This window comes from Deltaproteobacteria bacterium, assembly GCA_020845895.1.
Taxonomy (GTDB): domain Bacteria; phylum Lernaellota; class Lernaellaia; order JACKCT01; family JACKCT01; genus JADLEX01.
The window spans coordinates 1-57,671 of the sequence record JADLEX010000143.1; the positions used below are offsets into that span (position 1 = coordinate 1).

The 57,671-nt window shown below is 64.1% G+C and carries 49 protein-coding genes (1 of these 49 running past the window's edge); 17 read left to right on the forward strand and 32 right to left on the reverse strand.

What is annotated here, in order from left to right; translation table 11 throughout:
- From IT350_19345 to lon, 12 genes are all read right to left on the reverse strand, one after another.
- Window positions 1-1,102, reverse strand: a 1,102-nt coding sequence (locus IT350_19345) for an NADH-quinone oxidoreductase subunit N (protein MCC6160216.1), incomplete at its 3' end; no start/stop codon positions are given.
- Between the two features lie 19 nt (window positions 1,103-1,121).
- Entirely contained in the window at window positions 1,122-2,777 is a 1,656-nt protein-coding gene (locus IT350_19350) for an NADH-quinone oxidoreductase subunit M (protein MCC6160217.1), read from the reverse strand.
- A gap of 73 nt (window positions 2,778-2,850) precedes the next feature.
- Entirely contained in the window at window positions 2,851-5,094 is a 2,244-nt protein-coding gene (gene nuoL / locus IT350_19355) for an NADH-quinone oxidoreductase subunit L (protein MCC6160218.1), read from the reverse strand.
- 3 nt (window positions 5,095-5,097) lie between these two features.
- On the reverse strand, window positions 5,098-5,406 hold the full coding sequence (nuoK, locus tag IT350_19360; protein ID MCC6160219.1) for an NADH-quinone oxidoreductase subunit NuoK: 309 nt from the start codon (window positions 5,404-5,406) through the stop codon (window positions 5,098-5,100).
- Window positions 5,403-5,942, reverse strand: a complete 540-nt coding sequence (locus IT350_19365) for an NADH-quinone oxidoreductase subunit J (protein ID MCC6160220.1) — start codon at window positions 5,940-5,942, stop codon at window positions 5,403-5,405. Before IT350_19365 ends, nuoK begins: the two co-directional genes overlap by 4 nt.
- The gene (locus tag IT350_19370) at window positions 5,942-6,619 is read right to left on the reverse strand and encodes a 4Fe-4S dicluster domain-containing protein (GenBank protein ID MCC6160221.1); all 678 of its coding nucleotides are present in this window, start codon (window positions 6,617-6,619) and stop codon (window positions 5,942-5,944) included. Before IT350_19370 ends, IT350_19365 begins: the two co-directional genes overlap by 1 nt.
- Before the next feature lie 16 nt (window positions 6,620-6,635).
- Complete coding sequence (gene nuoH / locus IT350_19375; GenBank protein MCC6160222.1) at window positions 6,636-7,907, reverse strand: NADH-quinone oxidoreductase subunit NuoH; 1,272 nt, start codon at window positions 7,905-7,907, stop codon at window positions 6,636-6,638.
- The gene (locus IT350_19380) at window positions 7,904-9,562 is read right to left on the reverse strand and encodes an NADH-quinone oxidoreductase subunit D (GenBank protein MCC6160223.1); all 1,659 of its coding nucleotides are present in this window, start codon (window positions 9,560-9,562) and stop codon (window positions 7,904-7,906) included. Before IT350_19380 ends, nuoH begins: the two co-directional genes overlap by 4 nt.
- 7 nt (window positions 9,563-9,569) lie before the next feature.
- Window positions 9,570-10,040, reverse strand: coding sequence for an NADH-quinone oxidoreductase subunit B (locus IT350_19385; protein MCC6160224.1), 471 nt, complete (start codon window positions 10,038-10,040; stop codon window positions 9,570-9,572).
- 80 nt (window positions 10,041-10,120) lie between these two features.
- Window positions 10,121-10,522, reverse strand: a complete 402-nt coding sequence (locus tag IT350_19390; GenBank protein MCC6160225.1) for an NADH-quinone oxidoreductase subunit A — start codon at window positions 10,520-10,522, stop codon at window positions 10,121-10,123.
- Between the two features lie 292 nt (window positions 10,523-10,814).
- Window positions 10,815-11,513, reverse strand: a complete 699-nt coding sequence (locus IT350_19395; protein ID MCC6160226.1) for a hypothetical protein — start codon at window positions 11,511-11,513, stop codon at window positions 10,815-10,817.
- Between the two features lie 189 nt (window positions 11,514-11,702).
- Complete coding sequence (gene lon / locus IT350_19400; GenBank protein MCC6160227.1) at window positions 11,703-14,051, reverse strand: endopeptidase La; 2,349 nt, start codon at window positions 14,049-14,051, stop codon at window positions 11,703-11,705.
- A 260-nt stretch (window positions 14,052-14,311) separates the two neighbouring features.
- On the opposite strand from lon, the gene IT350_19405 reads away from it, so the two are divergent.
- From IT350_19405 to IT350_19425, 5 genes are all read left to right on the forward strand, one after another.
- Window positions 14,312-15,289: a fatty acid desaturase gene (locus IT350_19405; GenBank protein MCC6160228.1), complete on the forward strand. Its 978-nt coding sequence runs from the start codon at window positions 14,312-14,314 to the stop codon at window positions 15,287-15,289.
- Between the two features lie 40 nt (window positions 15,290-15,329).
- The gene (locus tag IT350_19410) at window positions 15,330-17,108 is read left to right on the forward strand and encodes a hypothetical protein (GenBank protein ID MCC6160229.1); all 1,779 of its coding nucleotides are present in this window, start codon (window positions 15,330-15,332) and stop codon (window positions 17,106-17,108) included.
- 138 nt (window positions 17,109-17,246) lie between these two features.
- Window positions 17,247-17,432: a hypothetical protein gene (locus tag IT350_19415; protein ID MCC6160230.1), complete on the forward strand. Its 186-nt coding sequence runs from the start codon at window positions 17,247-17,249 to the stop codon at window positions 17,430-17,432.
- An 82-nt stretch (window positions 17,433-17,514) separates the two neighbouring features.
- The gene (locus IT350_19420) at window positions 17,515-18,432 is read left to right on the forward strand and encodes a hypothetical protein (protein MCC6160231.1); all 918 of its coding nucleotides are present in this window, start codon (window positions 17,515-17,517) and stop codon (window positions 18,430-18,432) included.
- Between the two features lie 71 nt (window positions 18,433-18,503).
- Entirely contained in the window at window positions 18,504-19,664 is a 1,161-nt protein-coding gene (locus tag IT350_19425; protein MCC6160232.1) for an ATP-grasp domain-containing protein, read from the forward strand.
- Here the strand turns inward: IT350_19425 and hydE are convergent.
- The 15 genes from hydE to IT350_19500 all read right to left on the reverse strand — a co-directional run bounded on the left by hydE (window position 19,661) and on the right by IT350_19500 (window position 38,242).
- Window positions 19,661-20,734, reverse strand: coding sequence for a [FeFe] hydrogenase H-cluster radical SAM maturase HydE (gene hydE, locus IT350_19430; GenBank protein ID MCC6160233.1), 1,074 nt, complete (start codon window positions 20,732-20,734; stop codon window positions 19,661-19,663). The genes IT350_19425 and hydE overlap by 4 nt on opposite strands.
- Window positions 20,727-21,965, reverse strand: a complete 1,239-nt coding sequence (gene hydF, locus IT350_19435; GenBank protein MCC6160234.1) for a [FeFe] hydrogenase H-cluster maturation GTPase HydF — start codon at window positions 21,963-21,965, stop codon at window positions 20,727-20,729. The genes hydE and hydF overlap by 8 nt, the downstream gene beginning before the upstream one ends.
- Window positions 21,962-23,377 (reverse strand): aspartate ammonia-lyase, encoded by a 1,416-nt coding sequence (locus tag IT350_19440; protein MCC6160235.1) that lies wholly within the window; start codon window positions 23,375-23,377, stop codon window positions 21,962-21,964. The genes hydF and IT350_19440 overlap by 4 nt, the downstream gene beginning before the upstream one ends.
- 7 nt (window positions 23,378-23,384) lie before the next feature.
- Window positions 23,385-24,791: a [FeFe] hydrogenase H-cluster radical SAM maturase HydG gene (hydG, locus tag IT350_19445; GenBank protein ID MCC6160236.1), complete on the reverse strand. Its 1,407-nt coding sequence runs from the start codon at window positions 24,789-24,791 to the stop codon at window positions 23,385-23,387.
- Between the two features lie 9 nt (window positions 24,792-24,800).
- Window positions 24,801-26,306 carry a response regulator gene (locus IT350_19450; protein ID MCC6160237.1) on the reverse strand — a complete coding sequence of 502 codons (1,506 nt, stop codon included), beginning with the start codon at window positions 26,304-26,306 and terminating at the stop codon, window positions 24,801-24,803.
- The gene (locus IT350_19455) at window positions 26,303-26,722 is read right to left on the reverse strand and encodes a response regulator (protein ID MCC6160238.1); all 420 of its coding nucleotides are present in this window, start codon (window positions 26,720-26,722) and stop codon (window positions 26,303-26,305) included. Before IT350_19455 ends, IT350_19450 begins: the two co-directional genes overlap by 4 nt.
- A gap of 16 nt (window positions 26,723-26,738) precedes the next feature.
- Window positions 26,739-28,823, reverse strand: coding sequence for a 4Fe-4S binding protein (locus IT350_19460; protein ID MCC6160239.1), 2,085 nt, complete (start codon window positions 28,821-28,823; stop codon window positions 26,739-26,741).
- Between the two features lie 226 nt (window positions 28,824-29,049).
- Window positions 29,050-30,822: an iron hydrogenase small subunit gene (locus IT350_19465; GenBank protein ID MCC6160240.1), complete on the reverse strand. Its 1,773-nt coding sequence runs from the start codon at window positions 30,820-30,822 to the stop codon at window positions 29,050-29,052.
- A 14-nt stretch (window positions 30,823-30,836) separates the two neighbouring features.
- The gene (nuoF, locus tag IT350_19470) at window positions 30,837-33,884 is read right to left on the reverse strand and encodes an NADH-quinone oxidoreductase subunit NuoF (GenBank protein ID MCC6160241.1); all 3,048 of its coding nucleotides are present in this window, start codon (window positions 33,882-33,884) and stop codon (window positions 30,837-30,839) included.
- Window positions 33,885-33,896: 12 nt separating this feature from the next.
- Entirely contained in the window at window positions 33,897-34,268 is a 372-nt protein-coding gene (locus tag IT350_19475; protein ID MCC6160242.1) for a (2Fe-2S) ferredoxin domain-containing protein, read from the reverse strand.
- Window positions 34,253-34,816, reverse strand: a complete 564-nt coding sequence (locus tag IT350_19480) for an NAD(P)H-dependent oxidoreductase subunit E (protein MCC6160243.1) — start codon at window positions 34,814-34,816, stop codon at window positions 34,253-34,255. The genes IT350_19475 and IT350_19480 overlap by 16 nt, the downstream gene beginning before the upstream one ends.
- A 124-nt stretch (window positions 34,817-34,940) precedes the next feature.
- Window positions 34,941-35,483 (reverse strand): ATP-binding protein, encoded by a 543-nt coding sequence (locus tag IT350_19485; GenBank protein ID MCC6160244.1) that lies wholly within the window; start codon window positions 35,481-35,483, stop codon window positions 34,941-34,943.
- Complete coding sequence (locus IT350_19490) at window positions 35,476-36,210, reverse strand: PHP domain-containing protein (GenBank protein MCC6160245.1); 735 nt, start codon at window positions 36,208-36,210, stop codon at window positions 35,476-35,478. Before IT350_19490 ends, IT350_19485 begins: the two co-directional genes overlap by 8 nt.
- Window positions 36,207-36,560 (reverse strand): serine kinase, encoded by a 354-nt coding sequence (locus tag IT350_19495; GenBank protein MCC6160246.1) that lies wholly within the window; start codon window positions 36,558-36,560, stop codon window positions 36,207-36,209. Before IT350_19495 ends, IT350_19490 begins: the two co-directional genes overlap by 4 nt.
- On the reverse strand, window positions 36,557-38,242 hold the full coding sequence (locus IT350_19500; protein ID MCC6160247.1) for an ATP-binding protein: 1,686 nt from the start codon (window positions 38,240-38,242) through the stop codon (window positions 36,557-36,559). The genes IT350_19495 and IT350_19500 overlap by 4 nt, the downstream gene beginning before the upstream one ends.
- 532 nt (window positions 38,243-38,774) lie before the next feature.
- On the opposite strand from IT350_19500, the gene IT350_19505 reads away from it, so the two are divergent.
- Genes IT350_19505 through ccsA form a run of 3 tightly spaced genes read left to right on the forward strand, consistent with a single transcriptional unit; the run spans window position 38,775 to window position 42,171 of the window.
- Window positions 38,775-40,112 carry a cytochrome c biogenesis protein ResB gene (locus tag IT350_19505; GenBank protein MCC6160248.1) on the forward strand — a complete coding sequence of 446 codons (1,338 nt, stop codon included), beginning with the start codon at window positions 38,775-38,777 and terminating at the stop codon, window positions 40,110-40,112.
- 22 nt (window positions 40,113-40,134) lie between these two features.
- Window positions 40,135-40,830: a DUF2155 domain-containing protein gene (locus IT350_19510; GenBank protein ID MCC6160249.1), complete on the forward strand. Its 696-nt coding sequence runs from the start codon at window positions 40,135-40,137 to the stop codon at window positions 40,828-40,830.
- 12 nt (window positions 40,831-40,842) lie between these two features.
- The gene (gene ccsA / locus IT350_19515; GenBank protein ID MCC6160250.1) at window positions 40,843-42,171 is read left to right on the forward strand and encodes a cytochrome c biogenesis protein CcsA; all 1,329 of its coding nucleotides are present in this window, start codon (window positions 40,843-40,845) and stop codon (window positions 42,169-42,171) included.
- Window positions 42,172-42,240: 69 nt separating this feature from the next.
- Here ccsA and IT350_19520 read toward each other — a convergent pair whose 3' ends face one another.
- Window positions 42,241-44,385: a TonB-dependent receptor gene (locus tag IT350_19520; GenBank protein MCC6160251.1), complete on the reverse strand. Its 2,145-nt coding sequence runs from the start codon at window positions 44,383-44,385 to the stop codon at window positions 42,241-42,243.
- Window positions 44,386-44,612: 227 nt separating this feature from the next.
- Between IT350_19520 and IT350_19525 the strand changes: the two genes are divergently transcribed.
- The gene (locus tag IT350_19525) at window positions 44,613-44,954 is read left to right on the forward strand and encodes a signal peptidase I (protein MCC6160252.1); all 342 of its coding nucleotides are present in this window, start codon (window positions 44,613-44,615) and stop codon (window positions 44,952-44,954) included.
- A gap of 73 nt (window positions 44,955-45,027) precedes the next feature.
- Here IT350_19525 and IT350_19530 read toward each other — a convergent pair whose 3' ends face one another.
- Window positions 45,028-47,106 (reverse strand): S9 family peptidase, encoded by a 2,079-nt coding sequence (locus tag IT350_19530; protein MCC6160253.1) that lies wholly within the window; start codon window positions 47,104-47,106, stop codon window positions 45,028-45,030.
- A 434-nt stretch (window positions 47,107-47,540) separates the two neighbouring features.
- Between IT350_19530 and IT350_19535 the strand changes: the two genes are divergently transcribed.
- From IT350_19535 to IT350_19570, 8 genes are all read left to right on the forward strand, one after another.
- On the forward strand, window positions 47,541-48,122 hold the full coding sequence (locus IT350_19535) for a hypothetical protein (GenBank protein MCC6160254.1): 582 nt from the start codon (window positions 47,541-47,543) through the stop codon (window positions 48,120-48,122).
- A 218-nt stretch (window positions 48,123-48,340) separates the two neighbouring features.
- Window positions 48,341-49,120, forward strand: a complete 780-nt coding sequence (locus tag IT350_19540; GenBank protein MCC6160255.1) for an OmpA family protein — start codon at window positions 48,341-48,343, stop codon at window positions 49,118-49,120.
- A gap of 85 nt (window positions 49,121-49,205) precedes the next feature.
- A complete protein-coding gene (gene tsaD, locus IT350_19545; protein MCC6160256.1) occupies window positions 49,206-50,228 on the forward strand; it encodes a tRNA (adenosine(37)-N6)-threonylcarbamoyltransferase complex transferase subunit TsaD in 1,023 nt (340 codons plus the stop codon).
- Window positions 50,215-50,682 carry a DUF2062 domain-containing protein gene (locus tag IT350_19550; protein MCC6160257.1) on the forward strand — a complete coding sequence of 156 codons (468 nt, stop codon included), beginning with the start codon at window positions 50,215-50,217 and terminating at the stop codon, window positions 50,680-50,682. The genes tsaD and IT350_19550 overlap by 14 nt, the downstream gene beginning before the upstream one ends.
- A gap of 1 nt (window position 50,683) precedes the next feature.
- The gene (rsmA, locus tag IT350_19555; protein MCC6160258.1) at window positions 50,684-51,565 is read left to right on the forward strand and encodes a ribosomal RNA small subunit methyltransferase A; all 882 of its coding nucleotides are present in this window, start codon (window positions 50,684-50,686) and stop codon (window positions 51,563-51,565) included.
- 207 nt (window positions 51,566-51,772) lie between these two features.
- Entirely contained in the window at window positions 51,773-52,414 is a 642-nt protein-coding gene (locus IT350_19560; protein MCC6160259.1) for a deoxynucleoside kinase, read from the forward strand.
- Window positions 52,415-52,528: 114 nt separating this feature from the next.
- Complete coding sequence (locus IT350_19565) at window positions 52,529-53,437, forward strand: pantoate--beta-alanine ligase (protein ID MCC6160260.1); 909 nt, start codon at window positions 52,529-52,531, stop codon at window positions 53,435-53,437.
- The gene (locus tag IT350_19570; GenBank protein ID MCC6160261.1) at window positions 53,434-53,808 is read left to right on the forward strand and encodes an aspartate 1-decarboxylase; all 375 of its coding nucleotides are present in this window, start codon (window positions 53,434-53,436) and stop codon (window positions 53,806-53,808) included. The genes IT350_19565 and IT350_19570 overlap by 4 nt, the downstream gene beginning before the upstream one ends.
- Here IT350_19570 and obgE read toward each other — a convergent pair.
- The 3 genes in view from obgE to IT350_19585 are tightly spaced (at most 38 nt apart) and all read right to left on the reverse strand, a layout consistent with a single transcriptional unit that may run on beyond the window.
- Entirely contained in the window at window positions 53,795-54,835 is a 1,041-nt protein-coding gene (gene obgE / locus IT350_19575) for a GTPase ObgE (GenBank protein MCC6160262.1), read from the reverse strand. The genes IT350_19570 and obgE overlap by 14 nt on opposite strands.
- Window positions 54,836-54,873: 38 nt before the next feature.
- The gene (locus IT350_19580; GenBank protein ID MCC6160263.1) at window positions 54,874-56,781 is read right to left on the reverse strand and encodes a sulfatase; all 1,908 of its coding nucleotides are present in this window, start codon (window positions 56,779-56,781) and stop codon (window positions 54,874-54,876) included.
- Window positions 56,778-57,671 carry the 3' end of a sulfatase-like hydrolase/transferase gene (locus IT350_19585; GenBank protein ID MCC6160264.1) on the reverse strand. 948 nt of this gene lie beyond the right edge of the window, so only the last 894 of its 1,842 coding nucleotides appear in the window; its start codon lies beyond the right edge, outside the window; its stop codon occupies window positions 56,778-56,780. Before IT350_19585 ends, IT350_19580 begins: the two co-directional genes overlap by 4 nt.

Consider the following 57,671-nt stretch of genomic DNA (forward strand, 5'->3'; position numbering starts at 1 on the left):
CGCCGATGGTCTCGTATCCCGTCACATGCCGGACCGCGAGCACCGCGCCGAACGCGCCGAGGTTCATCGCGAGATAGATCGCGAGATAGAGCATCACCGCGCGGATCGACTCGGGCGACGCGACCGCCACGCCCATGAGCAGGTATCCCGCGTGGGCGATGCTGGAATACGCGAGCAGACGCTTGACGTTGTCCTGCGCGATGGCGACGACGTTTCCGAGCGTCATCGTCGCGATGGCGAGCACACCGACGACGAGCGCCCACGGGAAATGCCGGGCCGCGATTCCGAACATCTCGGGCGTGGGAAACGCGACGGTGAGAAATCGAATGAGCGCGGCGAGACCGGCGGCCTTGGGGCCGACCGAGAGAAACGCGACAAACGGCGTCGGCGCTCCTTCGTAAACATCGGGGCACCACATGTGGAACGGCACGGCGGCGACCTTGTATCCGAAACCCGCGAGCGAGAAGATCGCCGCCGCCGCGACGGTCAAGCTCGTGCCGAATTCGGTCGAGGACACCGGCAGGATGCCGCCGATCGCCGCGAGGTCGAGCGAACCGGTCAGGCCATAGATGAGCGAGAAACCGTAGAGCATCAGGCCCGACGCGCCCGCGCCGTAGATGACGTATTTGAGCGCCGCCTCGCTCGATCGCCGGTCGCCGCGCCGAAACCCCGCGAGGATGTAGGACGGGATCGAGACGAGTTCGATGGCCAGATAGATCATGAGCAGGTTGCGCGCCGAAGCGAGAAACGCGAGACCCAACGTGAGGCACAGGAGCAGCAGCAGGTATTCGCCCAGCCGCGACTCGGGAATCTCGTCGGACGACGCGCCGAGCCAGACACCGTAAAGCGCGACGACGAGGAAGAAACCGCGGAAAAACGCAGCGAAGCCGTCGAGGGCGAGCATGCCCGAAAACGCCGTGCCCGTGTCGCCGCCCCTCGCAACGAGGGCAATCAGCGCACCGGCGACGGCGGCCAGGGCGGTCGCGGCCAGCACGCCACGGCGCGACGAAGCGGTCTTCCAGAGAAGATCGACCGCGAGCACGGCGGCAATGCCGAGCATCAGGACGAGTTCGGGGGCAATCCGGGCGAGATCGGCGGTCATCGGCGCTCTCCCGCCCGCGTTACATCGACGTCTTCACGACGGCGACGAGTTGATGAAGCGTGGCGTTGACGAGGTTGAATACCGGCGCGGGCCAGAATCCCAGCAGCACCGTGACCGCGGCCAGCGGATAGAGCGTCAGCCGCTCGCGCCAGTTTACGTCCCACAGGTGCGCCCATTTCTCGTTGAACGCACCGAGGAACATGCGCTGCATCGTCCACAGATAGTAACCCGCCGTGATGACGACCGCGGGAACCGCGCACACGATGAACCAGCGGAAGATCGGGTCCGCCGCGCCGAATCCGCCGAGGAATACCAGCACCTCGCCGATGAATCCGGCCAGCCCCGGCAGGCCGAGCGACGCCATGAACGCGAGGCCCGTGAGCGCGGTGTACTCGGGCAATTTTGCGGCGAGGCCGCCGAAGCCCTCGATCTCGCGGGTGTGCGCGCGATCGTAAACGACGCCGGCGAGGAGGAAGAGCATCGGCGAGATCACGCCGTGCGAGACCATCTGGAACACGCTGCCCGAGATGCCCTGCGGCGTCAGCGAGGCCATGCCGAGCAGACAGAAGCCCATGTGGCTGACGGACGAGTACGCGATGAGCTTCTTGAGGTCCTTTTGCGCGAGGCACACGAACGCGCCGTAGATGATGTTGATGACGCCGAACACCGCGATGATCGCCGCCGCGCTCACCATCACGCCGGGAAGCATCTGCATGTTGAAACGCAGGATGCCGTACATGCCCGTCTTGAGCAGGATGCCCGCGAGGATGACGGAGATCGGCGTGGGCGCATCGACGTGCGCGTCGGGAAGCCACGTGTGGAACGGGAACATCGGGACCTTGATGGAGAACCCGATGAAAAGCGCCGCGAAGACGATGGTCGGGAACGCAACGCCGAGAATCGGCGCGGCCGACGCGAAGGTGCCGTCGCGGCCCATGCGGATGAGTTCGACGATGTTGAAGGTGTGCGCGGTCGTCGTTCCGTCCACCAGGCGCGACGGTCCCGAGTTGTAGTAGATCGCGATGAGCGCGAGCAGCATCAACACAGACCCGGCGAGCGTGTACAGGAAGAACTTGATCGCCGCGTAGGGGCCGCCGCGCACACGCCCATCGCCTTCGGTGCGCGTGGGCGCGCCCCAGATGCCGATCAGGAAGTACATGGGCAGGAGCATGATTTCCCAGAAGACGTAGAACAGGAAAAAGTCCTGCGCACAGAAGGTGCCGAGCACGCCGGTTTCGAGTAGAAGAAACAGGATCATGAAACCCGGCACGCGCTTTTTCGAGAAGTGCGGGTGATGCGCGTCGTCGAGGCGACCCCACCACGGCAGCGACGCGATCATCGCCGCGAGAAACACGAAGACGGTGAGCAGGACCATCGAGATCGACAGGCCGTCCACACCGACAAAGTATTCGATGTTGAAATCGCGGATCCACACCACGCGGTGAACGAACTGGAGAGCCGTGTTCGCCCCGTCGAAGGCGCGCCAGAGCACGACGGCGAGCAGCGTCTCGACGAGACTTGCCGCGAGCGCGATCATCCGCGCCGCGTCATCCACGCACTCGCGTGAAATGCGCAGCGACCCGCCGAGCGCCCACACGGCGATGATCGCACCGATACCGATCACGGGCACGAAAATGATCCACGAAAGCAGTGTGCTTGTCGTTGTGTAGTCCATCTTCACCCCTGCCGGCGCATCGCGCCGGGTACGCACGAGCGGGCGAACGCGCCAAGGCGCGCCGCGCCGCCGATCACCAAGGAAGTACGAACACCAAAACCACCAGCGCCAGTGCGCCGGCGACCATTCCATAGAGATATGTCTGAATCCGTCCCGTCTGGATGCGGCGCAGATCGCGCCCGGCGCGCAGCACCGCTTCGCCGATGAGGTTGACGAGGCCGTCCACGAAGACGCAGTCGATCCAGCCCTGCAACTGCCCGAAGACGCGACCGATCGCTCCGCACAGGTTCACGATCGCGTCGACCACGTACCGGTCGAACCACGAAAGCCCGGACGCCGTTCGGAGCGTATTGTCGATGAAAACCTTTTGATACAGCTCGTCCACGCGGTACTTGTCGAAGATCAGGCTGTGCATGGTACGCACGAGCGCGTTGGGGCTCGCCAACAGTTTCGCCGGAATCGGATTCGTGTTGTTGCGATAAAGCCATCGCGCGAAACCGAAGCCCGTGAACGCGACAACCACGGAGAAGGCCATGAGAGCCCACTCCCACGTCACCCCCTTTTCCGCCCAGCGAAGGCTCTCGGCGGTGCGGGCAAAGACCGGCTCCAACCAGTGCTCAAACAGATTCGGCAGATTCCACAGGTGCGGCAACCCGATGAAGCCGCCCGCGACCGCGAAGAACGCCAGCACCGCGAGCACGCCGGTCATCGTTGCGGGGGATTCGTGCGGAACACTGCCATGATGACCGTGATCGTCATGTCCGTGTTCGCCGTGCGAGTGCGCCGCGCCGCGATACGCACCGCTGAAGGTCATGTAGTACGAGCGGAACATGTAGAACGACGTGCACAGCGCCGCGCTCGCCGCGATCACCCACAGCCAGAAACCCTGACTCGCGAAGCCGAGGTTCGCCGTGTCGAACGCCTTCCACAGAATTTCGTCTTTCGAAAAGAACCCTGAAAAGAACGGAAATCCCGCGATGGCGCAGCACGACAGGAAGTAGGTGACCGCCGTGATGGGCATCAGCGCACGCAGGCCGCCCATGCGGCGCATGTCCTGCTCGTGATGGCAGCCCAGAATCACGCTGCCCGACCCGAGGAAGAGACAGGCTTTGAAAAAGGCGTGCGTGACAAGGTGGAAGATGCCGACCCAGTACGCACCCACGCCGACCGCCACGAACATGAACCCGAGCTGGCTCACGGTCGAATAGGCGAGCACCTTTTTGATGTCGTATTGGAACAGGCCGATGGTCGCCGCGAAGAGCGCCGTCGCCGCACCGACCGTGGCGACGACGGTCATCGCCGTGGTGCTGAGCGCGAAGAGGAAATTGAGCCGCGCGACCAGATACACGCCCGCGGTCACCATCGTCGCCGCGTGAATCAGCGCCGAGACCGGCGTGGGCCCCGCCATGGCGTCGGGCAGCCAGACGTATAAAGGAATCTGCGCGCTCTTTCCCGTCGCGCCCAAAAAGAGCAGCAGGCATGCGAGCGTGGCGATGCTCATCCCCCACCACCGCTGGCCCGTGAACGCATCCCGCCGTTCGGGGTTGTGCAGAATGCGCTCGACCTCGCGGAATTTCACCGAGGTGGCGGGCAGTGCTTCCACCTGACCGGACTCGTGCGCGCCGGCGTGCTCGGCAATCGCCGCCGTTTCTCCGAGGGCCGTTTCGACTGCCGGAACCGGCTCGAGCTTCGGCGCGGACCAGGTTCCGGCGAGTCCCCAGAACACGAGAAACAGGCCGAGCGTAAAGCCCGCATCGCCGATGCGGTTCACGACGAACGCCTTCATGCCCGCCTGCGCCTTTTCGACGTCGCGATACCAGAAGCTGATGAGCAGGTACGAACACAGGCCCACGCCTTCCCACCCGACGAACATCAGCAGGAAGTTGTCGGCGAGCACGAGCGTGAGCATCGAGAACATGAAGAGGTTGAGATACGCGAAGAAGCGCCAGTAGCCCGGATCGCCCTTCATGTAGCCGATCGAATAAACGTGGATGAGGCTCCCCACGAACGTGACGACAAGCACCATCACGGCGGATAGCGGGTCCATGAGGAGCGCGAGATCGACATCGAGATCGCCGATCGGCATCCACGCCCAGAGCTTGACGTAAAGCGCGCCGCCGTGGCCGAGTCCGGCGAGTTTCACGAAGCCGACGGCCGCGATAACGAACGACAGCCACGGCAGGATCACCGTCGGCCAATGAATGACGCCCTCGCCAAACCGCCGGTGCAGACGAAGCCCGAACGCGCCCGCGTAGATCGCGCCGAAGAGCGGAAAGATCGGGATCAACGCAAGGAGGGGAAAATCGCCGAGATGCATCGCCTATTCCTTCATCCCGGCGCTCGCCGTGGCGTCGACGGTGCGGAACGCGCGATAGAGCTGGAGCATGATGGCGAGCGCCACCACCGCCTCCGACGCCGCGAGGACGATCCCGAAAATCGCGAAGACCTGCCCGTCGGTGGTCTTCGGCATGAACGCGGAGAATGCGACGAGGTTGACGATGCCCGCGTTGAGCACGAGTTCGACGCCCATGAGAATCGACACGGCGTTCTTGCGCGTGGCGATCGTGAACAAGCCCAGCGCCAGCAGCACCGCCGAGACGATCAGGTAGTGCGTGAGACCGATCGTCATTTGCGGATCCAATCCACCGCCGAGGTCGTGTCGTCGGTTTTCTTTTCGCTCTTCGCCAACGTCACCGCGCCCAGCAGCGCCGCGAAGAGAAGGATCGAAATGACCTCGAAGGGGAGTACGTACGGCCCGAGCAGCGCGTCGCCGATCGCGGCGGTCGTGTGCGTCGGCGTCGCCGGCGACGCACCCGGCCACGGCGTGCGCAGCGCGGCTGTCACCAGCAACACCGTGACGCCGACCATCATGACGATGCCGGGCACGAGGCCCATCGACGGGTTTGACGCGCCGACCTCGCCGATGCGCGACGTGAGCATGACGGCGAAGAGGATCACGATGAGGATACCGCCGACGTAGACGAGCATCTGCGTGACGGCGACGAAGTCGGCCGAGAGCGTGGCGTATAGCCCCGCGACACCGAGAAACGTGGCGAGCAGGGCGAAGGCGCTGCGCACGATGTTGTGCGAGAACGCAACGACGACCGCTCCGCCGAGTGTGAGCGCGACGAGCAGCAGAAAGACGATCGCGCCGATGCCGGTGATCACGACGCGTCCTCCTCGGACTTCGCTTCGGCCTCTCCCGCGACCTTTCCCGCCTCCGCCGGGAGCGCCTCGGGCTCCGGCTCCGGTTCCGGCGCGCGGCCCGACCAGCGGTGGCCGTCGTGCGTCGGGGGTGCCACCTCGGCGAGGGCGGCGCCCTGCGGGCGGCGCGGGATGGGATTCCCCTTCCCTTTCGCGACCGGCACCGGCGTTTTCACATAACGAAGCACGAGCCGATCGGGCGATGACGCGACCGCCTCGAACTCCGTCGTGTGACGAAGCGAATCGAACGCGCACGCCTCGGAACAGAGCCCGCAATACATGCACCGCCCGATGTCGATGTCGAATCGCATGATTTCGCGAACGCCCGTCTCCGGATTTTTCTCGAGCTGAATATCCAATACGTTGATGGGGCAGGTCTTCGCGCAGAGCATGCACCCGCTGCACCGCGCGAGATCGACTTCGAGGATGCCGCGATAGTTGTCGGGCAGCGAATCTTGAATCGGCTGCGGGATCTTGTCCGGATACTGGATCGTGATCGGTCGGCGGAAGAGCCAACTGGACGTGACCGCGAGCCCCTCGAATGTGGACGTGATCGCCCGCCGGATGTTCGAGAAATACCCGGTCGGGCGCTTCGTCAAAGGCGTGGAGCCTTCGGATTTCGCCTGTTCCATCGTCATGAGCACGTCGCCTCGCTCACGGTAACCGGTACGGGGGATACCACAGTTCCTTGCCTTCCATCTTCTCGTAGGATTCTCTGTCCACGAGATAATTCCGGCGGACCTTTCGCGCGTAGGCGACGAGGATCGCCGCGACGAGCAACGTCATACCCGCCCGCAGCGCCCAGTCGACCGCACCACCCTCAGGCACCGTCGCCATCAGGATCAGCACGCCGAACATCGAAACGACCGAGAGCGGTACGAGGTACTTCCAGCACGTCATCATGAGTTGATCGACGCGCAGCCGGGGAAGCGTCCAACGCAGTTGAACGACGATGAAGACGAGCGTGGACGCCTTCGCCGCGAAAACGACGAACGAGAGAAGCTGCCAGGCCGCGAACGCGAGTCCGTCGGCCGCGGCGATCCGCGCCGGCGACACGCCGGGGATCTGCCATCCGCCGAGAAAGCATACGGTGGCGACCGCGCTCATGATCCACAGGTTCGCCCACTCGGCGAACAGGAAGAACAGAAATCGCATGCCGGAGTATTCGACGTTGTATCCCGCGACGATTTCGCTTTCCGCCTCGGGCAGGTCGAAGGGCGTGCGGTTCCCCTCGGCGATGGCCGACGTGAAGTAGAGGAAAAACGCGGCGAACAGGAACGGATTGCGCAGCAGGAACCACTGCCACGGCCAGCCGCCCTGCGCCGAGACGATTCCCTGCATCGAGAGCGTTCCGGCGACGAGAATCACCGCCATGAGCGAAAACGCCGACGGGATTTCGTACGACACGAGCTGCGCCGATGCGCGCACGCCGCCGAACAGCGCCCATTTCGAATTCGACGCCCACCCGGCCATGAGCAGGCCGACGACCACGAGAGACGTGATCGCGAGCAGGTAGAGCACGCCGACGTTGAGATCCGCGGCGATGAGGTGCGTGCCGAATGGCAGGATGACGAACGCGCCGAACATGCCCGCGAAGACGAAGTACGGAGCGATGCGATAGAGCACGCGGTCCGCGCCCTCCGGAATCAGGTCTTCCTTGAGGAAGCATTTGATGCCGTCGGCGAGCCACTGGAGCGAGCCCTGCGGACCAACGCGGTTCGGTCCGATGCGCGACATGATGCGCCCCGCGATGCGCCGCTCCAGCCAGCTCAACGGTCCCGCGAAGAGCGCGACGAAGGTCACGGAGAGGATCGCCGCGACCAGGATGAAGCCGAGGTCCACGGTCCACCGATGCGCCCACGTCGCGGGATCGAGCCCGAGCACGCCCGCGATGAACCGGTCGGACGCGATGCGCAGCACGTTCATCGGTCCACCTCCGGCGCCACGATGTCGAGCGACCCGATCAGCGCCACGAGATCGGCGATCATGAGTCCGGGCGAGAGCGACTCGACGATCGACATCGCCGTAAACGAGCCCGTGCGGATCTTCATGCGGTACGGTTTGTCGGTGCCGTCGGAAACGACGTAGTTGCCCAGTTCGCCCCGTGCGCCCTCGACCCGCGTGTAGATTTCATTCGCCGCGGGTTTGAGCGCGCGCGTCTTGGTCAGCGTCTCCCCCTCGGGTATTGACGCGCATGCCTGACGCAGGATCTTCACGCTCTCGCGCATTTCGAGTATGCGGCAGTAGAACCGGTCGAAGCTGTCGCCGACCGTCCCCTCGAAGCCGCGCCCGACCACCACGTCGAAATCGAATTGCGAATAGATCGAGTACGGCTCGTCGCGGCGGATGTCGAAATCGACGCCGCTCGCGCGCAGGTTCGGGCCCGCGAGGGCATAAGCGATCGCATGGTCGCGCGAAATCACCGCCACGTTCACAAGACGCTTCATGAAAATCTCGTTCGTCGTGATGAGGCGGTTGAATTCGTCGATCATGATCTCGAAGTGATCGAGCCAACGCAGGATGGTGTCGATGATCGCCGCGTCGATGTCGCGCGACACGCCGCCGAAACGCAGATAGTTGTAGGTCAGGCGCGCGCCGCAGATGCGCTCCATGATGTCGTTGATCTTCTCGCGTTCGCGGATCCAGTGGACGAAGGGCGTGAACGCGCCGAGGTCCATCGCGATCGTGCCGGTGGCGATCAGGTGGCTCGCGATGCGGTTGAGTTCCGACGCGATGACGCGACAGGATTCGCCGCGCGGCGGGACCTCGACCCCCGCGAGCTTTTCGACCGCGAGCGCCCACGCGTGGTTGCCGAAGATCGCGCCGAGATAATCGATGCGGTCGGTGTACGGCATCGTGCCCAGATACGCGTTCATCTCGGCGAGCTTCTCGATGCCCCGATGCAGATAGCCCACGTCGGGGATCACCCGTCGCAGAATCTCGCCGTCGGTTTCGAGCAGGAAGTTGAGCACGCCGTGCGTGGCGGGGTGGTGCGGCCCCATGTTGAGGCGCATGAACCCGACCACTTCGTCGGTCTTCTGCACGTGCATGGCGGGCTGGACGGTCGGGTGGTTCGCCGTCTGTTCGCGGGTGACCGTTTCGCCCACGTCCCGTGACGTCGGAATGCCGTGATAGACCTCGGGGCGTACATAGTTCTTGCGCAGCGGATGGCCGACCCAATCCTCGGGCATGAAGAGCCGTTTGGGATTCGGGTGACCCGTGAATTCGACGCCGAGCAGGTCGAGGATCTCCCGCTCATGCCATTCGGCCGCCGGCCAGATCGCGTGAACCGAGTCGGCGACAGGCCGATCGTGATCGAGCCGAACCTTGACCGTCAGGCCGTGCCGCGCGTCCATCGAGTACAGGTGATAGACCATTTCGAACGCGTCTTTTCGATCCACGCCGGTCAAGTTTCGCAGCGTGTCGAAACGCAGTTCCGGTTCGTCGCGCAAAAACGTCGCCGCGCGCGCCAGTTGCCCGACGGGAATCTCGACGAATGGGTCGAGCGTTTCCGTCCTCAGGACCGCTGTTTGCGGGCCGAAGGCGGCGTCCAGACGTTCGAGGATTTCCGGGGGATTCATGACGACGTCACGCCCCGCGCATCTTGTCGGCCCAATGCTCGGACTTCATTTTCGCCTGCAAATGAATGATGGCGTCGGTGAGCGCCTCGGGACGCGGCGGGCATCCGGGAATGTACAGATCGACGGGGACGATCTTGTCCGCGCCGCAAACGACCGAATAGGACCGCTGGAAGAGTCCACCGCAGTTGGCGCAGCTTCCCATTGCGATGACGTATTTCGGGTCGGCCATTTGCGCCCAGAGCAACCGGACGCGGTCGGCCATTTTGTAGGTCAGCGTGCCGGCGACGATCAGCAGGTCCGACTGGCGGGGGCTTGCCCGGAACACCGCACCGAAGCGGTCGAGGTCCGTCCGCGGCCCGCCGGTCTGCATCAGTTCAATGCCGCAGCACGCCGTGGCGAACAGCAGGTACCAGATCGACGACTTGCGGAACCAGTTGACCGCGTCGTCGAGACGCGTGGCGATCGCGCCGGGCATCATCGTGGCGTTGATGAAGCCACCCTCGCCGGCGTCGGCTTCGCCGGTCGCGACCGTCGGTTCGATGTTCGGGGACTCATCGGTCATCCATGATCCTCCGGCGATTGGATTTCGCGAACCCAATCGAGATGCCCCTTCGCCCAAACGAAAACGAGAGCCGCGATCAGCACGGCGAGAAAGAGCGTGACTTCGACGATCGCGGTGAACGCACGGCCTTCCTCGATCCATCGACGCACGACGGCGGCGACGGGGAACGTGAGCGCAATTTCCACATCGAAGACGATGAAGACGAGCGCCATGACGTAAAAGCGCGGATTGAAGTTGAACCACGCGCCGCCGATGGGCCGCTCGCCGCATTCGTACACGAGGGATTTTTGCGCGTCGGGCAGGTTCGGTCGGACGAAGCGTCCGACGAACAGCGCGCCGAACACGAAAAGAACAGCGACGACGAGGAAGACCAAAACGGTCGCGAACTCGAAAAGCACGAAACACGCCCCATTCAAAACACCGATCGGTCTCGAGAGACCGACCGGTTTGGGAAAAAACGTCCCAAGCAGTGTTCGCAGTTTCCACCGGATGCCGGTTTTTCGACGTGACCAACATCACGGATTTGGATTTTCTCAGGTTAGATTACTCACAATAAAAGATCAAGATGTCCATTTCGTGCTATGAACCGACGGTTCACCTTCCCTGAGGATGCGGCGATCCGACCCGAAAACGAACGCCCCGGCAGGGCCTGGACCCACCGGGGCGTCGCGAATGTTTCGCGTTCGTGTTTTACGGCGTTCCGGGTGCGCCGGGCATGCCGCCTTCCGGCGCGCCCGGGCCGCCCGGCATCATCGGCATGGCGGGCGGCGGAGCGGAGAGCGATTCGTTGTACTTGACCTCGGCCCCCGCACGAAGCCCGGTCACGAACTTTTCGATCTGCTCCTGCTCGCTCGACCGCGAAAGATGTTCGCGGATCTGATCCTTCACCTGATCGAAGTTCGAGTTCGCGAGTTCGGGTCGCTCATCGAAGAACTTCTTGACCGCCGCATCGTCGGGCGGCGGCAGCTTGGGCTGCGACGCGATGTGGTTCTTCACATACTCGGCGTAGATCAGGTGCTTGGAGAGTTCACGGACCTTCTCCTGGATCTCCGGCTTGTTCGCGAATCCGTCGCTGTTCGCCTTGGCATACACGAGTTCGACCGCGACGAGATTGTCCACGAGAGTCTTACGTCCCTCGGGCGACGCGAGCTGCGCGACCATGAACGGCGGCATCTGCGCAATCATCTCGTCAACGCGCTTGTTCGAAATCGGCTTGCCGTTCACCCACGCGGCGATCTCGCTGTCGGGCAATTTCTCGTCGGACGCGGAAGCCGCGGGCGCTGAGTCCGAAGCCCCGGGCGCGCCGGGGGCCGTGGGCTGGCAACCCGCCGCCAGCAGGAACGAAGACAGAACGAATCCCCACGCCATCAATGCGACCAGACGTTTCATCACGGAATCCTTGGGCTGGTGTTGCGCCGCCGACCGCTGTTGCGCCGTCGAAAGGCGCGTCAACCTATCCGCAATCCTTCGCCGTGTCAAAGAGGATTCGTTGAGGAATTCGTGCGTGGGAAACCATCGAAAACGACAACGGGCCTCGCGACGAATTCGCCGCGAGGCCCGGGATTTCCGGCCGGTTGGTCAGTGCGCCGCGGTCGGCGGCACGGGCGCCTCGAGCGCCGTGCTCAGCGCATCCTCGATGTTGCTGATGAAGTGGAACTCGAGCCCCTCGCGCAGGTTCTCGGCCACCTCCACCAGATCTTTGCGATTCTTCTCGGGCAGCAGGATGCGTTTGATGCCGGCGCGCTTGGCGGCGAGGATCTTTTCCTTGATGCCGCCGACCTGCAGGACCTGTCCGCGCAGCGTCACCTCGCCGGTCATGGCCACGTCGGGGCTGACCTTGCGTCCGGTCAGCAGCGAGGCGAGCGCCGCCACCAGCGTGATGCCCGCCGAGGGACCGTCCTTGGGGATGGCGCCGCTCGGGATATGAATGTGCAGGTCGACCTTCTCGAAGATCTCCGGGTCGATGTCGAACTCCGTGGCCTTGCTACGGATATACGACAACGCGGCCCGTGCGGATTCCTGCATCACCTCACCGAGCTTTCCGGTCAGGATCAGATTGCCCTTGCCGCGCATCATCGTCGTCTCGATGAAGAGGATGTCGCCGCCGGCCGGCGTCCAGGCCATCCCCGTTGCGACGCCCGCCTGACTGGTGCGCTCCGCCACTTCCTGAAAATACTGCTCCGGTCCCAGGAATTCCTCGACCAATTCGACCCCGACCACGATCCGCTCGGCGTCGCCGCCCGCGATCGTGCGCGCCGCCGCCCGGCAGATGCCCGCGATATTTCGCTTGAGCTGCCGGACTCCGGCCTCGCGCGTGTAGTGATCGACGATCATCCCGAGACCTTCGTCCGTGATCTCGAGCTGCTCGGGCTTGATGCCATGATTGTCGAGCTCTTCCTTGATGAGATGCGAGCGCGCGATGATCATCTTCTCCTGGCTCGTGTAGCCGGGGATCTCGATGATCTCGAGGCGGTCACGCAGGGCGATGGGGATCGTGTCGGCGCGGTTCGCGGTGCCGATGAACAGTACCTGGGACAGGTCGTAGGGGATCTGCATGTAGTTGTCGGAGAAGGTGTTGTTCTGCTCGGGGTCGAGCACTTCGAGCAGCGCCGACGACGGATCACCGCGAAAATCGGCGCCCAGCTTGTCGAGCTCGTCGAGCACGAACACGGGGTTTCGCACGCCGACTTTTTTCAATCCCTGCAGGATGCGGCCCGGCATCGAACCGATGTACGTGCGTCGGTGGCCGCGAATCTCGGCTTCGTCGTGCAGACCGCCGAGGCTCATGCGATAGAACTTGCGTCCCATGGCCTTGGCGATACTGGCGCCCAGCGACGTCTTGCCGACGCCCGGAGGGCCGACCAGGCACAGGATCGGGCCCTTGATCTCGGGCTTGAGCTTGCGCACGGCGAGGAATTCCAGAATGCGCTTCTTGACCTTCTCGAGACCGTAGGAATCCTCGTCGAGGATTTCCTGCGCCAGTTGAATCTCGATCTTGTCCTCGGTGGTTTTGCTCCACGGCAAATCGAGGATCCATTCCAGATACGTCAGCGACACCGTGTGCTCGGGGCTCGACGGCGGAATGCGCTGGAGACGTTTGATCTCGCGGTCCGCGGCCTCCTTGGCTTCCGTCGGCAGATTCGCGTCCTCGACGCGCTTTTTGAGTTCGTCGACGTCGCTCTCCGGGCTGTCGTCGTCGCCCAGCTCCTTGCGGATCGCGTCCATCTGCTTGCGCAGGTAGTATTCCTTCTGGTTTTTGTCGAGCTCCGTGCGGATCTCGTCGTCGATGCGCTTCTTGACCTTGATGAGCTCGAGCTCGTTGTGCAGCAGGCGTCCCACGCGCCGGCACCGGGCCTTGATGTCCATCGTCTGGAGAATCGTGATCTTCTCCTCGATGGGCACGTTCATGTTCGCCGCGATCAGGTCGCACAGCGGCCCGATGTCCTGGATCTCGGTGACGAACTGCTTGGCCTCGGCGGGGATATTCGGACTGTTCTGGATGACTTCGAGCGCGAGTTCCTTCGTCTTCTTCGAAAGCGCTTCGATCTCGGCGTCATCGGCCTTCTGCTCTTCGGGATACTCGACGTCCACGCGCATGTGCGGCGTGATCGAGGTGAACCGAAGCAGCTTCACGCGCGAGATGCCCTGCAGGAGCACCGTCTTGGTGCCCGACTCGCGCTCCTTCATCACCTTCAGAACCTTGGCGAGCGTTCCGTAGGGATGCAGGTCGCTGCCCACGGGCACTTCGACGTCGGGATCGATCTGCGTGAAAATGGCGATGAGACTGTTGTCCTCCATCGCCGCTTCGACTGCGGAGAGCGAGAACTTGCGTCCCACGGCCATCGGCGCGATCGAGTTGGGGAATAGTACCGCGTTGCGAAGGGGAAGAACCGGCAGATTCGTCGGTTGATCGGCATTTCCGAACATCGTCAAAACATCTCTCGCGGACGAAAAAAGACCGGCCGCGACGCTGCTTTCCTACATTAACCACGTTACCCGCCCGTGTCACCATCAAAGTGCGTTTTTTCACGACAAGCATGCGACGGCGCAGGTTTCGGACGCAGTGCGAATAACGCGGGACGCCAAATGGATTTTTTGTGCGAAAAGTGCCTCGCGGACGGCCTCGAGCTGACCGCGATCCTTTACTTCGCCGTGGGCCTTGCCTAACATTCGCCGCCATGAGCACGATGGCCCGAGATCGAACCTGGTTCAAGGTGCAGGACGACGTTCTGGCGCGCATCCGCCAGACGCTTCCGCCCGAGCGCGTCCGCGAGCTTCAAAAGCTTCGCCCGTGGCGGCATTTCCTCACCGTCGCGCGACAATTCACGCAGATGTTCGCGTGCGGATACGTCTGCTGGGTGTCCGAAAATCCGTTCATCTGGGTTCCGGCGGCGGCGCTTCAGGGATTCACGGCGCTGGGTTTCATCATCCTGCTGCACGAGCAGCTTCATAACGTCATCTTCACCAAGCCGCACCCGCGCCTGTCGCGCGCGCTCGCCCTCATCTACTCCTGGCCGAGCGCCATCTCGGCGACGCAGTTCACCCGATGGCACCTGGATCACCACGGCAACCTCGGCCACGAGGTCGACGATCCCAAGCGCGGCAACCTGTCGCCGAAAACGAATGCGCGCTGGTTGAAGGCGCTGTACTTCACGGTCGCACTGGTGGGGATTTACGCCCGCGCCGCCGGGGCCGAGAACAAGCGCTACGACGAGGCGCTGCGCGCGAAGATTCGTCGGGAGCGGATGACCAACTTCGGCCTGCACATCGCGCTCGCCGTGGTCATCGGCCTCGTGGGTGGGTGGTACACGCTCGCGCGGGTCCACCTGATCCCCATGATGGTGTTCTTCCCGATCGCCTTCATCGTCAATCGGCTCGGGCAGCACTACTGGATCGACGAGACGGACCCCGCCAAGTGGGGTACGCGCGTGGACGGAAACCCGATCATCCACTACCTGTTCCTGTGGTCGAACTTCCACATCGAGCACCACTATTATCCGCTCGTCCCGATGTACAATTTGCGCCGCCTGAATCTGGAACTGCGTCCGTTTTTCAACGAGATCGGCTGGCCGAATCGCACCTACCGCGAACTCCTTTGGGGTTGGGTCGTCGAGAATCGCAAGTCCCACACGAACTGGGATGCCGCCCCGACCACGCATGCCTGATTTTTCCGCGACTCGAACACGTTTTCTCGCCGCTGCCGTGATGTCGTTAGTTCTCGCGTTCGTCGCGGCACCGCGTCTCGCGCATGCCGAGTGGTTGTCCGCGGGCGGCGTTAAGGCGGGCGTCGTCATGGCGGGCGCGGCGGAGTTCGACATCACGCCGCGCATCAAGAGCTTCGTCGATCGAAACGGCAACGGCCGGCACGACATGGGCGATCCCACGCAGCCCTTCGACTTGGGCGAACCGGTGCTCGAATTCGAGGATGGACCGATTTACGTCGGCAACGGCTCCGGGCTCGCGACGCACGTACACGGCCCGCTCAAGGTCGGCGCGCTCGTCGTCGAAGACCCCCGCACGGGAGTTCGCATCGCGCTCGTGTCCACCGATCTCTACATGGTGTTGCAAGCCGACACCGACGCGATCCGCAAACTCGTCGGTGCGACCGCGGACATCGACTTCATCCTGCTCGGTTCCACGCACACGCACATGGGTCCCGACACGATCGGTCTCATGGGTCTGTCCGACGTGAAACCCGTCGACTTCCCCAAGATCCTGTGGGGCGAGATGGAGGCGAAGAGCGGCGTCAACCACGTGTGGTTCGACTGGATGATGCGACAGACCGCCCGCGCCATCGAGCAGGCGGCGTTCACAATGATGCCGGCGACCGTCCGCGTATCGCGCACCAAGTTTTCGTTCGGCATGACCGACGAGCGCGAACCGCACATCATCGACGACGATCTCATGACGCTCGCCGTGGACGCCCTCGACGGCAAACCGATCGCCACGGTGGTTCAGGGCACCTGCCACCCCGAGTCCATTCTGCTCAACGGCGATCCGCGCTACACGTTGCTCGAACCGGCGTCCGTCCCCGAGGAAGCGAAGAAGGCATGGGGGCACATCATCACGCCGGGTTTCCCCGGATGGGTTCGCAAGACGATCCGCGACCGGCGCGGGGGCACGCCGTTGTATTTTTCCGGCGCGCTCGGCGGAATGATCACCAACATCACGTCGAAGATCTGGGACCCCGAACAACATCCGGAATACCCGACCACCGCCGACCCGAAGACCGTTCCCGACTCCGTCAAGGTCTCGCCAGACATGCGCTTCGAGGTGATTCAGGGCCGCGAAATGGCGAAAGCCGCCTTGGCGTCGCTCGAAAACGCAAAACCCGCGAGTACGGCGGATGTGTCCTTCGACCGGGAGACGATCCTCGTTCCATTGGAAAACCCGCTGTTTCGCCTGACCGGTGGGCTCGGCATCATGGGCCACACGCCTTCGATGCTCTACGACGACGAGGGCAAACCCGACCCCCGCACGAAACGCGGACTCAAGGGCATGGTTTTCACGGGCGTGGAGATCCCCAAGGGCGCGAACATGAAGACCGAGGTCAGCGTCGTAAACATCGGCCCGGCGCAGTTTCTCGCGATGCCGGGGGAACTGTTTGGCGAACTTTCCGTCGCGCTGCCGGACGACTTCGTCACGAACGAAGAACGATACTTTCCGAAAGACCGGAAGAAGCACGCGCACGGCGAGGCGCTGCGGTTTCAATTCCCGCCGCTGAAAAAACAGGCCACACGGCCCTACCCCTTCATCGTGTGCCTGGCCGGAAACGACCTCGGCTACATCATCCCGGAAGTGGACTTCAAACCGCCGCACGAGATCCCCGTTCCGCCGCTCGCGTTTTGGTGGATCAGTCTCGATGCCAGCGCCAGCGCGCATTACGAGGAATCGATGACCGCCGGCAGCAAACTCGAGGAGCGGATCATCGGCGGACTTACGCGGCTCCTGAACCGCCAGAGGCATTACGATTCGGCGGACTGATCGACGAGGGCGATATTTTGTGATCAACCACGCCAAACCGAATGCCGGCGCTTGCCGGTTTTCGTTCGCGTGGGTACAATTTTTCTATACGGGGGCATAAGGCCCCGATTTGATTTGCAATTCACTTGGAGTCGTGGAATGGCACCCATCCTCATCGGCGTCCTGATCGGATTCCTGCTCGGCGGTATCGCCGGCAACGCAACCTTCGGACCGCATGGCGCGGTCATCGGCTGCATCCTCGGCGGACTCGTCGGCGGCGGCATCATGACAACACTGGTCCGCGCCGCGAAAAAACTTGAAAAGCAGGGCGGCAAGATCGATTGAACGCGCCGGGGCGCGGACGCGCACCCCGAGCGATCGCGTCGCCGCCGTTGCGTCCCGCGGAAAAAATCACAAACATGCCGCCATGCGCAGAGGCTTCGTCTATCTGATTGCGGCGGTCGTCGCACTGGTGTTGCTGTCGATTTGGCTTGGCGACGACTCGTCGCCCCCGTTGCCTCCGCCTCCCTCGCCGCGATTCCACCCCGATGTGGCGCCCGAGCGGGTTTCTTCGGCGATCGCGATCCCCGACGAGCGGGCGAATTCTCCCGCTCCCCAGGAACCCCCGCCCCGCGCAACGCCCGCGCGCCAGTGGGCCAAGTCCGAGTCGTGTTCGCAGGAATTCTACGCCCCGGACGGCGCGCTCCTCGGCACGCGTTACGACGCGGCCTGCGACGGTTCGTGGGATTTCTGCACGAACTACGTTTACGACGGCGTCGGGAATTTGATCCGCGTGGAATCGGATCATGGATGCGACGGCGATATCGAGGAATGCACCCGTTCGACCTTCGACGCGTGGGGCAACGAAACTCGCACGCTCGTCGATCACGGATGCGACAACGACCGCGAGGAGACGCCGGACTGCATGACGCACGAGGTCAATGACGAAGGATTGCCGATCGCCACCACGGTCGACATCGGCTGCGACGGCGTGCCGGACGTTTGCACCCGGCTGACCTACGGCGACAACGCGCAAGTCGTTGCGCAAACCACCGACAAGGGTTGCGACGGCACGGACGACTCGTGCATGAACAAGAGCTACGACGCCGAGGGACGTCTAACCCGTACCACGACCGACGACGCCTGCGACGGAGCGCCGGACATGTGCGTGAACGACGAATTCGGAAAGGACGGCTCGTCCACATCGACCATCTTCAAGGGCGCGTGCGGCGACGAGAGTGCCAAGGTCCACACGATGACCGAAGGCGCTCCGGACGCCGAAGGAGTGGTGCGATCCTCAAACGAATATCCCGCGCCTGTTGGCGAGCCCTCCGGCAAACACTGACGTATTTCAGACGAACTTGACGCGCCCGCGCGCGAATCGCCATAATTTTTCTTTTTCGTGTGGGGTGTGCCATGAATCTGGTCTTTGTCTCACCGCATTTCCCGCCGCAGTACCACCTGTTCTGCGTCGCGGCGCGGCGGCGGGGTATCAACGTGGTGGGTGTCGGCGATGCGCCGTTCGAGTCGTTGCGCGCGGAGCTGGCTGCGGCGCTCGCGGAGTACGTCTACGTCTCCGACATGAACGACGACGACGCGATGATCCGCGCAATGGGCTACATGACGTCCCGCCACGGCAAGATCGACCGGATCGATTCCCTCAACGAACACTGGCTGGAGGTCGAGGCGCGCCTGCGCGAAAACTTCAACGTCTTCGGACAGAAGCCTGCCGACACCGCGCGAAACCGCAGCAAGTCGGCGATGCGCGAGGTCTTCCGCGCCGCGGGCGTGCCCTGCACCGAGGGGACCGCGTTCACCACCGCGGCTCAGGCGACGGTTTTCGCGAAGCAGCACGGCTATCCGCTCGTCATCAAGCCCGACACGGGCGTGGGCGCGGCGAAGACGTACAAAGTGCGCAACGCGGCAGAACTCGACGCCGCGCTCGCCGACAACCTCGACGGCTACGTCATCGAGAAATTTGCGACGGGCAAGCTCGGCAGCTTCGACGGACTGGTCGATCGCGACGGGCGCATCGTGATTTGCATCTCGAACATCTACAGCTCGGGCATCATGGAGATCGTGAACGAGCGTCGCCCCCTGCACTATTACACGCGCCGCGAGATCCCCGCGAAACTGGAAGACTACGGAAAACGCGTGATCGCCGCGTTCGGCATCCGCGAGCGGTTCTTTCACATCGAGTTTTTCGAGACCGACGACGACTTCGTCGCGCTCGAGGTCAACGTGCGTCCGCCGGGCGGATTCACGACCGACATGATGAACTACGCCATTGAAGGCGACATCTATGACCTGTGGGCACGCGTCTTGTCGGAAGGCACGATTCCCGATTTCACGTACGAACGACGTTATCATGTCATGTACGTGGGGCGTCGGCGCGGCGCACCGCATCGGTTCATCGCCGAAGAGATCCGCGTCGCGCTCGGCGACCGGTTCATTCTCTACCGGGAGATGCCCGACGCGTTTGCGGGCGCGATGGGAGACGAGATGTTTCTGCTGCGCGATTCCTCGCTCGAACCCTTGCTCGAAGCCGAGCGGATGATTCAGGAGACGGCCCCCTAGCGTCGTCGCCACGCGGGCGCCGCGCCGGGTCCTTCGCCCACCTCGCGCCCGATCGCCCGGATCCGGGCGACGAGTTGCGCGTTGAAATCGACCGGGTCCTCGGAAATGCACGATTTCGCCGGATAGATCTCGTAGAGACTGCGATAACGAAACGGCGTCAGATTCGGCATGACGATATTGGCGCCGCGCGCAAGGCCGAGTTCGCGACCCTGCTCCGGTGCGAGCGTGGCGAGCGCCGTAGTGCTGGGGATGTTGGCATCCGGGCATGCGAGGCGCGCGAGTGCCACGACCTTGCACGTCATCTCTTTCGTCGCGGGGACCTGCTCGCCGACGGGCAGCGACGCGATCTCGCCTCGGCCCATCGGCGTGGCCGGATGCGCGAGAAACGGGCCCACTCCGATCATGTCGAGGTCGAGTTCGCGGAACGTCATCACGTCGTCGGCGAGACTGGCGTACGACTGGCCGGGAATGCCCACCATCACACCGCCGCCGATCTCGAAACCCATCCTTCTCAGCTCCCGAAGCCTCTGGACACGATCGCCGGCGACATGCACGCGACCCGGGTGGATCCTCGCGAACAGCGCGCGATCGGACGTCTCGAAACGCAAAAGATAACGGTCCGCGCCCGCGTTTTTCCATGCGAGGATTTCGTCGTCGTCTCGTTCGCCCAGCGAAAGCGTCACGGCGAGGCCCGTTTCGCTTTTCACTCGCCGGATCAAATCGCACACGCTGTCCCGGGTCCAACCCGGGTCTTCTCCTGCCTGCACAACCAGCGTGCCGTATCCGCGACGCACCGCTTCGTGAGCGCATTCGAGGACTTCCGACATGGTGAGCCGGTATCGGACGAGTTCACGATGGCCCGCGCGGATACCGCAGTATAGACACTGACGCACGCAGTGATTCGAGATTTCCACAAGTCCCCGCAGATGCACGGCGTCGCCGACGTGCTCGCGCCGCATCTCGTCGGCCGCGATCCACAACTCCTCCAGCCGGATCGGGTCGCCTTCGCAAAGCCACGCCTCGATCGACGACCGGTCGGAGAAGTCGATGGGTAGACCCGGCTCACGCATGCGCCGGACTCCTTCCGGCGAAGAACGCCGAACGCGCGCCGGGAAACGGCTCCAGGGCTCGCTCGAAAACGCCGAGGCTGAACGCGATGGCGAGTCCGTAGTTCGTGATCGGTACGCCCGCCGAGCGAGCCCGCCAAATGCGGGAGAGCATCTCGCGGCGATTGAGCATGCACGCGCCGCAATGGATGACGAGCCGATACGGCGAAAGATCGCCCGGGAAGTCGCGTCCCTGCACGGTCTCGAATTCGAGTTTGCCGCCGACGTACTGCGTCAGCCAGCGCGGAAGTTTCACGCGGCCGATGTCCTCGCCGATGGGATGGTGCGTGCACGCCTCGCACACGAGCACGCGATCGCCGACGCGCAGCCGATCGATCGCCGCCGCGCCCTCGATCTGCGTGGTCAGGTCGCCCTTCGCTCGCGCAAAAAGGATCGAAAAGCTCGTCATCGGCGTGCCGGCCGGCGTGTCGCCCGCGACCTTGAGAAACGCCTGCGAATCGGTGACGACGAGCTTCGGCGGCTCGCGTAGTTTCGCGAGCGCGGTGCGCAGTTCGCGCTCCTTGACGACGAGCGCCATCGCGTCACCATCGAGCAGATCGCGGATCGACTGGACCTGCGGCAGGATCAACCGTCCGCGCGGCGCTTCCTTGTCGATCGGAACGACCAGCACCGCGACCTCACCCGGACCGACGAGGTCGGACAGAATCGCCGGTGGATCGACGAAGTCCGCGGGCGCGGCGTCGAGAATCGCCTGCCGAAGCGGCCCAAACCCGTCGCCGCGCGTAGCCGACGTGATTGCGACGCGTGCGCCGCCCGCGCGAAGTCGCTCGACCAGCGATTCATTCGGCGCGGCGAGATCGCATTTGCTGAACACGACGACGATCGGCGCTCCGCGATTCGCAAGTTCGTCGCGCAGCGCCTCCTCGAACGCGCCCCACACGCCGTCGGTGACGATCAGGCCGAGATCCGTACGCTCGAAGACGCGCCGCGTGCGTTTCGCGCGTTCTTCGCCCAGCGATCCCTCGTCGTCGATACCCGCCGTGTCGATGAAGAGCACCGGGCCGAGCGGCAGCAGTTCCATCGGCTTTTCGACGGGATCGGTCGTCGTTCCCGCGATCGGCGACACGAGCGAGACATCCTGACGGGTGATCGCATTGAGCAGACTCGATTTGCCGACATTGCGCCGCCCGAAAATCCCGATGTGCAGGCGAAGGCTTTTCGGCGCGGTCGTCACGGGATCACTCCGCCCGGCGCGCCGAGCCGGCAGACGGACTCGGGCGAAATGAGCGCGTCGTACTCGGCATCGGTCATCAACGCGCGCTCGCGCACAATCTCCCGTACCGACACGCCCCGCGAGGTCGCGGCGGCGGCGATGTCGCTCGCGGCCTCATACCCGATGCTCGCGACCAAGGCCGTCGCGCAGGCGACCGAGCCCTCGACATGCGCCCGGCAAACGTCCTCGCGCGCAACGATCCCGCGCACGCACCGCGTCGCCAGTGCGTGGGCGGCGTGCGTGAGCAGATCGATCGTTTCGAGCAGCGCGTCCGCGACGAGCGGCAAAAATGCGTTGAGTTCCAGATTCCCGGCGGCGCAGGCATGCGTCACCGCCGCATCGTTCGCGATCGCTCGCATCGCCGCGACTGCGACCGCCTCGGGAATCACCGGGTTGATCTTTCCCGGCATGATCGACGAACCGGCCTGCATCGGCGGGAGCGTGATCTCCCCCAACCCGGCGGCCGGACCCGACGACATCAACCGCAGGTCGTTCGCAATCTTCAGCAGATTCGTCGCACAGGCTTTGAGGATGCCCGAGACCTCGACAAAGGCGTCGGCGTTCTGCGTCGCCTCGACCAGGTTCTCCGCGCGGGCCAGGCCGAAACCCGTGATCTCGCGCAGCTCATCGGTCGCGCGAAAGATGAACGCGCGCGGTGCGGCGATGCCCGTACCGATCGCCGTTCCGCCGAGGTTCACGACGCGGAGACGCTCCTCGCACTTCGACACGCGCCAGCGGTCACGGTTGAACGCCTCCGCGTACGCGCCCATTTCGCGGCCAAGCGTCGTGAGCACGGCGTCCTGCAACTGCGTGCGGCCCACCTTCACGACGTGGGCGAAGCGTTTCTCCGCGTCCTGAAACGACTCCTGCAAATCGACCAGCGCGCGTTCGAGCGCGCGCAGCCGGTCGATCGCCGCGACGCGCAGCGCCGTCGGATAGGTGTCGTTGGTCGATTGATGCAGGTTCACGTCGTTCGTCGGGCTGACGCGACCGTAGTCGGCCAAGGATCTGCCGAGAATTTGCAGGGCGCGATTGGCGATCACCTCGTTCACGTTCATGTTCGTGCTGGTGCCCGCACCGCCCTGCAGCGCGTCCACGACGATCCACGCGTCGAGCTCGCCGGCCGCCATCTCCCCGCACGCCCGCCCGATCGCGTCGGCTTTTTCGGTGTCGTCGCCCCATGCGCTGAGACGGCGATTTGTTTGCGCGCACGCGAGCTTCACCTGCCCGTAGGCGTGGATGAGCGCGGGATGCACCGGTCGATTCGCGATCGGAAAATTCTCCAGCGCCCGCAACGTGTGGATGCCCCACAGCGCGTCCGCCGGAACATCACGTTCGCCCAGCAGATCCCGTTCTTTTCGCGTCGCGCCCATGTTTCGCCTAGCAGAAGACGTCGCGCTTGCCGTCACGAACCTTTTGCATCATGTGCACGGCGGCGTTTCGCGGCTTCGGGTCCATGTGTTCGAGCGCGGCGGCGATGGTTGCTTCGCCCGCCGCGCGACATTCGTCGGATGCGTAATCCGTCAGGTATTCAACAAAAGTCGAGAGTGCATTGGGATCGCAGTGGTGCTTGATCTCGCCGGGTTTCGCGAGATCCATGAAATCAGCGCCGGTGCGCCCGAGCCGGTAGCACGCCGTGCAGAACGACGGAATGAATCCGAGATTCGCGAGGTCGCGCACGACCTCGTCGAGCGTGCGGTGATCGCCGAGCTGAAACTGCTCGGCGCACTCGTCCTCCGATGCGTATCCGCCCGGATTAGTTCGGCTGCCCGCCGAAATCTGCGAAACGCCGAGCGCGAAGGTTTCGCGCCGAATCTCGGCGGTCTCGCGCGTGGACATGATGAGACCCGTGTACGGAACCGCGAGACGCAGGATGGCGACGATCTTTCGGAAGTCCGCATCGCTGACGGGCATGGGCGGATGCTCGGCGATATCGGCTCCGGTCGCGGGTTCCAGACGCGGTACGCTGATCGTGTGCGGCCCGACTCCGAAGCGCGCTTCGAGATGGCGGATGTGCTGCAGGAGCGCGAGCAGTTCGAATCGCCAGTCGGCGAGCCCGAACAGCACGCCGATGCCGACATCGTCGATGCCGGCCGTCATTGCGCGGTCCATGGCCGTGATGCGCCAGTCGTAGTCGCGCTTGCGGCCCGCCGCGTGGACGCGGGCGTAGGTCTCGCGGTGATAGGTTTCCTGAAAGAGCTGATAGGTGCCGATCCCCGAGCCGTGGAGCTGCGCGAACTCGCCGATCGTCAGCGGCGCGATGTTTACATTGATTCGGCGGATCTCCCCCCGCCCACTCTTCGTCGCGTAGATCGTCGCGATCGAGTCGAGAACGTATTGAAATCCCTGCTTCGGATACGACTCGCCCGCGACGAGCAGCACGCGCTTGTGCCCGTCGTCGATGAGCGCACGGACTTCCGCGGCGATCTCCTCCTGCGTCAGCGCGCGCCGGGCGAGCGACTTGTTGCGCACGCGAAACCCGCAGTAAAGGCAGTCGTTGGAACATAGGTTGGAGACGTAGAGCGGCGCGAACATCACGATGCGCCGACCGTAGATCGTCTCCTTGACCTCGCGGGCCGCCGCAAACAACTCGCCGACCAGCTCCGGATCGCTGATCGCGGCCAGCACGGCAATGTCCGCGGCGTCGAGACCCTTCATCAGTCGGGCTTTGGCGATCACCTCGCGCACACGAGACGCGTCGCGGGAGGACGCCTCTTTCAGGGTGTTCCAGATCATCTGTTCGTCGATGGGAACCTCGAACGGCGAGGTAGCTTCATTCGCGGACATCGAAAGACCTCAATTCGCCCCGGTGGGCTCCGCCCGCTCGGCGGGTTCGCGCGGCAGCACGACCGTAAACGTCGAGCCCTTCCCCGGTTCGCTCGATACGCGGACCGAGCCCTGATGCAGCGCGACGAGACGCTTCACGAGCGACAACCCCAGCCCCGTTCCCGGGACCTTGGCGGTAAATTTGTTGGAGACCCGATAGAACTCCTCGAAAATCTTGGCCTGCTCCTCGGCGCTCATGCCGATGCCGGTATCGCGGATCGCGACGACCACCTCGCCCGCGCGCCCTTCGCCGCGCACGCTCGCGCGGCCCCCTTCGGGGGTGTACTTCACCGCGTTGTCGATCAGGTTGTTGAAAACCGAAAACAGCGCCTCGCGGTCGGCCAGAATCGGCGGCGATCCGGCGAGCGCCTCGATATCGAGTTCGAGATCGATCCGCCGCTCCGCCGCGCGGTCGCGGCAGGCGTCGAGCGCATCGCGCACCACGCCGGAGATATCGGTTGGAACGCGGCGGATCGCGAAGTGGCCCGTCTCCATCGCGGACAGGTTCATGAGTTCGTTGACCAGCACGCGCAGGGTCTTCGCGCGGTCGCGGCACCTCGTGAGGACATCCGTTTTCTTCGTCTCGTCTACGTTTGCGGCGCCGGACAGCAAAATGTTCAGGTAGCCTTCGATGACGCCGAGCGGCCGCTTCACCTCGTGAGCGACCATCGAAACGAACATCGACTTGGCGGTTTCGAGTTTCTTCATCTCGGTGATGTCGGCCAGAATCGCCACCGCGCCTGTCGCCCCGCGCCCTTCCTCCAGCACCGGACTGACGGTGACCAGAAACGTCCCCGCCTCGACGCGGAGTTCGCGCGTGACGACGTGCGGCAGGTCGCCACCCTCTGCGGCGTCGCGCAGCCACTCGGCCAGCGCATCACAGCCGAGCGCCTCCGTTCGGATCGGCGGTTCGGCTCCGGAAATTGACGGAAGAGCCTGCGTCGCCGCGGCATTCCACATGACGACCTGCCCCTCGCGGTTGGCGACAATCACGCCGTCGGACAGGCACTGCAAAATCGTGCGGGACTTGCCGCGCTCCGAAGCGACCTCGAGCAGGCGATCCTCGCGCTCCTGACGCAGCCGTCGCGCCTCGATGCGCAGTTGACGCTTTTCGAGCATGTTGCGAAGGGGCAGCAGCAACTCGCCGGGCGTAAAGGGTTTGGGAATGTAGCCGTCGGCGCCGCGCTGCGTCGCCTCGACCGCCGTTTCGATGGTCGCATAAGCGGTCATGACCAGCAGAACCATGTCCTCGTCGCGGGCGCGAAGCGCCTCGATCAGCTCGACGCCGCCCATGCGCGGCATTTTGAGATCGACGACCGCCGCGTCGTAATCGCGCCGCGCATCGTAGCGTTCGAGTCCGTCCAGTCCGTCGCACGCGGTTTCCGCCTCGAAGCCTTCCGCCTGCAGGATCTTCCGGCAGCCCTCGCGCAAGCCGACTTCGTCATCCACGACCAGAATTCGCGGCACGACCGTCATGACGCGCCCCCCGCCGGTGTCGCCGCGCCCAGCAACTCGCGCACCTTGGCGAGCAACGCGTCGTGATCCGCCGGTTTGTCGAAGTAGGCGTTGACGGCCATGGCGGCGAGATCGGCCTCGGACTTCGGCCGGAAGTCGAACCCCGGTCGCGCCGCGACCGCGGTCACGAGAATTACGGGGATTCCGGACGTGGCGGGGTCGCTCTTGAGTGCCCGGGCCAGCGAGAACCCGGAGTCGAGATGACCCATCATGAGGTCGGTGACGATGAGGTCCGGTCGAGCGGCCGACATCGCCGCGATCGCCTTCTCGGGGTCGTCGAAAGTCCGTACGGCGTAGCCACCCGACGTCAGGACGACTTCGTGGATCTCCAGCACATCGTGGTCGTCGTCAACGACGAAGATGAGCGGTTTCTTCATGTTCACGGCATCTCCTCTAGTTCACCAAGCCGACGGCTTGCTCGATGGTCGTGCCCTCGACCGGCAGCGTGATGCGAAACGTCGTGCCGCGTCCGACGGCGCTGTCCACGGTGATGTCGCCCGAGTGCATCTTCACGACGCCGTAGGCGATCGCGAGACCGAGCCCCGTCCCTTTCCCCATCGCCTTCGTCGTGAAAAACGGCTCGAATATCTTGGAGAGATTCTCCGTCGGGATGCCGCAGCCCGTGTCCTGCACCTCGATCCGCACCGAGCGGCCGTTCGCCGCCGCGCGCATCGTGACCGATCCACCCCGCGCAGTCGCATCGACGGCGTTCTGCACGAGGTTGACGAGCATCTGCTTCACCTGCGCCACGTCGAGGCATACCGGCCCGAGATCGGGTTCGACCTCGGATCGTAGTTCGATGCCCGCTTCGCTCGCCGCCGGGGACTCGATCGAGATAATGTCCTCGATCACCTCGCGCAGGTCGGCGCGGGACTTCGAGACGCGGGACTGGCGCGCGAAGTCGAGCAGTCCGCGCACGATCGTCTTGCAGCGCGTGGCCTCGCGAACGATCATCTCCAGGTCTTCTTTCGCGCCGGTATTCTGTTCGAGTTGTTTGAGCAGCACGTGCGAGTAGAGCAGGATGCTGCCCAGCGGGTTGTTGATTTCGTGCGCCACGCCGGCCGAAAGCTGCCCCATCGACGCGAGTTTTTCCGTCTGCACCAGCCGCTCCTGCGCGTCGGCGAGTTCCATGTACGTGCTTTGCAGCCGCACGCACGTCGCCTCGAGTTCCTCGATCAGGTACGGCAGGCACATTTCGGCCTCGGCGAGACCCTGACAAACGGCAATCGCCTTGTCGCGGCATGTCGGATATCCGCACGCCCCGCAGTTGAGGTGATCCTCGGGCTTCGTCTTGCGCATGGCCTCGAGGGCGGCCTGGATCTCCTCCGCCGACGGCTGCGCCAGTTGGATCTCCTCGTGGTGATAGGTGCGTTCCGTGGAAATCCGATGGACGCGCTGCAAGGCGCGCTCCGCCTCTTCCGGGCTCACGTACGCGCGGCGTTCCTTGACGTACTCGGCCAGAATCTGCTTGCGCGCATAAACGCTGAGATCACCGGGCATCGCCGGACCGCTGACGCACCCCTCGCAGAACAGGACGTCGAGAAAACGCGCCTGATGGCGACCCGCGGCGAGCTCCTCGACCGCCGAGATCACGCGCTCCTTGCCGTCCACGCACAGGATGTTGTCCTGCAAAACGTCGTTGGGAAGTCCCGCCGTTCGCAGCAGACCACCCGACAACGCGAACGCGCGGCCGACGATGCACGGCGGGCTGTCGAAGGTGCTCTTCTCCAGATCCTGGGCGCGCAGACCGTCCTCGTCGATCATGTTTTTCAGTTCGACGAAGGTGAGCACCTCGTCGATCTCGCCCGCGATTTCCTCATCTCGGATCTCGCTCTTTTTCGCTACGCACGGTCCGATGAACACGACGCGCGCGCGCGCGCCGAACTTCGCGCGGATCACTCGTGCGGTCGCCACCATCGGCGATACCGCGGGCGCGAGCGCGCTGACGAGATTGGGGACGTATTTTCGCACGTACGAGACGACCGCCGGACACGCCGTGGAGATCACCGCCTCGCGGTCGCCGTTCAGCACCTGCTCGTACAACTCGCGATACGAGCGGCTGACCATCTCCGCGCCGAACGCGGCCTCCCAGACCTGCGTGAAGCCGAGACGGCGAATCGCGGTGACGACGCGCCCGGGGGTCATCTGGTCAAACGCCTCCGGGTACGAGGGCATGTAACACCACGAATAGACGTGGTGCATCGGGACCGCCGTGTCGAACGCCGCGGGGAATGACGGCGCGACGACGGCGAAGACCGGTTCCGATCCCGCGAGCAGCGCCCGCACCGCCTCGACACTGCTCTCAATCTGCTTCGCCCGTTGGCCGCAGACCTTGACGCAGTTGCCGCACGCGATGCAGCGGTCGGCGAGCACCTTGGCCTGGCCGTACTCGACCTTGATCGCCTTGGCGGGGCATTCGCGCACGCAGCTGTAGCAGCGGCGGCAGCGCTCGGGGATCGTCGTGATGATCGAATTCATCGCACAACCAAGGTTTCATCGGGCCGGGCCCAAATCGGCCCGGCACCACGCGCATGAGAGTATGCCACATCACGCGAAACGGGAACGTCCCGTGGCTCACCACTCGGGTCGAATCCCGCCGCGCGACGCCTCTTCTCACCCATGTTTCCGTCGTTTTTCATCCTGACCTTCGCGCGGAGCCGAACGCCTCACCACGAACGGCGTCCGGCTCCGCCACCGATATTTCCTAAACGCTCGTCCGCGTCACGTACTTCGTGTGCAGCAGCTCATGGGACCGATGTCCCAGGGGCTTCTCCAGAAATTCCTTGTAGAGTTTCGCGACGTCGGGGTTTTCGTGCGACTTGCGCAGGCGCTTTCCCTCGTCTTCGCGATAGATCGCCGCGATTCGCGCGAGGCGCACCGAGTCGTCGGTGAAGCGGGGTTGCCCGCCGCCGCCGATGCACCCGCCGGGGCAGGTCATCACTTCGATGAAGTGATACGACTTCTTTCCGGACTTCACCGCCTCGATCACGTCGCGCGCGTTGTGCAGTCCATGCGCGACCGCGACCTTGAGTTCCGCGCCTTCCAGAAAACTCCACTCGGGTTTGACGCTGGTCACGGGAATCGACGCCTCCTTGACGCCTTCGAGCCCGGCGACCGGTCTCACGTGCAGGTTGTCGCCCGGCATCTCTCGCCCCGTGACGATCTCGTACGCGGTGCGCAGCGCCGCTTCCATGACGCCGCCCGTGTTGGCGAAGATGTCCGCCGCTCCGCTGGAGACGCCGAGCGGATTGTCCATCTCGCTGTCCGGCAGCGACACGAAGTCGATCCCGGCCTCGCGGATCATGCGGATCAGTTCGCGCGTCGTGAGCACCACGTCCACGTCGCGCGCGCCGCTGGCCGCCATCTCCGGCCGCTGCGCCTCGAATTTCTTCGCGGTGCACGGCATGATCGACACGACGAACATCTCCTCGGCCTTCTTGCCGACGCGGTCCGCGTAGTAGGTCTTCGCGACCGCACCGAACATCTGCTGCGGCGACTTGCACGTCGAGATATTGGGCAGGATCTCGGGATAGAAGTGCTCGGCGAACTTGATCCAGCCCGGCGAGCAGCTCGTGAACATCGGCAGCGCCACGTCGCCCTTGTCCACCAGCGCCGTTTTCAGCCGGGTCAGCAGCTCGGTGCCCTCTTCCAGAATCGTCAGGTCGGCCGTGAAGTTGGTGTCGAAGACCGCCGCGAAACCCAATCGACGCAGCGCGGTCACCATCTTGCCCGTGACCAGCGTTCCCGGCGGCAGGCCGAAGCCCTCGCCCAGCGCCGCGCGAATGGCGGGCGCCGTCTGCACGACGACGTGCTTCGTCGGATCGGAGAGGGCAGCGAAGACCTCGTCGATCTGATCGCGCTCACAGATCGCGCCCACCGGGCAGACCGCCGCGCACTGGCCGCACTGCACGCACACGACCTCGGACAGGTTCGCGCCGAACGCCGGGCCGATAATCGTGTCGAAACCGCGCTCTTGCGGGAACAGCGCGCCCACGCCCTGCGTCTCGTTGCACACGGTGACGCAGCGGCGGCATTTGATGCACTTGCCCGTCTCGCGCACGAGCGCGGGCGTGGATTCGTCGAATACCGAGTGCGGCTTCGCGCCCGCGTAGCGAACCTCGCGCACACCCATTTCATAGGCGAGGCGCTGCAATTCGCAGTCGTCGGCGCGCAGACACGTACGGCAATCGCCCTCGTGCTCGGAGAGCAGCAGTTCCACCACGGTGCGCCGCGCGAGTCGCACCCGCGCGGTATTCGTTTTCACCTTCATCCCCGGTGTCGCCGGCATCGAGCACGACGCGGCGAGCCCGCGCGCGCCCTCGACTTCGACCAGGCAGACGCGGCACGCGCCCATGCCGGGATGGCCTTCGAGATGACACAGCGTCGGCACCCGCACGCCCGCCGCGCGGCACGCGTCCAGGACGGACGCGCCCTCGGGGACGGCGACGGGAACCTCGTTGATCGTCAGATTCAGCATCTTTTCGGTCCTCCTCAGGCGCAGCGGAAGTCGCAGCGCAGGCAGCGCCGGGCTTCCCGCAGGGCCTCGGTCTCGGTCCAGGGTTGTTCGACTTCGCGGAAGTTGTGCATACGCAGTTCGGCCGGCAGCGTCCGGATCGGCGCCCGCGGAACCAGAATCGGGTCCGCGTCGGGATCGAACGCCGTGTCCACCTGCGTGCGGAGGCGCCAGAAGGCGTTCTCCTTCCCGGTGAACATGCGATCGATGCCCACCGCCGCACGTTCGCCTCCGCCGACCGCCTCGGCGACCGACGAGGGTCCGACGACCGCGTCGCCGCCCGAGAACAGCCACGGAATTGTGGTTCGGCCCGTGATCGGGTCCGCGACGATGAAGTGGTTGTCGCGCAGGCGCAATTCGCCGTTCACGCCGAGGAACGACGGATCGAGCGTCTGCCCCACGGCGGCGATCACGAGGTCGCCTTCGATCACGAACTCGCCGCCGGGTGTCGCCACCGGGCGTCGTCGCCCGCTGCGGTCGAACGCGCCGAGCGACATCTGCTGCGCGCGCACGCCGCACACGCGGCCGTTCTGCGTGAGAACTTCGACCGGCGCGACGAGGAACTTCATCCGCACACCCTCGCGCTCGGCTTCCTCGACCTCCTCGGCATACGCCGGCATCTCCTCGCGGGTGCGTCGGTACAGGAGCGTCACGTTCTGCGCGCCCAAGCGCACCGCCGTGCGCGCCGCGTCCACCGCGGCGTTGCCGCCGCCGATGACGAGCACGCGCTCGCCCTTGGCCGCCGTTCCGCGCAGGTTGTACTCGCGCAGGTAATCGAGCGCCTCCACAATGCCCTCGGCCTCGTCGCCGGGCACGCCGAGCCGCTGGCCCGAGGGCGCGCCGACGCCGAGAAACACCGCCTCATAACCCTGGCCACGCAGGTCGGGCAGCGTGAAGTCGCGTCCCAACCGCTGGCTGTAACGCAGTTCGACGCCGATCCGTTCGATCATCGAGACCTCGCGGTCCACGATCTCGCGCGGCAGACGGTACGCCGGAATGGCCTGCACGAGCATGCCGCCCGCGCGGGGTTCGGATTCGAAGATCGTCGGGCGGTAACCGAGCCGCGCGAGGAAGTATCCGCACGCGAGACCCGACGGACCCGCGCCGACGATGGCGACCTTGCGCTTCGCCGCTTCGTCGTTGATGCGGATCTCCGGCAATTGCCACGTGGTCTCCTGATCGGCCATGAAGCGCTTGAGGCCACGGATGCCGACCGATTCGTCGAGCCCCGAGCGGCGGCACTTGTCTTCGCATGCGTGGAAGCACACCCGGGCGCACACGGCGGCCAGCGGGTTGTTTTCGCGGTGCACGCGCATGGCCTCGGCGTAGCGCGCCTCGCCGATCAGCGAGACGTAGCCGGGCACGTACACGCCCGCGGGACACGCGGTCATGCACGGGGCGCGTGTGAGATCGGCGCAAACGCCCGCGGGACACTTTTTGTCACGGATATGCGCGATGTACTCGTCGCGGAAATGACGCAGCGTCGAGAGCACCGGGTTCGGCGCGGTTTGGCCGAGGCCGCAGAGCGACGTCTCGCGGATCTGCTGACCGAGCTCCATCAGCTTGTCGAGGTCGGCCATCTCGCCCTTGCCCTCGGTGATGCGCGTGACGATCTCGAGCATGCGTTTGGTTCCGACGCGGCACGGCGTGCATTTGCCGCACGACTCTTCCTGCACGAATTCCAGGAAGAACCGCGCGACGTCGACCATGCACGAGTCTTCGTCCATGACGATCAGACCACCCGACCCCATGATCGCGCCGAGTTCCTGCAACGATTCGTAGTCCACCGGCACGTTGAGGTGCTCGCGCGGGATGCATCCGCCGGACGGCCCGCCCATCTGCGCAGCCTTGAACTTCTTGCCGCCCGGGATTCCCCCGCCGACGTCGTAGAGCAATTCGCCGAGGCTCATGCCGATCGGCACCTCGACGAGACCGGTGTTGTTGATGGCCCCCGCGAGCGCGAACACCTTGGTGCCCTTGCTCTTCTCGGTGCCCATCGACGCGTACCAATCCGCGCCCTTGGTCAGGATCATCGGCACGTTGGCGAAGGTCTCGACGTTGTTGAGACACGACGGCTTGCCCCACAGACCCTTGTGCGCGGGATACGGCGGACGCGGCCGCGGCTCGCCGCGCTTGCCCTCGATCGAGGTCATGAGCGCCGTCTCTTCGCCGCACACGAACGCGCCCGAACCCATGCGGATTTCGAGATCGAAGTCGAAACCGCTGCCGAAGACGTTGGTCCCCAGCAGACCCATTTCGCGCGCCTGGCCCATGGCATGCTGCAGGCGCTCGACCGCGAGCGGGTACTCCGCGCGCACGTACACGAACCCATGCCGCGCGCCGATCGCGTACCCGGCGATCATCATGCCTTCGATGATGGAGTGCGGATCGCCTTCGAGCACGCTGCGATCCATGAACGCGCCCGGGTCGCCCTCGTCCGCGTTGCACAGAATGTACTTCTCGTCTCCGGCCGACTTGCGGGTGAGCTCCCACTTCAGACCGGCCGGGAATCCCGCGCCGCCGCGCCCGCGCAGCCCGGAGCGTTTGACCTCGTCGATCACCTGCTCGGGAGTCATCTCGGTGAGCGCGCGCGCCGCGCCCATGTACCCTTCGCGAGCGATGTATTCCTCGATCTTCAGCGGGTCGATCACGCCGCAGTTGCGCAGCACGACCTTGACCTGCCGGCGGAAGAACGTGATGTCGCCCATCTCGCGCTCGGGTTCGTGCGTCTTGCGATCCTGATGCACGAGCCGCTCCACCACGCGACCTTTGAGCAGATGCTCCTCGACGATGTGTTTGGCGTCCTCGGGCTTGACGTTCTGGTAGAATGTGCCCTCGGGGTAGATGACCATCACCGGGCCAACGGCGCAGGGGCCCAGGCACCCGGTTTCGATGACCTTGACCTCTTCGGACAGGTCGAACGCGGCAACGGCCTCGCGCATTGCGGCGCTGACTTCGAGCGCACCGCACGCAATGCAGCCGCCGCCCGCGCAGACCAGACAGTGACTTCTCACGGATTTCGGCATTTTCATGTCCCCCTACGCCTGGACCAGGAATTTGGCGACCGGCTGGCCGTGCACAACATGGCTGCTCACGATCTCGTGCACCCGAAAGCGGTCCAGACGCCCGTAGGTGAACTCGTGGCCGTCCTTGTCCCGAACCGTGAACATCGGCTCCTGATCGCAAAGGCCCAGGCATCCCGATTGACGGACCGTCACGTTGTCCACGTGTTCGGTCTCGAGTTCGTCCATGAGTTTCGCGAGCACGTCCCGCGCGCCCGCGGCGATTCCGCAGGTCCCCATGTGGACGGTGACCTGCATCTCCTTGGTGCCCGCACGCAGTTCCAGATCGCGCTTCGCCGCCTCGCGAAGGCGTTTGAGATCCTCGGGATTCGTCACGCGCTGGCCCATGGCTGACCTCCTTCCGCCTGCTCGGCCTGCCGCCGCGTCGGTTCGCCGCGGAAGCGGGCGAGGATCTCGCCGATGCGTCCCGGCTTCACCCGGTGCAGGACCTCCTGATCGATCATGATGGCGGGCGCGAGTCCGCACGCGCCGAAACACCGGGCGATCTCGAGCGAAAATCGGCGGTTGTCCGTCGTCTGCCCGACGTCGATGCCGAGCTTGGCCTTGAGCGCGTCGAGCACGCCCTTGCCGCCGCGCACGTAGCAGGCCGTTCCGAGGCACACGCGCACAAGGTGCTCGCCGCGTGGAACGGTGGAGAAGAACGAGTAGAACCCCACGACGCCCGCGACCTCGCTGTACGGTTTCTTGAGCGCGAGCGCGATGCGGCGCAGCGCCGATTCGGGCAGATACCCGAACAGCCCCTGCGCGATCTGCAGGACCGGGATCAAGGCTCCCGGTTTGTCCCGATAGTCGGCCAATACCGCGTCGAGTCGGGCAAGAAGCTCGGTCTCGGTCGCGGTCTCGCCGCAGGAACAGGAGTGAACGGTTTCGATCATCGAGGACCTCCCAAAATACGTCCAAAACTCCAGGGCAAAACACCGTGCGCCGACGGCCTCCGAATCCGTCCCCGGACGTTCCGAAACGGGATTCGTGTGCCGGCGGCATGTCCGAAATTCCACGTCATGACCGCATCCCCACACTGGCGAGGGCGATCTTCACTTCCTGCGAAACCTTGCGGGCGACGGTCAGACCGGCCGCCCCGCGTTGGCGGGCGTCGTCCAGATCCTTCACGCGCACCTCGCGTTCGGCTCCTTCGACGAGGAAACGAAGCTGGAGATCCAGATCGGGATTGGTGCATACGACGGACGAAAACGTCGTCGGCAAATCGCCGAGCGGCGCGCGATCGATGTGCGAAAGCTGCATCACGACATCGACGCAAACCCCTCCCAGCGACGACTGTTCAAGCTTCAGGTGACCGCCCGCGCGCTCCGCGGCCCCCGCGAACAGCGCCAGTCCCAGACCGACCCTTTTGCCGGGCTTGGTCGTGTAAAAGGGATCGAGCGCCTGCTCGGGAGTGACCCCGAGGCCCGCGCCGTTGTCCTCGATGCGAACTTCGAGCAGATCCCGCGACGGCGACTCGTTCACCGTCACGCGCACGACCGAGGCGCGGGCGTTGATGCTGTTCTCGATCAGATCGAGGATGTGCAGGGCGATCTCAACCAATTCTCCACCCCCGCCCGCCTTCGCCGTGAAGCGCCCCGAGCAGTTCCGCAAAAACCGGCACCTCGAGCGTCCAGACGGTCCGCGCATCGCCGATTTCGTCGAGGCTGTGCGCGTCCGATGCCGTCACGATGGGCTTCCCCGGCTTCTGGAGATCAGCGGCCCTCCCGTGCTTGGCGCCCGCCGCGGAAACTTCGATCGCATCGAACTCCACGTCTTCGGGCCAGATCCCCAGCTGGCTGAGCACGGAAAACGAGCGCCGGTCGGCATGGGCCGCGATGGCGATGCCTTCGTTCGCCCGTATGAGGCCCACCGCGTGGCCGAGCGACAGGGCGCACGCCGACTCGTACGCCGAGTCCGGACGCTCGACGACCGATCCGAGCGCGTCCACGACCTCGGGCGGTCGCAGCGCCCCGCGCAGGCCGCTTCGCGCCGGCAGCGTCGCGCGAACGACCGCCGCCACCGCGTCGGCCGCGGCGTCGTCGCCGAACCAGCCGAGCACGTGCACTTCCTCGACGGTCGTGATCTCGATCCCCGCGATCACGATCAGATCCCCCGCCGCCGACTCTCGAACCGCGCCGATATTCGCCGTCGCGTTGTGATCGCAGATCGCGATCATCGCGACCCCGCGCGCGAGCGCCGCCTCGACGATCGCCGGCGGGCGCATCGCCGCGTCCGCGCAGGGCGACAGCACGGTGTGGATATGCAGATCGGCGGCGAAGTCCTTCACGCGCGTCGTCCCCGAATGCCGAGTTCGTAGAGCCGTCCGACGAGGTCGAACGCGGGCTCGTTCGCGAGCCACAGAGGCACGCCCTCGGCGCTCGCGCGTTCGATCACATCGGCATCCGGACGACGCCCGCCCGCGAGAATCACCCCCGCGAGACCGGCGTGCAGCGCCACGGCCACCATGTTCAGGTGCGCCTGGATCGTCACGAGCACGCCGCCTTCGGGCGCGTGCGCGAGCACGTCGGACAGCAGATCCGAAACATAGCCGTACCCGATGTCCCGCTCCGCCTCGACCGCGAGCCGGGGCGTGAGGCATTCGAGCTTCAGCGTGGTCGCCAATTCCGCGAGTGTCATGACTTCACCTCTCGATAGGGGCACTGCCCGGCCGGCGCGCGGCCCAGCACGATGTCCTCTGCGTACGTGGAACAATCCGGCGCGCCGCATTGCGCGCAATCGCGACCCGGCAGGATCTTCGTCGTCCGGTCGATCTCGGCGAATTTGCGCATGGCAACCGCCATGTCGGGGTCGAGACGCAGCGCGGCGCGCGGCGCGACCGGCGATTCACGCCGCACGGCCTTCGCATCGTTCGATATGTCGCCGTTGGGGCGCCGTGATGCTCTGCGCGACGAGATCCATGGGTTCTCGGCGAGAAGCGGCGAGCCGCGGCAGCCGCCGTCGCACAGATAGAGTTCGAGCACGCGGCACGGATCGAGACGTCCGTCTTCCAGTCGATCCAGAATTTCGAGGACGTGCCGGGCGCCCCATGCGACGAAGACGCCGTCGCGGCCCCGGTCCGTCCCGGCTTCGCCGTCTTCGCCCGCATTCCCCGCTTTCGGCATCGCGGGACGGACTTTCCGGATCACCTCGTCGATGGCGACGCAAGCGATGAGCCCCGTGGGATCGGCGTTTTGCGCGGCGGCGCGCTGCGCCGGGCACATCACCGCGACGAGCGAACCCGCGCCCGCCTCGAACGCCGCGGCTTCGATCGGCGACCGGAATGGAGACAGGTTTGCGACGAGCGAGGGGAAGCGCGTCGCGACGAGATCGGCGATCGCCGAACACTGGGCGGAGATCACCGGCGCGTTTTCGGAAGCGGCCTCCCGCTCCGCATCGCGAAGCGTTTCAGTCCAGCCGTCGGTCCACATCGCGCGCGCGGCGAACGATGACGACACCGCGTCGTCGATTCCGCAATGCTCCGCGCAACGCCCGAACTGCGTGCGCAGTTCCGCCGGCAGCACGGCGATGCGGCCATCCGCGGCGACCGGCTCGCCGACCTCGACCTCGATCGCCTTCGGTCGGCACGCGCGAACGCACTCGGCGCAATCGACGCACAGGTGCGCGAGCACGCTCGGGCTACCGTCGCGAACGCGCATGGCGGTCGTCGGGCACGCGATCACGCAGGCCATGCACGAGGTGCACCGCTCAGCACGCAGGCGCAGATGATGGCGGAAGTACCCTTCGGGCGACGTGGGTGAAACACGAATCGCAAAACGCAGCCGGGTCCCCTGCCCGATGCGCGTGTCGAGTTGGAATGTGTCGCTCATGCGGCGGATGTTCGGCAGCCCCAAGCCCGCGCCGAATCCGAGTTGACGCGCCTTTTCGGGCGCGGTGGACCACCCTTCCGTGAGCGCGCGGGAAACGTCGGGGATCCCGGGGCCTTCGTCCGAGATCTCGACCGTGATGCGGTCGGCGTCGATGGCCGCGTCCATCCGACCGCATCGGGCATGGATGATGACGTTCATCTCGGCCTCGTACGTCGCGATCACGGCCCGACGTACGGCGGAGGGATCGGCGCCCGAACGTTGCAGCAGAGCCTTGAGCCGTCGCGACGCCTCGCCGCCGTGCTCGAAGTCTCCGCCACCGATCGGGACCGACAGGGCGTTCACGCCGCTTCTCCTCCGAGGACGGTTTCCACGAGTGGAGTCAGCCGTTTCGCGGCATCGGCGGGCGCCAGAGAAGACCGCGCAACAATCATCCCCGCAGCCCGAGCCGCGTCGATCAATCGGCTGTCGGTTACGAGCGTTCCGAGAACGCATAGCGCGGGCGAGTCGAGCAGTTCGGCGAGACGAACCAGATGCGGGCCGGAGAGCCGCGTGACGATCAATGCCCTCGGCGACGCCCATTGGAGCAGCTCGCTCATGCGGTCACCCACATAGACGATGTCGATGGGCAGATCGGCTTTTTCGGGACCGTCCTCGATGACCAATACGGCGTCGAGTACACGCAGGATTTCGCCCAGGGTCGTCGGCATGGCGCTCACCTCCGGTTCGGACATGAGCAAACCCCGTGCCCTCGCGACCGATCGAGCGTACCGAAAATTTTCCCGATGAATTACGGGGTTATGCACGCGGTCGTCGATCAGAGCCGGAACGCCGCGAGAAGGTGCGTGCACAAGTCTCCCGTGGGTGAACGGCGCACGAAGCTTCCGGAGATCGGTGTGTTCTTGTCCTGTTTTCGCGGGCTTTGTTCGGGGTTGGCGATGCATCTCACGGCGACGGCGCTTGATCCACGGGCGGGCTTGTGTTAGCGGAGTTGCGATTTGATTTTTTCCTTGCCGATGGAGTGCTGTTGAATTCCCTGAAGTCCGATTCGGAAGCTCGCGGAGGCTGGCTCGGCTTTCTCTCCGGCAACCAACTCGCGATCTACACGCTGATCGCCATCGGCGTCCTCGCGCTCGTCGGAACGATCCTGCCCCAGCGCGGTCCCGGGCTTTCCGAAGAGCAGTTTCAGGCGCTCGCGAATGCGCCTGGAGTGAAGGGGCTGGCACACCAGATCGGTTTCTATGACATCTTTCACAGCGTGTGGTTTTACGCGCTCATCATGATCCTGTGCGTCAATCTCGTGTTGTGTACGACGTTCAACTTCAAGCGCGTGTACCGCACCAGCGGCGCCAAGCACGCCGTCGTGGGTCCGGGGCTCTTCGATCAACTCGACGAACTGCGCCGCTTCAAGTCGCGTAGCGTCAAGGCAGAGTCCGTCGAGGCCGCCGTTCGGCCGCAGATCAAGACCGACAACAACGGCCAGTGGTTCTACCGAGAATCGGGGACATCGCACCGCTACGGCGCAATCGTCACGCACATCTCCATCATTCTGATGGCCGTCGGCGCGGTCTATGGCAGTCTCGTCGGCATCGACGGTTCGATGCTCGTCGCGGAGAAGGATACGAACAACACGATCGAATTGCGTCGTGGGGGCGAGATCAAGCTGCCGTTTACGGTTCGCTGCAACGACTTCGAGGTCGAATACTACGAGGGCGGCCGTCAACCCAAGACATTCCGATCGGAATTGACGTTTATCCCCGCCGCCGGCGCGCCGGTCGACACGAAGATCGAGGTCAACCAACCCGCCGCGTTTGGGGGATATCGGTTTTTCCAATCGTCCTACGGCCAGACCCCGCCCAAGGTGCAGCTCGTCGCGACTCGACGCTCTGACGGGACGAAGCTCCCGTTGCGGCCCGCATCGCTGCGCCAGTGGGTCGATGTCGAGAACCACATTCACGTCGCGATCAAGGACGTCGATCCGAACAAGTTCAACGCGGGATTGGCCGCCCTGGTCGTCGAGGAAGACCACAAGACGCCGCCGAAGGAGTTCTGGATCTTCCGCGAAAACCCGACGTTCGACGATTCGCGTGCGGGCGATTACACGTATTCGCTCACGGCTTATGAGTCGGGCGGGTGGTATACGGGCCTTATGGTCACGCGTAATCCCGGTCTCGCCGTTTTCTGGCTCGGGTGCGCACTCGGCGGCGTGGGGCTTTTCCTCGCGTTTTTCGTGCCCCACAAGCGTCTTGTGGTGCACGTGCTCAATGATCAGATCACGGTCGGCTACAGCGATTCCCGCGCGGGCGACGTTCCCAAGCGCGAAGCCGATCGATGGGTCGAAGAACTCAAGGGTCGTACATCCTGACGTGTCGCGAAGGAGATCTGCCATGAAGTCCTGGAAAATCGTCCTGATGACCATCGCGGTCTGCGCACTGATCCTGTCGGTCGGCTGCAAGAGCGCATCCGAGACGCCGAAACCCGCGGACGACCCGCACGCCGGGCACGACCACGGCGACGGCAAGTCGGACCCGGATGGGAAAATGCCGGCGATGCCGCCGGAACATCCGCCGATGGACAAATCCATGGGCGGAGCCATGGGCGGCGCGATGGGCAAGCCCATGATGCCCGAGGGCGGCCACCAGATCGTGGTTCCCGACGACGTGAAGGCGAAGTTCAAGTCGGTCAAACTGAATTTCGGAAAAAAGGGCGAGCAACCGACCGCCGTCGAGGCCAAGGTCGGCGAGGAAACCAAGCTCGGCGATTCGGGTCTGACCGTGTTCGTCGAAGCGTTCCTGCCCGCGTTCTACATGGACTCCACGCGCATTTCGTCCATCTCGACCGAACTGACGAATCCGGCCGTTCGGGTCGCCATCAAGGAAAAAGGACAAGAGATCCACAAAGGCTGGCTGTTTGCGAAGATGCCGACCGTTCACCCCTTCGAGCACGCGACGTACACCTTGACCCTCGTCGAGGGCGTGGCCGATCCCAACGCTCCCAAATCCGCCGCGCCGCCGGCGCCCGAAGCGCCCGCTCCGGCAGCGCCGACCGCACCGCCGACCGCACCGCCCGCCACGAACGGCTGAGGAAACATCGAGATGGGGAACTTCATCCGTTCCATGATGGACGCGCTGGCGTCCGGGTCCGCCGAAGGCGTTTCGATCGGGTTTTTCGATCTGTCGTTCCTGATCTTCGTGATCTCGACGATCGGCTACCTGCTCTATTTGATGAAACGCACCAACGGCCCGTGGATCGTCGGCTTCGGAGCGCTCGCCGTCGGATGCGTCACCATGACGGTCGCGTTGATCGTGCGCTGGATCGCCGCGGGCATCGATCATCCGCCCTGGACCAATCTGTATGAGTCGCTCGTCTTCTTCTCCTGGGGCATGGTCGTCTCGTACGGCGTGATGGAGATGAAGTATCGCGTCAAGATCGTCGGCGCGTTCGTCGTGCCGCTGGTCATGATCGCAATGGGCATGGCGTCGCTGTCCGGCAACAAGGAAATCACGCCGCTCATGCCCGCGCTGAAAAGCGTGTGGCTTCACTTCCACGTCTTCGGCGCGGCCATTTCGTATTCGCTGTTCATCGTCGCGTTCGCGTTCGCGGTGCTCTACCTCTACCGCGACAATCTGGCCCTGCCCTTCTTTCACGCCGCGTCGTCGGTGGCGAACATTCTCGCCCTCGTCGCCGTGACCAAGGGACAGGTCTTCATGATGCGCTACCCGCTCACGAAGTCCGTCTTCATGAACGGCAAGTGGTATAAGGACATGGTGCCCGGATCGGACCCGCCGATTTGGATCGACATGGAACTCCCCGGGCTCGGCGCATTCGCGTTTGTCGTGTTTGTGCTCTTCGCGGTGTCCGCCGCGATCGCGTTCGCCAAGCGCGACGACGCGACCGATAAGGGCAAGCGTTTCGTCTTCGCGGCCCACCTGTTTCCGACGATCCTGCTGACGATCGTCGTCGGTCAGATCCTGTATCAGTCGGGACGCTTTCCCGACTTCACGATCAGCAACAACGTTTACTCCTTCGCACTGGTCGCCACGACATGGTTTTTCTCGCTGACCGTGCTGATTCTGCACTCCGCGAAATCGGCCATCGTCGAGCACCTGCCGAAGCCCAAGGACCTCGACAACATCGCGTACAAGGCGATCATCGTCGCCTTTCCGTTGCTTTCCTTCGTCATCATCTCGGGCGCGATCTGGGCGAATAACGCCTGGGGACGTTACTGGGGCTGGGACCCCAAGGAGACGGCGTCGCTCGTGACGTGGGTCGTGTACCTGCTCTATCTGCACACGCGCGTCACCAAAGGCTGGGTTGGACGCAAGACGGCCTACATCGCCATCATCGGATTCGCGAGCGTGGTCTTCACCTACCTCGGCGTGAATCTTGTTCTGTCCGGCCTGCATTCCTACGCGACCGGCTGACAAACCCGCATCACACCAAATCGGGGACGGCCGCGGCCGTCCCCGATTCGTTTGCGCTCTCCGTTTCGATCAGAACTTGATCGCCACCTGCGTCTTGAAGTTGCGACCCGCTTCGAGCGGCCCCGAACCGTGGAACTTGTACTTGCGGTCGAACGCGTTCTCGACCGACGTCACGGTCTCGATCCAGTCGTTGACCGTGAGTCCGAGGCGGAAATGCCAGACCAGAAAGGCCGGCGTGCCGTCCTCGCCGATGCGCACGTCGTCCTTGTCGGCCTGCGAGAGGCGGTCCTGCTTCGACGCGGCCTCCATCGCCGTCTCGAACCACAGCGGGTCCGCGCCGAGCTTGAGCCAACCCGTGCCCAGCAGCGGCGGAATGCGGCGTAGCGGCTCCTCGTCGGTCTCGTTCTGACCGAATGTGTAGTGCGCCGTGCCGCCCAGCGCGATCAGGTCCTCGAGCACCACCAGTCGGCTCGATGCCTCCCATCCGTAGATGAACGCCTCGCCCACGTTCTCATTGTGGTTCACCACATCGCCGTTGATCTCGGTCGCGCCGTTGTAGTCCGTCGGCTTGCGCACGATCAGGTCGGTGATCTGCGAGTAGTAGCCGAACAGTGAAAAGAACGCGCGCTTGGCCGCGAGTCGATATCCGGCCTCGTACTGGATCATCTTCTCGGGTTCGATGTCGGAGTTGGGGATGTCATAGCGCCCGTCTTCGCTGCCCAGCTTCGACAGATCATCGATGCCCGGCGCGCGAAAACCCCGCGACGCGCCGAGGATGAAGTTGTGCGTATCCGCCGCCGTGAACATCGTGTGCGCGGCCCAGGTCACGTCGGTGATCGGTTCGTCCACCGTCACGTCGCCGAGCACCGGGTCCTCGAGATCGAAATCCGGTTGCATATAGCTGTAACGCACCCCCGGCACGAGCCGCCACCACGTCACGGGCGTGAATCGCGCCTCGAGGTACGCGGCTGACGTGGTGTACGTCGCGCCGTCAGGCAGTTGCGGGTCCTGCTCGGTCGTATCCCCGGTGACGAGGTCTTCAATCTCGCGCTCGCTGGAGACGTCGTCGCGATAGTATTCGCTTCCGAAGATGAATCGCGCCCATTTTCCCGTGGGCATTTCGATCTGCACGCCCGCGCCGACGGTATCGACGTGGTCGAGGTCCTTCGTCTCGAATGCGGGGTCCGCCGCATCGATTTTGCGGCGACCCTCAGTCTGCCGCTGGAACGAGCCCCAGAATTCGACGTGGTCCAGGTAGTCCGACAGATCGTTAAAGATGAGCTTGCTGTATCCGAGTCGTCGCTCCTGCGGGTCGTACTCGTTCTTGGGATTGCCGGGATCGTAGTTCGGAACTTGATTCATGTTCAGAAGCTGACCCGAGAACAGCCAGTCCACCTTGGGACCGATGTGAAAATCGAGGTTCGCCGCCACGTCGTCCTCGACATAACCGAATGGCGCTTGCAGGTGTTCGTCCTCGCCGCCGGGATCGATGTCGCCGAACGAGCGGGAGTTCGCCGACGCTGCGATTCCCATCACCTTGCCCGCGTTCATCGATGTGGACGCGTGCGAGAGCCGCTCGCTGTCGGCGGTCGAGAATCGGCCCATGATCCGGCCGTCGAGCCCGAATTTTTTCTCAAACTGGTCGCGTCGCACGGTGATGACGTTGATCGCGCCGCCCAGAGCATCGGACCCGTAAAGCACGGAACTCGGTCCGCGCACGACCTCGATCCGGTCCACGAACAGAGGATCGATCGTGTTGAGGTACTGGTTCGGGCCGCTGCGATACGTGGAATTGTTGAGCCGGATTCCGTCGACCAGGTAGAGCACCTGATTACCCATCAGGCCGCGGATGAACGGAGCGCCGCCGCCGAGGTTCGTGCGCTGCACCATCACGCCTTCCTCGAAACGCAGCGCCTCGGGGACCGTGCGGCTCATGCGATCGTAGATTTCCTCGCCGGTCACGACCGAGACGGCGCGCGGCGCGAGCGCGAACTCCTCGCCGCTGCGCGATGGCGTCACGAGCACCTCGGCGAGTTCGGTCGCGGGTGAATAGTCCATCGCCGGCGCGCCGTCGGGATCGGGCATTGCCGGCGGCGGCGACGCGGGCGAGAGCGTGGTCGCCGGGGGATCGGCCTCATCCTCCGCGAATGCGCCGAACGGAACGACAGTCAGGAACACCGCGAGGGCCCAACCAAGAAGTCGAATCCTATTCACGAAACACTCCGGGTAGCGGGTTGGTTTTGCACGGGCGAACTCGATCCTATCGAAGCCCAAACGGCTACGCAAGCGAGCCCCCCATGCCTTTGCGCGAGCGCGCGATGGCGGTCACTTTTTTCGCCGATGCCATCACGAACGGTTGACCGTCCCCGTCCGCGCGCTACGATAAGCCGTTCCGAAATGGGCTGTTTGTTCGTCTCACCCGTGACCCGTGGGAGGTTTGCATGGAAATCGTTGCCCTTTTGATCCAGCTCGCGATCCTGGCCTTTTTCGTCGTCGTCGGTTGGAAGATCTTCGTCAAGGCCGGCGAGCCCGGCTGGGCGGCGATCGTGCCGATCTACAACATCATCGTGTTCCTCAAGATCATCGGCAAGCCGGTGTGGTGGATCGTCCTGTTCCTCATCCCGATCGTCAATTTCGTCATCGCCATCATCGCGTCGATCGAGCTCGCCAAGTGCTTCGGCAAGAGCACGGGCTTCGGCGTCGGACTCGCGTTCCTCGGCTTCATCTTCGCGCCGATTCTGGCGTTCGGCGACGCGACCTATCAGGGCCCCGCGTCGGCATAACCGCTATTCATCCAAACGATCGCGAGGCGCCGGCATTCCCGGCGCCTCGTTTCGTTTTCGCCGGCGTAAACCGTCAGGGATTCGGATTCGCGGGCAACCCCGGCACCAGCTCCGATCCGTGGCGGATCTCGATGCTCGAACCCCCGAAATCGTCGCCCACCGGTTCGTAACGACCACCCAGGCACTGGCCCAGAAACGCGTCGGTCACCGCATAAAACGACATGCGGTTCTTCGGCTTGGCGAAGCCGTGCCCCTCGTCCGGATATAGCACGTACGTCACGCCGATGCCGTTTTTCGTCATCGAGTCGACAATCTGATCCGATTCGGCCTGCTTGACGCGCGGATCGTTCGCCCCCTGCGCGATCAGGAGCGGCTTGCGGATCTTATCCGCATGCGTGAGCGGTGAACGCGCGGTCAGCAGCGCGCGGCCCTCGGGCGTACGAGGATCGCCCACGCGGGTCGTGAACATATCCATCATCGGTTTCCAGTACGGCGGAATCGTCTCGATCAGCGTGATGAGGTTCGAGGGACCGACGATGTCCACGCCGCACGCGAAGACGTCGGGCGTGAAAGCCAGACCGACGAGCGTGGCGTAACCGCCGTAGCTGCCGCCCATGATCGCGATCCGGTCGGGCATGGCGATTTTGCCCTCGATCGCCCACCGGACCGAATCGATCACGTCGTCGTGCATTTTGCCCGCCCACTCGCCGTCGCCCGCGTTCAGAAACGCCTTGCCGAAGCCGGTCGAGCCTCGGAAGTTCACGTCGAGCACGGCGTAACCGCGATTCGCGAGCCACTGGTGCCACGGGTTGTAGCCCCACTCCTCGCGCGCCCAAGGTCCGCCGTGCACCGAAACGACCATAGGCACGGGCCGGTCGGGTCGGCCATCGCCGTCGGAGTCGGTCTCGCGCGGGAGTGACAGGTAGTTCACGAGTGTCAGGCCGTCGCGCGTCGTCACCTGCACGGGGTGCATGTGGACGAGCGGCAGGGACTCGAGGGCCTTGCGGTTGGCGAAGAGAAACCGAATCTCGCCCGAGTCGCGATCGAAGAGGTAGTAACGCACGGGCCCGTCGTCCGCGAGATCGACGACGATCCACCGCCGGTCGTCGAGCGTACCGTCGATCACTTCAATGTCGCCCGCAAGCTTGGCGCGCAGCCGCTGCATGTCCGGCCGGATGGACTCGTCGAGGATCGTCCACTCGGTGCGCTCGTACGTGGACGCCGCCGCCTGGATCGTCTTTTCCGTGGGATGCGCCATCACGCCGCTCACGTCGGCGCGCGCGTTTTCGTAGATCGTCTTCGCAGCGCCCGTCGCCAGATCCACGCTCGTGAGCGCGGCCGTGTTGCGCCCGCGGCTGTCGATCAGATAGATCGACGTGGCCGATTTGTCGAATCCGGAGATGCTGGTTGTCATCGAGTCTTCGCGTCCCACCGTCATGTACGGTTCAAACGCGCCGTCCTTCGCAATCAGGTAGTCCGTCCCGCCGTCCTCTCGCATCTTCACCGCGAAACGCACCCGGTAATCGTCATCCACCAAAAATCCCGCATAGCCGTCATTTCGCTGAATCAACTCGCGTGCGCCGATCGCGAGGTCGATCCGGTAGAGATCGTGAAACTCGGGATCGCGATCGTTGAGACCGACGACGATCGAGTCGGGATGCTTCGGACTCACCGCTTCGATTTGTGCCTGAACCTTGTCGAACGGTGTCAGATCGCGCGTTTCGTTCGTCGTCAGATCGACCGCGTAAACGCGCCAGTTCTCGTCGCCGCCCTGATCCTGCAGATACAGGATGCGGTCGCCGAGGTACGGCCAGAAGTACATGCGAATGCCGCGATCGCGATCCCGCGTCACCGGCTTGGCCGATAACGGCGCATCGGCGGGTCCCACCCAGACGTTGAGCACGCCGTCGACCGCGGCGAGGTAGCTGATCCGCGTGCCGTCGGGGCTGAGTTTGACGCCCGCAATGTCGGGATTTCCGAAAAAGGTCTCGCGCGCGATGAGCTGCGGAGCCAACGGCGCGATCTCGCTTTGCGACACCGGATTTTTTCCCGCCGAGCAGGCCGTTCCGAGCGCAAGAGCGAAAATCGCCAGGACAACGCAAGTCCAGGTCAACGAGCAAAATCGGGTTGGATGCACGGCCGATCCTTTCATGTTGAAGGTCGCGGGCCTCGGCCGCATGCCTACCACAACCGTCGCGGCCTGAGAACGCGAGTTTCCGCGGGTGATGCGGGACCGAACACAGGCAGGAGAACTTGTTCCGGTGGGATCGGTCGAGGGAAGGAGGGCCATTTGGGCTTCTGCCGCGACCGAACAAGCCTCAAATTCCTCAATACTTATGTATTTTCATATATTTTTATATTTTATGATTATTTTATTTTTCCGCAGTATCTCAATATCCCATGCATCTAGTGGATATTCATGTGTTTTTCTTCTTGATAAAGAAGTTCGTTCCGTCGTAGGATCATCCTGACGGCAAAAGGGTTATCGGCCCGATTGCCGGGGGACTTTAGGGTTTTCTTGAGGCGAGTTTCACGGGATCCAAAGGTTGCGGCGCAAAGCCGCAGCGAACGAGGGGAGGATCGAACATGCATCGTCTCGAAACTTGGTGGAAAGCCGGCTCCGCCCAGAAGAAGTTTGCGCTCGCGATCGCGCTGTTTTTCGCGTGCGAACTGCTCTTCATGGCCTTCGCCGACTTCCCCACCGCCGGTGAAGCGGTGGTCGACGCATCCAGCGAAGCTGTGATTCAGACTTCGGGCGTCGGCTGGACGGGCATTCTGCCCGCGTGGTTCATCAACCTGTTCGGCACGGAAGCCATCAACACCGCCGGGGTTGGCTGGACGGGCATTCTGCCTGCCTGGTTCATCAACCTGTTCGGCGCCGAGCCCATCACCACGGCCGGCGTCGGCTGGACGGGCATTCTGCCTGCCTGGTTCATCAACCTGTTCGGCATGGAGCCGATCACCACGGCCGGCGTCGGCTGGACGGGCATCCTGCCCGCGTGGTTCATCAATCTGTTCGGCGTCGAGCCCATCACCACGTCCGGCGTCGGCTGGACGGGCATCCTGCCCGCTTGGTTCATCAACCTGTTCGGCCCCGAACCCATCACCACGTCCGGTGTGGGGTGGACCGGGATCATCCCGATCTGGATCATCAACCTGTTCGGCTGATCCGACCGGCATCTGCGATCTCGACGGGGAATCCGCAACCGCGGGTTCCCCGTTTTCGTTTCCGCCCCGGGCACCCGGTTCCGGCCCGGCAAGGTGGTCGTACAAAAATTCCGCACGCCGCCCGCTGTAAGGCTTGCCCTTTTTCTCAGCTATTCTATGATAAGTGCCGTTCGCTCATGGATTTTTCCGAAAACCGACGACTCCGATCGGAGGATCCCATGCAGGCCCGAAGCCGTGTAGTCTGGACCGCCTGTTTCGCCTTGGTGCTAACCATGGCCATGGCGGGGTGCGCCGACAAGGAATATCCCGCGGAACTCACCGCGGCAAAGGCCGCCGTGGCCGACGCCAAAGCCGAAGGCGCTGCCGATTCGTGCCCGGACGAGTACGGTTCCGCCGAAGCCGCGCTGAAAAAGGCCGAGGCGCTGTACGACGAGGGTGAGGACGACGAGATGAAGGCCACCGCGCTGGAGTCGTCGAAACTCGCGCAGATCGCCGAGGACTGCGCCAGCGGCAAAAAGGCGACCGCGCCGAGTACGCTGCTCGAAGGCGAACTTCCCGAGGAACTCGCGAAGTATCAGGAATCGATCCTCTTCGATTTCAATTCCAACACGATTCGCCCATCCGAGGCCGCCAAGCTCAAGGGCATCGCGAACTTCATCAAGCAGCAGCAGGAAAATACGAAGTTTTGGGTGATCCTGACCTGCCACGCCGATCGCCCCGGCAGCCCGCAGGAGAACTTCTTCCTGAGCAAGCGGCGCGGCATTGTCGTGCGCAATTTCCTGATGGATCAGGGCGTCGATAAAGACCGCGTTCTCGTCCAGCCGATGGGCGAATACCTCGCCGCGTCGAAACAGGGCAAGGACAACATGAATCAGGACTTCCGAAAGGTCGTCTTCACGCTGTATCCGTACAAGGCGCTTCCCGGCCAGGTCGAGGGCAGCCCCTTCATCCCGGGTGCGTACAACTACTATTCCGGAGCCTTCAAGACCTCGAAGTAACCGAGCGGCGACGCCCTCGCCGACTTGTCCCCGTGAACCGGTCCACATAGAGTGTGGGCCGGTTTTCGTTTGGGCCGACCGCAAAATGCTCGTGTTGGGAATCGAATCCAGTTGCGACGACACCAGCGCCGCCGTCGTGGAAGACGGCACGCGCGTGCGCTCGTGCGTCGTCGCGCGTCAGGACGAATTCCACGCGAAATACGGCGGCGTGGTGCCGGAGATCGCCTCGCGAAAACACCTCGAAGTGATCGCGGCCGTGGTTCGTGAAGCTCACGCGCGGGCCGGAATCGAGAAGAGCGAAATCGGGGGCGTTGCGGTCAGCCAGGGTCCCGGCCTCGTGGGATCGCTCATCGTGGGCCTCAACTTCGCCAAAGCCTACGCCTACGCGGCGAACTTGCCGTTCATCGGAATCAACCACGTCGAGGGGCACCTGTGGGCTTCGCGACTCGGCGACCGTCCGGCCGAGCCGCCGTTCGTCGGTCTCGTCGTCAGCGGCGGGCACACGAATCTGTACTTGGTCGATGCCGACCGGTCCATGCGTCTCGTCGGACGCACCGTGGACGATGCGGCGGGCGAGTGCTTCGATAAGGTCGCGAAGATGCTCGGTCTCGGTTTTCCGGGCGGTGCGATGATCGATCGCCTCGCCGCGGGCGGCGATCCGGAGGGTGTGGACCTGCCGCGCCCGCTGATTCGGTCGGGAGACTTTCGATTCAGCTTTTCCGGGCTCAAGACGGCCGTGCGCACGCACCTCGAACGTCGCGACATGCCCCCCGAGGGACGGGATCTCGGGGATCTTTGCGCGTCGCTCAACGCGGCCGTGGTCGACGTGCTGCTGGAGAAGCTGCAAGTGGCGGCACGGGAATTCGGCGTCGGCCGCGTGGTCATCGCGGGCGGCGTCGCGGCGAACCGCATGCTGCGCGAGTCCGCGGCGCGACGATTCGAGGGCGCTGGAATCGAGCTGTCCGTTCCCGACTTTCTGTTTTGCACGGACAACGCGGCGATGATCGCCGCGGCCGGCGACTCGCTGCTCACCGCCGGAGTTCGCTCGCCGTGGACGGCGAACGCATACGCATCGATCAAGAAGGTTTCGCGCGATGCCGCTTCGTAAAGCGTGGGCGCGATTTCGAGAAACATTCCTCTCCCTGCGCGGATCGCCCAATTACATCGCGTTCAGTTTCGCCGTGGGCATGGTCATCGCGTTCTGCCCGTTTTTCGGCCTCCATACGGTGCTGAGCGCCATCGTGGCGATCGCGTTCCGCCTGAATTTTCCGGCCACCTATCTGGCCGCGTGGCTCTCGAACCCGCTCACGATCGCGTTTTTTCTCGCCGCCGAGTACGAAACCGGGCGCGTCTTTCTGGGCTGGGAGCGCGTTCGTCTCCCCCATTCCGAGATCACCATCGATGCGCTCAAGTCCACGGGCTGGTCGCTGATCGCGCCCCTGCTGATCGGATGGGCGATTCTCGGCATGCTCTCCGGTGTCGCGTCGTTTCCGTTGGTACGCGGCGCCATTATCAAGGCCCGGTCGCGGAAATCCGAGCCGAACCCGGAAACGGGTCCATGAGATGACGTCGCACCTCGATCTCCTCCGCGCGCGCGATATCCGTCTCAAGGCGTCGCTCGGCCAGAATCTGCTGATGGATGCCAACTTGTGCGAGAAGATCGTCCGCGAGGCCCGGCTCGCGCCCGGCGACGCCGTGCTCGAAATCGGCCCCGGAACCGGCGCGTTGACCGAGAAGCTGCTCGAGGCGCGCGCGCGCGTGCTCGCGGTCGAGACCGACGGCCGCTTGATCCCCCTGCTCGCCGAGCGATTCGGAAGCGACGAAAACTTCCGACTCGTTCACCAGGACTTTCTCCGATTTCCTCGAGAAACTTTGGACGAATGGCGTGGGGGGCGGGCGGTCGCGGTTGTCGCCAACCTGCCCTACTACAACTCTTCGCAAATCATCTTTCGCCTGCTCGAATGGCGTGACGCGCTTCTCGCGGCCATTCTTACCCTGCAACTCGAACTCGCCGAGCGCGTCGCGGCCCCGCCGGGCGGCAAGGACTACGGAATCTTGTCCGTTCGCGTACAGGCGGTCACGGCGGCTCATCGACTGTTCAACCTTCCGGCCCACGTCTTTTTTCCGAAGCCGAATGTGGAAAGCGCTGTCCTGCGACTCGATTTTTCGCGCCGGAGCCTTCCGGTCGACCTGGATGAAAAGCAATTCGCGAAATGCGTGAAGACGGCATTTGGCGCGCGCCGAAAAACGCTCGCCAATGCCCTTTCCCAGGCATACGAACGTGGCGAGGTGCTGGCGGCTCTCGCGGCGTGCGGGATCGACCCGATCCGCCGGGCGGAAACGCTTGCCCTCGCCGAGTTTTTTAGCCTCTCCCGCGCGCTGGGGACATCGCGCGATGGCGGGCAAAACACGGCAAATTCCGGCGCCGGCGGCGACGAGTCTTGACGACCGAGGGCACTCATGGTTATTGGGAACCGTCACACGCAACCCCACGGATAAAAACGTGAATTTTCCCCGATTCCTCGAGATCTCCCGGAATCCGGTTGTGTTCGCGCGCAGGTCGCGTTATTCTTGGCCTGTTTCGGTGACAGGGGCGGTCCCCCTGGTCAAGGTCTTTGCGGTCGAACACGTCGCGGGGAGCGCGCGGGACCGATGACGCAACCGCGCTACATCGTGGTCGAGGGACCGATCGGGGTTGGCAAGTCCAGCCTGGTTCGCATGCTCGGCGAGCGTCTCGATGCGCGCATGATTTTTGAGCAGGTCGAGGAGAATCCATTTCTTGAGGGATTTTACCGCGATCCGCGCAAATACGCGTTTCAGGCGCAGCTCTTCTTCCTGCTCTCCCGATACGGCCAGCAGCGCGAACTCGTTCAGCAGGAACTTTTCGCGCAGCACACCGTGAGCGACTACCTGTTCGCCAAGGATCGGATCTTTGCGTATCTGAATCTGACCGAGCACGAACTGGCGCTGTATGAGCGCATCTACCGCCTGCTTGAGATCGAGGTGGCGAAGCCGGATCTGGTGGTCTTTCTGGTGGCGGACCCCAAGGTCCTCCTCAAACGGATCCGGATTCGCAACCATCCCTACGAGCAGCGGTTGGGCTTGGAGTATTTGGAGCAGCTCACCAACGCGTACAGCAAGTTTTTCTTTGCGTACGACGAGAGCCCGCTCCTGGTGGTCAATACCTCGAGGATGGACTTCGTCAACAACCCGAGGGATTTCGACGCGCTGATGAGCGAGATCGAAAACCACACGAAAGGAACGAAGCATTTTATTCCGCTTGGATCCCGCTGAACGCCGGACCGAGACGGGACGATCGACGCGACGGACCTTGGAGTCCGCCCCGAAGAGTCCATCTCGCCCTCCGGCAGCCGGTCGGAGGGTTTTTCGTTGGCCGAGACGTCGCAAATCCGGGTGATCCGCTCCGCGCGCGAAATGCAACGCGCGGCGGACGAGATTCGCGTGTCCGGTCGACGAATCGCATTCGTGCCCACCATGGGCTACCTGCACGAGGGCCACGCGACCCTGCTGCGTCGCGGGCGCGAACTCGGCGATGTTCTCGTGCTGTCGATCTTCGTGAATCCCACGCAATTCGGAGCGGGTGAAGACCTCGACCGCTACCCGCGCGACTTCGAGCGCGATCACGCGCTCGCCTTGCGGGAACTCACGGACATCATCTTCTATCCCGATACCAAGGACATGTATCCCAGCGGTTACCAGACCGAGGTCCGCGTGCGAAAGGTCAGCGAGCCCCTGTGCGGACTGTCGCGGCCGGTGCACTTCGCGGGCGTTGCCACGGTCTGCGCAAAGCTCTTCAACATCGTCAAACCGCATGTCGCGATCTTCGGCGAGAAAGACTTCCAGCAATCTCTCGTCGTGGACCGCCTCGTTCGCGACCTGAATCTGGATGTCGAGATCGTTCCGCACGCCACGGTGCGCGAGCCGGACGGACTCGCCATGAGCAGCCGCAACGTCTATCTGACGCCCGAGGAGCGCGAGCAGGCTGGCGCGCTGAACACCGCGTTGCAGCGCGTGAAACGGCTGGTCGATTCGGGCGAGCGCCGCGCGGCGGCGGTCATGGCGACGATCGACGAGGAACTCGCCAAGGCCCCGCTGGGGCGGCTCGATTATGCCGAGGCGCGAAGTCTGCCCGACCTTGACGAGGTCGGTGAGAATATCAAGGGACCGACACTGCTGGCGCTGGCCGTATTCTTTTCGAGGGCGCGCCTGATCGACAACGTCGTGCTCCTTCGCGAGCAATGGAACAGCGCGCCAAGCGCACAGAACGGCCGACCGGCCACGGGAGCGAATTCATGAATCGCACCATGCTCAAGAGCAAGATCCACCGCGCCACGATCACGATGGCCGATCTGAATTACGAGGGATCGATCGCGATCGACACCGATCTGCTGACGGCGGCGGATATCCTGGCGTTCGAAAAGGTCGCGGTGTGGAACATCACCAACGGCAACCGATTCGAGACGTACGCCATTGAGGAGCGCGCCGGTTCGGGAATGATCTGCGTGAACGGCGCGGCGGCCCGCCTCGTCTCGCCCGGCGACAAGATCATCATCGCGTCGTGGGTGGAATTGGGTGATGCGGAAGCGAAAGCCCACGAACCCAAGCTCGTCTTCGTCGACGACCACAACGTGCCGCTCGCTCCGAAAAAGTCGCTCAAGAGCGTTTAGGCGATCTTCTCCGCGCGGGCGGGCGATCCGGCTCGGAGAGCACCCGCTCCACCTCGTCGAGCAGCTCGGCCAAGCCCGTGCCGTCCTTTGCGCTGATGGCAAACACCTTCCGTTTTCGTCGCCGAAACGCCGCCACGGTTTTCTTCAGGCGCTCGGCCGCCTCCGGCAGATCGCATTTGTTCGCCGCGACGATCTGCGGCTTGTCGAGCAACGTCTCCTTGTACGATCGCAGCTCTTCGTTCAGCACATCGAAGTCCGATACCGGCTCGCGGCCCGAGTGCCGGTCCATGTCGAGCACGTGGATCAGCACCCGGGTGCGTTCGATGTGTCGAAGGAATTTCAAACCCAGCCCGATACCCTGATGCGCGCCTTCGATGAGCCCAGGGATGTCGGCGACGATGAATCGCCGCGTCGGGTCGCGATCGACCGCACCGAGATGCGGAACGAGCGTCGTGAACGGATACGGCGCGATCTTCGGGCGCGCGGCCGAAATCGCCGTGATGAGCGTGCTCTTGCCGACCGAGGGAAACCCCAGCAGGCCGACGTCCGCGATGGCCTTGAGTTCGAGCAGGAGCCATCGCTCCTCGCCCTCTTCTCCGTCCTGCGCCATGCGCGGCGCACGATTGGTGGACGACGTGAAAAAGGCGTTGCCCTTCCCGCCGCGCCCGCCCTTCGCCGCAACGAAGCGAGCGCCAAACTCCTCGAGGTCCGCAAGGATTTCCGATTTGTCGTCGTTGAAAATCACCGTGCCCGGAGGCACGTGAATAACGCACTCCTCGCCGTCGCGACCGTGGCAGTCGGCGCCGCCGCCGTTGCCGCCGCGTTTCGCGCGATGGTGCTTCTTGTGTCGCAAATCGTAGAGATTCATCGATTGCAGGTCGGCGACGATGACGACATCGCCGCCCTTCCCGCCATTGCCGCCGTCGGGACCGCCGCGCGGTACGAACTTCTCGCGACGAAACGATATGCAGCCGTGGCCGCCATCGCCCGACTTCACGAAAATTTTTACCTCGTCGACAAAATCCATGTTCGGTCCAGTTCGCGATTTTTCCGCAAAGAGTGCATTTAGAACGGCAGCGGCGTGCAGCGATATTCGATCGCGCCGGTTCCGGGCACGTCCGAGGACGCATCGGGCGACTTCGTTTCGTTCGAAACGCCCTTCCGGATCGCGCCGCCCTCGTCGATGTAGCCGAGCGATTTGAGTTTTTCGACCATCTCCGGGCTCATCTCGAGCTGATCTCCGACCTCGAAGCGCGTCAGCACATGCGCGTTCACCAGCACCTCGTCACACCAGATCGTGAATCCGCCGCCGGGGGTGAACGATCGAGAGCCCGCGAGTTCGGCCGGCACGACGAAGGGGATCGCGCTTGGTTTCGTGCCCGCGCCGATCGCGACTTTCGCGGTGTCGCGTTGGTCATCGACCAGCAGATCGAAACGCAGTTCCGAATTCTCCGGTTCCTGAATGAAGGTCACGCCGTTGTTCCCGTCCTTGCCCAGGGCGAGAAATTGCAGACGCTTTTCCTCTTTCTTCAAGCCGAATTCGAGCGTCACGAGTTGGCGCTTCGCGTCGGTGTCGAGGATGATGTTGTCCTTGTTCGCCGCGATGAAGGACCCCGCCGTTCGCAGCGTGCCCAGATATTTGTGAGGATCGGAGGTGCCCGAGAAAAACACCGAGAACTGCCGTCGCTTCACGTAGAGTCCCGTGTCGAAGATTGCCTTGACGAGGCTCTTCGCGCGTTCCGGCTGCGTCTTCACCAAGTCGTTTTTCTCGTGCGGGTCCGCCGTCAAATCGAAGAGCCGCTCGCCCACTTCGCGGTCGTTGAGGCGAAATGTCGGCGAGTAGATGTATTTCCACCCGTCCTTCACGACGCTCACGCGGTCGGGCCCGAGCCGCGTCGTTTCGGAAATCAGCACGCGGTCCGCGAGTGCGACCTTTGCCGCCGGATCGCGCATGATCGGCGCAAGCGACTTTCCCGCAATGCCCGCCGGCGGCGGCGCGCCCGCGAGATCCACGATAGTCGGCATCACGTCGATCAGGCTGACCGGCGTATCGACCACCGTTCCCGCGGGCAGATGGTCGGGCCAGGCGACCAGCAGCGGAACCCGGAGTTGTTCATCGTAGAGTGTGAATCCGTGCTCCATCATCTGGTGGTCGAGGAACTCCTCGCCATGATCCGCCATGAGCACGACGATGGTGTTTTTCAGCTCGACGCGTTCGATGGCCTGAAACAGACGCCCCAGTGTCTGATCGACGGATTCGATTTCGGCCTGATAGAGCGCCTTCAGGCCGTCCACGGTTTTCGGATCTCCGCGACCGTGCACGGCATCCATGACCCCGGCGGTGTCGCCGCGCAGTTGCGGCAGCCCTTCGGCGACGTGCTTGACGCGCAGCGACGGCGGTGGCGTGTACGGCGTATGCGGATCGAAGAGGTGTAAAAACAGGAAGACCGGCTTGCGTCCCGTGTTTTCGCGCAGCCAGCGCGTCGCGAGATCCACCATCTGGTCCGCGGGCGCTTCCTCGCGACGCGTGAATTCGTCGAACCCGCGTTTGAAACCGTAGTCTTCGCCGACGTAGTAGTGCGTGACGAATCCCGCCGTGCGGTAGCCGGCGTCGTGAAGGATCTCGGTGAGCATCGGCGCGTCGCCGCGAATCTTCATGCGGTCATCGATGGCCCGGTGATCCGTGGGAAAGACGCCCGTGAACGCGGAGGCGTGACTGGGCAGCGTCCACGGCGCGGTCGTTCTCGCCTGCGCGAAACGCACGCCCCGTTTCGCGAGTTCGTCCAGCACCGGCGTGAAGCGCCCCTCGTTGCCGTACTCTCCGAGTTGGTCGGCCCGCAGGGTGTCGATCGAAATGAGCACGATATTCGGTCGGTCGGATTTCGCTCCGCACGCGGCGAACACCGCCCCGAGCGCCAGCACGACGAGCGCCGCCGCCCGCGTCCGCACGGCGGATCGAACTGGGGTTTTCATGGCGTGGTCTCGCCTTTCGCATAATTCAGGAACAGGTCTCTGAGCGTGCGATCCCGCTTTTCAACCAGTACAGCCAGGCGATTGATCAACTCGATCCCGGGACGAATCTGATCCGTGATTTCGATTCCGCCCGAGTCCGCGGAGCTGGTCCATATCCATTCGCTCGAAATCGCGTAACCGGCATGTACCGCGTCGGCGAGCGTCGCGTCGGCGAGCGTCGCGAGGTCCACGGGGATGCGGGCCGGGTCTCCAATCGAGGTTTCCACGACGCCCGTGTCGGCGTGCCCGTCAAGGAGCGGCGTCACCTCGACACGCGCGTCCGCGGGCTCGACCACGAACTGAAATCCATTGCCGCCGTCCTCGCCCGTCGCCGCGAAATACAGGGACTGCGGACCGCGAACGAGCAGGAAATCGTCGCTGACGAGCTGCGTCTTGCCGAGTTGAAACCGTGAACTCAGTTTGAACGACGACACGAAGCGGCCGCTCGTGGTCACGCGACCGCTGTAGAGCGTCGGCCGTTCGGTCCCGCCGAACGTCACGCGCCAGGTCCTCCGGCGCGAGAACGACGGCTCCGAACGCAGGTGCTGATCGAAAGGCGCGAGCGAATCCGGATTGTCTTTTGCGAGATTCGAACGCTCACCAGGATCCTTCTCGAGGTCGTACAGCTCCGGTCCGAGATCGCGGCCATGAACCGAAAAACGCCCCGAGAAGACGGCCTTGTGCCCGTCCACGACCACCGCGATCCGGTCGGGCCCCGTGTGCGACGTTTCGATGATGATCGGACGCGCTCGAAACTCGTTCGCCGCCGCCTCGATGTCTTTCGGCTCGCCATGCCACAACGGTCGGAGCGATTGCCCGTGACCGTCCGGCCCTTCGCCGATTCCGGCCAG

Bases quoted from the DNA above. Each gene is read 5' to 3' on its own strand.
- IT350_19530 (MCC6160253.1), bottom strand. From the start codon at position 47,106: ATGAAAGGATCGGCCGTGCATCCAACCCGATTTTGCTCGTTGACCTGG.
- IT350_19380 (MCC6160223.1), bottom strand. From the start codon at position 9,562: ATGAATCCCCCGGAAATCCTCGAACGTCTGGACGCCGCCTTCGGCCCG.
- hydG (MCC6160236.1), bottom strand. From the start codon at position 24,791: ATGTCCGCGAATGAAGCTACCTCGCCGTTCGAGGTTCCCATCGACGAA.
- IT350_19385 (MCC6160224.1), bottom strand. From the start codon at position 10,040: ATGATGCCCGGCGCGATCGCCACGCGTCTCGACGACGCGGTCAACTGG.
- IT350_19540 (MCC6160255.1), top strand. From the start codon at position 48,341: ATGCAGGCCCGAAGCCGTGTAGTCTGGACCGCCTGTTTCGCCTTGGTG.
- IT350_19405 (MCC6160228.1), top strand. From the start codon at position 14,312: ATGGCCCGAGATCGAACCTGGTTCAAGGTGCAGGACGACGTTCTGGCG.
- IT350_19420 (MCC6160231.1), top strand. From the start codon at position 17,515: ATGCGCAGAGGCTTCGTCTATCTGATTGCGGCGGTCGTCGCACTGGTG.
- IT350_19570 (MCC6160261.1), top strand. From the start codon at position 53,434: ATGAATCGCACCATGCTCAAGAGCAAGATCCACCGCGCCACGATCACG.
- nuoF (MCC6160241.1), bottom strand. From the start codon at position 33,884: ATGCCGAAATCCGTGAGAAGTCACTGTCTGGTCTGCGCGGGCGGCGGC.
- IT350_19500 (MCC6160247.1), bottom strand. From the start codon at position 38,242: ATGCGTTCTCGGAACGCTCGTAACCGACAGCCGATTGATCGACGCGGC.
- IT350_19425 (MCC6160232.1), top strand. From the start codon at position 18,504: ATGAATCTGGTCTTTGTCTCACCGCATTTCCCGCCGCAGTACCACCTG.
- IT350_19580 (MCC6160263.1), bottom strand. From the start codon at position 56,781: ATGAAAACCCCAGTTCGATCCGCCGTGCGGACGCGGGCGGCGGCGCTC.
- nuoH (MCC6160222.1), bottom strand. From the start codon at position 7,907: ATGAACGTGCTGCGCATCGCGTCCGACCGGTTCATCGCGGGCGTGCTC.
- IT350_19480 (MCC6160243.1), bottom strand. From the start codon at position 34,816: ATGATCGAAACCGTTCACTCCTGTTCCTGCGGCGAGACCGCGACCGAG.
- IT350_19550 (MCC6160257.1), top strand. From the start codon at position 50,215: ATGCCGCTTCGTAAAGCGTGGGCGCGATTTCGAGAAACATTCCTCTCC.
- IT350_19370 (MCC6160221.1), bottom strand. From the start codon at position 6,619: ATGACGATGGAACAGGCGAAATCCGAAGGCTCCACGCCTTTGACGAAG.
- nuoL (MCC6160218.1), bottom strand. From the start codon at position 5,094: ATGCATCTCGGCGATTTTCCCCTCCTTGCGTTGATCCCGATCTTTCCG.
- IT350_19535 (MCC6160254.1), top strand. From the start codon at position 47,541: ATGCATCGTCTCGAAACTTGGTGGAAAGCCGGCTCCGCCCAGAAGAAG.
- IT350_19395 (MCC6160226.1), bottom strand. From the start codon at position 11,513: ATGAAACGTCTGGTCGCATTGATGGCGTGGGGATTCGTTCTGTCTTCG.
- IT350_19525 (MCC6160252.1), top strand. From the start codon at position 44,613: ATGGAAATCGTTGCCCTTTTGATCCAGCTCGCGATCCTGGCCTTTTTC.
- IT350_19560 (MCC6160259.1), top strand. From the start codon at position 51,773: ATGACGCAACCGCGCTACATCGTGGTCGAGGGACCGATCGGGGTTGGC.
- obgE (MCC6160262.1), bottom strand. From the start codon at position 54,835: ATGGATTTTGTCGACGAGGTAAAAATTTTCGTGAAGTCGGGCGATGGC.
- IT350_19415 (MCC6160230.1), top strand. From the start codon at position 17,247: ATGGCACCCATCCTCATCGGCGTCCTGATCGGATTCCTGCTCGGCGGT.
- nuoK (MCC6160219.1), bottom strand. From the start codon at position 5,406: ATGACGATCGGTCTCACGCACTACCTGATCGTCTCGGCGGTGCTGCTG.
- hydE (MCC6160233.1), bottom strand. From the start codon at position 20,734: ATGCGTGAGCCGGGTCTACCCATCGACTTCTCCGACCGGTCGTCGATC.
- IT350_19510 (MCC6160249.1), top strand. From the start codon at position 40,135: ATGAAGTCCTGGAAAATCGTCCTGATGACCATCGCGGTCTGCGCACTG.
- ccsA (MCC6160250.1), top strand. From the start codon at position 40,843: ATGGGGAACTTCATCCGTTCCATGATGGACGCGCTGGCGTCCGGGTCC.
- IT350_19460 (MCC6160239.1), bottom strand. From the start codon at position 28,823: ATGAATTCGATCATCACGACGATCCCCGAGCGCTGCCGCCGCTGCTAC.
- rsmA (MCC6160258.1), top strand. From the start codon at position 50,684: ATGACGTCGCACCTCGATCTCCTCCGCGCGCGCGATATCCGTCTCAAG.
- IT350_19465 (MCC6160240.1), bottom strand. From the start codon at position 30,822: ATGCTGAATCTGACGATCAACGAGGTTCCCGTCGCCGTCCCCGAGGGC.
- IT350_19495 (MCC6160246.1), bottom strand. From the start codon at position 36,560: ATGACACTCGCGGAATTGGCGACCACGCTGAAGCTCGAATGCCTCACG.
- IT350_19450 (MCC6160237.1), bottom strand. From the start codon at position 26,306: ATGACGGTCGTGCCGCGAATTCTGGTCGTGGATGACGAAGTCGGCTTG.
- IT350_19440 (MCC6160235.1), bottom strand. From the start codon at position 23,377: ATGGGCGCGACGCGAAAAGAACGGGATCTGCTGGGCGAACGTGATGTT.
- IT350_19350 (MCC6160217.1), bottom strand. From the start codon at position 2,777: ATGGACTACACAACGACAAGCACACTGCTTTCGTGGATCATTTTCGTG.
- lon (MCC6160227.1), bottom strand. From the start codon at position 14,051: ATGTTCGGAAATGCCGATCAACCGACGAATCTGCCGGTTCTTCCCCTT.
- IT350_19475 (MCC6160242.1), bottom strand. From the start codon at position 34,268: ATGGGCCAGCGCGTGACGAATCCCGAGGATCTCAAACGCCTTCGCGAG.
- IT350_19455 (MCC6160238.1), bottom strand. From the start codon at position 26,722: ATGAAGAAACCGCTCATCTTCGTCGTTGACGACGACCACGATGTGCTG.
- IT350_19410 (MCC6160229.1), top strand. From the start codon at position 15,330: ATGTCGTTAGTTCTCGCGTTCGTCGCGGCACCGCGTCTCGCGCATGCC.
- tsaD (MCC6160256.1), top strand. From the start codon at position 49,206: ATGCTCGTGTTGGGAATCGAATCCAGTTGCGACGACACCAGCGCCGCC.